This window comes from Fulvivirga sp. M361 (assembly GCF_007097395.1).
Taxonomy (GTDB): domain Bacteria; phylum Bacteroidota; class Bacteroidia; order Cytophagales; family Cyclobacteriaceae; genus Fulvivirga.
Genome location: NZ_VKDC01000007.1, coordinates 288,358 through 346,028 on the forward strand (window position 1 = coordinate 288,358; position 57,671 = coordinate 346,028).

The window sequence follows — 57,671 nt, forward strand, 5'->3', positions numbered from 1 at the left end:
TCTCGGTAGATGCAATCACTTCTGCAGGGTCTCCGCCATCAAAAGTCACACTGATGTCCTCAGGGTTTTCGCTGAAATTTGCACCTGTAAGCGTCACAGTAGACCTCACCGGCCCACTAGCCGGGCTTACAGTGGTGATATCCGGTAATCGCTGTGGGGAGTTAGAAATTCTATCGGCATCCTCATCTTCGCATGCCACTAGTCCGATCATTAGTAGAGTTAAGCAGAAGAGGAAACACTTAACCGGTATATTTTTTATGTTTTTCATTACTTATTCATTTAAAAAATAAATCTGAAATTTTATGGTAGTAATAAAAGTTCCGGAGCCATGCATTATGCATGATTCCGGAAAATAGTTATTTAAGCTCCCAGTCTATAATCAAAACAGGAGCAGCACCTCCGTCAAAAGTTACAGCTTCTCTACCATCAGTGTTAATAGTTACACCAATGCTTGGTCCGCTATGTTCCATTATGAAGTTTATGCTGTTGCCAGCAGCCCAGTCGTCTCTGTCCATAATTTCCTGAACAATAGCAGATAAATCCAACGTTTTTTGAGCAGCCCCACTTTCACCCTCGGTCGACCATGTTGGAATATTCCATATCGCATTGGCCGTAGTTTTATCTCTGCCAGACACTTGGAAATCGGCATTCGTATACTCGGGAGCGTTACCAATGTTTTCTCCATAAATGGTCAATTGAACATCATTAGACCCGGTGTCATCTGCAGTAAATTGAATGGCCGCTGAAAGAATGTTTACATTCGATGGAATTTGGATGTTGTTAAACCTGAGGCCGATAGTTTGTAATCCATAATCCGGGCTGCCTGCGGTATCAAACTCTCCAAATTCAAGATCGCTACTATCAAATGGCGTCATACGCCCATCTTGTGCTTCTTCCACATCATCATTAGTTGCAGCAATAGGTACTTCTACCGTTCCTGAACTTACATCATTGTTTATTATGGCTATGATCAATTCTCTCCGGTTCGTTTCGGAAAGGCCTTGCCCCGATGGCAGCGAAAGTGTGATCGTTTTATCATCATCACCAACAGAATTGTCAATTAATGTGATCGATAGGTATTGGTTGTAGGCTGCATCACCGCTTTCTCCAAAAGAAATGTTCAGATCACCGGTCAGGACATAATCCACATCTCTCACAGCCGTACCTCCCAGAGTAATGGTTGTACTTTTTCCGGGCTTGATAGAGCTTATCCTTATTTGAATAGGCTCAGGATCATTTTCAAACTTCCCTATACTATCCACATCAAAGAATATGCGGTCAATATCCTCATCCAAAAGAGGTCCGATATTATCTACTTCGCACGACAGTGCTCCTAGAGCAGCGAGTATTATATATATGTATTTTTTCATTGTTTCTAATATTTAAACCTCTTAATATCCATCATTCTGTTTCATGTCAGGATTTGCCAAAATTTCATCCTGAGGAATTGGGTATACAAATCTAAAGTCGCCCGGTTGTAAGGTGCAGTTAAGTGTTATGCCTCTGCAGTCAACTCCTCTGTTGATAGCTTTGTTTGTTCTTCTCAAGTCAAACCATCGATGTCCTTCAGCTACCAGTTCCTTTCTTCTTTCCACCTGGATCGCTTCTTTAAGCTGTTCTCCACTGAGGTTCTCTGCAACATAAGCACTGATCCTATTACCTCTTAAGGTGTTTAAATCCGCCATCGCATCTGCATCTCTACCATCAATATTGGTATAAGCTTCAGCCCTGATGAGGTACATTTCGCTGACCCTAAGCACCTTGGCATTGTTCAGGCCGTTTTCACCACCACGCCCTGGATATTTAATGGTCAAATAGACATTGTCACTTATCGTTTCAGTATCTTCTAATACAAAAGTGCTGAATCGAATATCATTGGTTTTATCATAAAGATCTCCCAAAGAAGCGGTATAGGTAAACTGTTGCGGCATATTGAGAATTACATTATAAAGGCGACTACCTAAAGTGCCCTCATCTCGTGTAGCAAATAGAACACTAAACAAGACTTCGTCATTAATGTCATCTTCTTTCCATATCCCCGGATAATCACTAATACCGGCCAGGTTGTTAGTACTTATGACCTGTGAGGCATAATCTGCTGCATCTTCCCACTCTTCGGCGTAAAGTGATACTCTGGCGAGTAGGGCTAATACGGCTCTTTGGTCCATAAAATAAGGTCCATTTTCCTGTATATCTTCATCAACATCACCCAACATAGTCCTGGCTTTATCCAGATCATCAAACACCTGATCATAAACCTCAGTTACTGTGGCCCTTGGTGGAGTACCTATCTCAAAAAATGTAATAACCGGTACTGCAAGTTCTGTGGAGTTTCTATTGTACTGCTCTCCATAGTATCTGAGCAGGTCAAAGTGTCCTAAAGCCCTCAATGCATGGGCCTGTCCTACAATTCTGTTTTTAAAAGGCCCGTCTTCAAACTGATCCGCATTATTGATAACGGTATTGGCTCTAAAAATAAGCTGATAAGCTTCTCCCCAAACATCAATGTCGTTGCCTGCCGTGTACAACCAGTTGGTCTGGGTCCTGAAACGACCTCCGTTGGTAGGTCCTATTCTCATGTTATCGGCGAGTATATCTGGTAAATACACCATGGACTCTCGATATAATCCTTCACTCCTCAAGGTCGCATAAGCACCTAGAAGTGCCAATTCCAGGTCTTCTAAATTTTGAATCGCGATTTCAGCGGACAGCACGTCCGGTTGGACTATATCCAATTTGTCATCACAGGAAAGCACCACTATTAGGCATATGCTCATTAATACATATTTATATATCTTGATCATTCTGTTGTAGATTAAAATTTAACATCAACTCCTACTGTGTAAGTAGACAGTGCCGGATATTCGGCCCGTTCTTCTATGCCGGAGTTTTCAGGATCCAAACCGGAATAAGAAGTAAACGTAAGAACGTTCTGACCCTGGAGGTAAACGTTCAGTCCCGATATATGCAACCTGTCCGTTATCGTAGGAGGAAGCTGATAAGCAAGTCTCACATTTCTTAGCCTGATGAATGAGGCATCTTCAATGAACCCCGAATCACTAAAATACTCACCTTGTCTTGCACTGGGTATATCGGTTATATCACCAGGCTGCCTCCAAAGTCGCAGAGCATTCGTAGAAGCGCTTCCATTGCTTGTTTTTGTGGGATTATCCAGTGAAGTCCTTGCGGTATTCATGATGTACTTTCCTTCAGAGAAGGTAAATAACATTCTAAGAGTAAATCCCTTGTATCTTAGGGTGTTAGTAATGCCCCCAAAAAATCTTGGTGTTGCCGGTAACTCCGCAACACGATCGTTAAGGTCAAAGACTTCCGTTAATTCTCCATTGATGTTGTGCCATAAAAACCTTCCATTAGCCGGATTTACACCAGCCCTCCTTACTCTAAAGTGCATGGGATACTCAAGCCCCTCTCTGACCAGTATATTGCCGTCTAAAAATTCGCCATTGGGTAGTTTAGTTATTATTGTTCGGTTTCTAGAAATGTTAAAGTCTGTACTCCACTTAAAACCGCCTTTATCAATATTATTACTGCTAAGATTGATTTCAATCCCTCTGTTTCGCAAAGATCCGGTATTTCTCAACTGATCGTCAAACCCAGTAGTTTGCGAAAGCGGTGTGAAAATCAGCAGGTCTGTTGTTACCTCATTGTACCAATCAACGTTAAGGGATAAAAAATTATCAAATAGCGTCACATCAATTCCCAGGTTTAATTTTTGAGTTTGTTCCCACTTTAGATCGGGGTTAGACAGGTCTTCGGCAATGCCATTTATCCCTCCGTAAGAGCGTGGAACAAATATAGGTCGGGCTGCTGTATTACTAATATTTTGATTCCCAACAGTCCCATAACTGGCTCTGATTTTTCCATAATTTAAAAAGTCTAGTCCCGATGTGAAGTTTTCTTCACTGAAAGTCCAACCTAAACCCACAGAATAAAAGGTTCCAAAACGGTTATTGATCCCAAACCTATTGGACCCGTCACGCCGCACTCCTGCCGTTACATTGTATTTATTGTTGTAAGAATAATCAATGGTTCCAAATAGTGATGACAACGCATTTTCATTAATGCCTCCGCCAAAAATTGGGATGAAACCATTTTCGGGAGTACCTTGCGCACCACCTGCTATTGTATTGATCTTATCAAAACCAAACACTTCTACAGAAGTTTCTGTTTCCTTTTCCTGGAAAAACTCCTGATAAGCAGCTACCTGAAAAAAGTGCTCTTTGGCGATATCAAAATTATAATGGAGAGAGTTCGTCCCTGTTAGCAGGGTTCTCCTGCTAAAAGAATTTTCTAGCAGTCCTTGTCCACCTTGACGGGTTTGGCCTCTAAAGGATTGGGGGTCTACAAAGTCAACGTCATTTTCCTGTCTGTAGTTTAAGGACCAGTTCGAGACAACGCTCAACCCTTTTAGGAACGGAAATTTATACTCTCCCCTTAGACTTATAATAGCATTATCAGAGTCACGGTCCTCTATGGTTGTATTTGTCCGTTCTACAATATTTCTGCCTTCCAGTCCCAATACATATTCGCCTGTTACCGGATGTACCACTGGATTATAGGGGGCGGTTCTTATAGACCCGTAAAAAGAGTTGGATCTGCTAAAGCTTCCCTCGGACTGACTGTCCCTGGAATCAGTATGAGCCAAATAGACATTGGACCTTATCGTAAAGTTTTTTATTTCATGTTCAAGATTCAGTTTGACAGAATACCGGTCCAGATCAGACCTTAGCGCTATTCCTTCCTGGCTAAAGTAAGCCCCGGATAAGTAAAAAGTGGTATTTTCATTTCCTCCTGAAAGAGAGATCTCATGAGACTGTATCTTACCATTTCTAGTGGTGACATCCAGCCAATCGGTATTGATCTGCTTAAGGGAGTCAATGTCTCTCTGATTAAAGCCAACGGTAGAACCAGCCCCAAGCTCATGCTGTAGGTCAATATTTTGCGCGGATGTAAGTGGCTGGACTCCGTCATTATAGCCAGGCTTAGGCGAAAAGCCAAAATAGGTGCTGTATTCCATTCTTGTCTTTCCTTTCACTCCTTCTTTTGAAGTGATAACTACCACTCCTGCCGCTCCCCTGGAACCATATATCTGGGTGGCCGCAGCATCTTTCAAAATACTTAAGGAACCAATATCATTGGGATTAATAGCTGCAAAATCTCCGGCTGTTATTACGGTCCCATCCAGGATATATAATGGATCATCATTCGTATTTATTGACTTGATACCTCTTATATTAATAGCTGCTGATCTTCCAGGCTGACCAGTACCGGACTGAATAAGAACACCGGCAGCGTTACCTTGCAGGATATTATCGAAAGTAGCCATTGGTACTTTTTCAAGCCTGTCACTACTTACTGTGGCCAGTGACGAAGTAAGTTTTCTGGCATCTTTCTCTGTATAACCCACTACCACTACTTCTGACAATGTCCTGATATCTTCTTCTAAAACGATGTTAATAATTCCTCTATTACCCACTTCCACTTCCTTGGATCTATGTCCGATATAAGAAACTATTAAGGTTGAATTTTCAGGGACCATTAAAGTGTAATTCCCATTAATGTCCGTAATGGTGCCGATAGTAGTGCCTTTGACTACTATACTGACCCCAACCAGGGGTTCTTCATTTTCATCGGTTATTACACCCGTTATTTGAATATCCGCCACTTCATCGACGGCTATTTCCAAGCGGTCAGCTTTGGAAGACTGGTTTATAGATACCACATTAATATTATTATTAACCTGTCTGAACTTCAGGCTTGCCTTTTTCGATAAATCAATTAATAACTCGGCCACAGTGGTGTTTTTTTGTCGCCTTGTTATGGTTATATCTTTATCAATTTGATTATGGTCAACCGTGAAGATGAAATTTGTCTGTTCCTCGATCTTATTAAAAACCTCCACTAAAGTGGCGTCCTTGAAGCCTATATACACATTCACTTCTTTTACACTCCTATATTTCTGCGCATTCCCTTCTGCTGCCAAAATCAAATTTGAAAATATGCACATGACAACAAGGCTATAGACAGTGTATTTGGAGAGCATGATAATAACTGGTAAAAGTTTATTTTTCATAAATTTGTGCGTTTGTTTAATACTGATTAAATGAACTTTTAGTGCTCTTAATGGTCGATTAGTATATGTTGGAGCATGGATTAACCTGTCATTAAGGGCGATGTTATGACCGGTGATATTTATCACCGGTTTTTTTTATTAGCTTGTATTGAATAGCATGTCAATAAAGTTTTATTTGAATCGAATGATTACCTCGTTTTTACCTTTTTGGTAGTCAAATTTTAAGGTAAAAGCCAAACTCTTAAGTACACTGCTTAAGGGCTGGTCTTTGAAGGTCGTAGACAGACTTACTTTCTTCCTGGCAGTGTTTTCGACAGTAATGTCCACACCATACCAGCGCTCTAACTTGTTTTCTATGTCTGCCATGTTAGCTTGTTTGAAATAGATCGTTTTATTCTTCCAGGCAAGTATCTCTTCCATGTCAAAAGAACCTTCAGAGATTTTGGAAGATCCTTTATGGTAAACGGCTTGACGACCAGGCTCAAGAACTACTACCTTATTCTGAATATCACTGGAATCTATGGTGGCGACAGAGACCTTACCCGTAGACAGCGCCACGTTAGTATAATCTTCTTCAGGAAAGCTTCTTACGTTGAAAGAAGTACCTAATACAGTTGCCTTCAGTGCCTTGGTATATACAATAAACGGCGCTTCCAAGTCTTTTTTGATTTCAAAAAAGGCCTCACCTTCCAGGTGAACTTCTCTCAAACCATGATCAAATTTCTTGGGAAATGAAATTTTGCTCTCAGAGTTTAGCATAACTTTAGAGCCGTCTGGTAAAGTCACCTTCGATTTCTGACCTCTTGGATTGGATTTATGAACTGCTGCCAGAGGTATGTCCGTAGAAGTTTCCTCGTCAAAATCAATGAATCTATAGGTGCCAAAACAGATTATCGCTAAAATGACCAGAGAAGCTGCAATTTTGTAGAGGCTTGAAAGCTGGTTTTTTCGCTTTTTTTGGTATTCACCGGCAGTGATCTGTTGCTTGACCTTATCGGCAATGCTTGTGAGTTGGGCTTCACTGATCTCATCTTCCGCGAATGTCATTGAATGAAGAATGCGTCTTGCTTCTTCCATTTCAATTGTCTTTTCGGGGTGCTCTTTTAAAAGAGTATGCCATATCTCTTTTTCTTCAGTTCCCCTGTAGGCCAATAATATAAAGGCTTCATCAAACAGGAAATCCTGGACGGTATACTTTGAATAGTCTTTCTCCATTGTCAGGTAATAGTTAAGATTAAATACCCTTTACAAAAGAATAGAGACACTCGAATTAAATTTTACCCCATTGCGGTGAAAAAAAATGATGTAAGATCAAAAATGGAATACAGAAATGCTTAAGAATTTATAAAAAATCAGAGAGAAGTAGGGTGCAAGCTAGCATACCTAATTTCATATTCTCTTTTAGCGTGTTGATTGCCCTGGACATCAGTTTATAGATCGCCTTGGTTTCTATTTCCATTACCTGGGCTACTTCAGCAAAAGATAATTTTTGTTGATACTTTAGGAAAATAGCTTCACGTTGCCTCGGAGTTAGCCTTTTTAGCGCTTCCGCTAAGCGGTCTTGTTGGCTTCGCTGTTCTTCTTCATTAATGAATTCTGACTGGATGGAGGGCTGCAGAGGAAATTCATAGTCCAGCAGGTCATCGGATAACCCCAAAGACGTACGTTTTTTTAAGCGGTGAATTTCTCTCAATAATCTTCTTTTGAAGGCCTTGAATAGATAAGCTTCAACATTTTCAACGTCTGATAATCTATGTCGTTTTTCCCAAAAGTCAACAAAAAGATCTTGAATGACATCTTCAACCAGTTTATCATCCTGGGCTATTTTAAAACCATAATTATAAAGAGACCTAATATACCTTAGATAGATAGTATTCAGAGCATGCTGATCGTTTGCCTTCAATTGAGTCCACAATTGGCCATCTGATAATTTTGAATGGTCCGGTCCCTCTTCTATCATCAAATTTAAAATGCAACTATTTCTAACACAGCGTCAAAGAAAGCATAATTAACAATGCATGATCACTTTTCCGAGCGAAATATAGTAAACAATGACTTAACCCGGAATATAGTAAACAAAAGCTTACTAATTAATAACATAGCCTTCATCTATGGTGTAAAATACAATGAGTTTTTCTAAGATGCTTCTAATTTTTGGAAGCCTTTTCCATTTTGCTTAGAAAAATATAGCGTTGTGATGTAATTGTTCGGAATAAGTACAAAAGTGTTCCTGAAGTGGGATAGACAGACGGTGTGTTTTTTGTTCTCAGTGGGGCTTACCCTTTGGGTCTTGACTTCAGTTTGGTCCTTAAAGGGAGTAGGATATTTAAACAGAGGCGAATATAACCTGATTCTATCTATACAGGCATAAAAAAAGCTCTATACACCATGTATAGAGCTTTGTGAGCGGTCCGGACGAGACTCGAACTCGCGACCTCCTGCGTGACAGGCAGGCATTCTAACCAACTGAACTACCGGACCAAATTGTATTTTTAAATCCCTTTCGTTTAAGGTGGTGCAAATGTATAGTGACTGGAATATAAAAGCAATAGATATTCTGAAATTTATTTTATGAATTACTTCAGGCTGTTAATATCATTGACCGACTATTGAAATAGATATTAAATGATATTTTTGTACCTTCCTTAACCAGAATATATATGCTACTGGAATTTGAAAAGCCTATTGCCGAACTAGAGGCGAAACTACATGATATGAAAAAGCTGGCCGCAGATAGTGATGTGAACATAAAAGATGCGGTGACTTCGCTCGAAAATAAAATAGTTACCCTTAAGCAGGAGACATTTGAAAATCTAACGCGCTGGCAGCGCGTCCAGTTATCACGTCACCCTGAGCGCCCTTATACACTGGATTATATCTATGAAATTGCGAATGATTTTGTGGAATTGCATGGTGATCGCAGCGTAAGGGACGATAAAGCCATGGTAGGGGGTTTTGCTACTATAAACAAACAGACCGTTATGATTATTGGCCAGCAAAAAGGCCGGAATACCAAGCAGCGCCAGGAGCGTAATTTTGGTATGGCTAATCCTGACGGTTATAGAAAGGCACTTCGATTGATGAAAATGGCCGAAAAATTTGGTAAGCCTATTGTGACACTTATTGATACTCCGGGGGCCTTTCCCGGGCTGGAGGCTGAAGAACGCGGACAAGGTGAGGCTATCGCGCGTAACCTGCGTGAAATGTTCATGTTAAAAGTGCCGGTAATCTGTATTATAATAGGAGAGGGTGCTTCCGGGGGCGCATTGGGGATTGCCATAGGTGACAAAGTACTTATGCTTGAAAATACCTGGTATTCTGTAATTTCGCCGGAGTCGTGTTCCTCCATATTATGGAGAAGTTGGGATTACAAAGAAGAAGCTGCTGAGGCATTAAAACTAACTGCTAAAGATATGGCGGAGTTAAAAATAGTTGATGGCATCGTTAAAGAGCCTTTAGGTGGAGCCCATACCGATGTGAAATGGATGGCAGGTCAGCTTAAAAAGGTGATCATTGAAAATATTGCAGAGCTTAATAAGATTGACCCTGAAACAAGAATAGCGCAGCGTATTGATAAATTCTGTGCCATGGGGACATACCAGGAATGATAAATATCAGGGATATAAAAAAACCACAGGTGAATAGCTTGTGGTTTTTTTATATCCCCCTATTTTTAGGTGCACAGTATAAATATACCTTATAATTAACCCGAAAGTAGCATATGAAACTTCACGTAATCAATACAGGATTTTTTAAACTAGATGGAGGAGCCATGTTTGGCGTAGTGCCTAAGAGCATTTGGCAAAGAACAAACCCAACAGATGAAAATAACATGTGCCAGTGGGCCATGCGATGTTTATTAATAGAAGATGGAGAGCAACTGATCCTTATTGATAATGGAATAGGGGATAAGCAAAGCGAAAAGTTTTTTAGCTATTATTACCTTAGTGGTGATGACAGCCTTCACAATTCATTGAAGCAATCAGGCTTTTCAGCCGACGATGTCACTGATATGTTCCTCACCCATCTGCACTTTGATCATTGTGGCGGAGGTGTTAAAAATAATGCGGGTGAGCTAACATTTGAAAATGCTAACTACTGGTCAAACAAGGACCATTGGCAATGGGCCATAGAACCTAACCCCAGGGAAAAGGCCAGTTTCATGAAGGAAAATATTCTTCCCATGGAAGAAAGCGGTCATTTGAAATTTGTTGATTTTGATAAACCCAGTCCGTTTTCGCAATTCGATGTTTTAAGTATGGACGGCCATACAGATAAACAAATGCTGCCCAAAATCAAATATAAAGAACATACCATCGTTTTTGCGGCAGATTTATTGCCGTCAATTGGACATATTCCCGTACCATATGTTATGGGATATGATACCAGGCCACTGCTGACCATGATAGAAAAGGCAGATTTCATGCAAGAGGCGGCGGATAATAACTATGTTCTCTTTTTGGAGCATGACCCTGTTAACGAATGTTGTACAGTAAAACATACCGATAGAGGGGTACGTCTGGATCAAACGTTCCCACTAAAAGAAATATTATAAATAGCAGTATGCATGATGTAGGCCTTGTATTATCGGGTGGAGGAGTAAGGGGGGTAGCTCATCTTGGGGTGATCAAAGCCCTTGAAGAAAATGATGTACATATTTCAGCTATTTCAGGTGCAAGCGCCGGCGCTATAATAGGGACATTTTATGCAGCCGGGTTTTCTGTAGAACGGATCCTTGAAATTATTACAGAAATTAAAACTGCCCGCTTTTTACAGCTGGCGATGAGCTGGAAAGGGGTATTAAAAATGGATGCTATTAATAAGTTCATAAGCAAACATTTAAAAGAAGATACCTTTGAGTCTTTAAAGATACCCCTTTACGCGGCGGCAACGAATATTAAAACGGGAAAAACTACCTATTTTGATAAAGGACCATTGGTGCCGGCCATTTGTGCGTCCTCCTGTATACCTGTGTTATTTGATCCGGTGGCGTTTGACGGCCAGCTATATGTGGATGGAGGGATACTAAATAACTTGCCGGTGGAGCCGATAAGGGAAAAGTGTGCGTTGGTGATAGCCTCTCATTCCAATCCGGTAGACTCCGATTATGATGCGAAAAACGCTAAGGATGTCATGGAGAGGTCGTTGATGATGGCCATTACGTGCAATGTTTACAGCAGACGGCACTTATGTGATTACTTTATCGAGCCGGCCGGACTGGAAGAGTATAAAGTTTTGGATATCAACAAAGCAGAGGAAATTTTCAAAATAGGTTACCAGGAAGCTATTACATATTTAGAACATTCCGATTTAAAAGATAGGCTTTGAAGACGGATGGTTAAGCTATAATTTGAAGTTATTCATGTAATTTTTAGCAATAAATGGTGGCCCCTTAAGTTGAACTATAGCCTGTACAATTTGATCGGTATAAAAATTGTTTTCACGGGTTTCCATATGCGCTTTTTTCGTATCATTGAGAAAACTTAAAATAGTATTATGAAAAAAATCTCCCTAGTTGTCTTATTTGCTTTAATGGTTGGCGTATTTACTGCGCAAGGTCAAACACGTATCGGCGGTGGCTTCGCTTATGGTACTGATGTAGAAGAATTTGGTCTTAACCTGAACGGTGAATTCTTTTTAAAAGATAATCTGGCCCTGTCCCCTGAGGTAAATATTTTCTTTATTGAAGGAGATAATGGCTTTTGGACGCTTAATGCCGATGCTCACTTTTATTTTGCAGGCTCCAGTGCAGCTTCAGTTTATGGTTTAGCAGGTTTAAACTTGTCTACGTTTAAGTTTGAAACTGCTACTGGAGAAAATGAAACCGACTCTGAACTTGGTTTGAACCTGGGGATAGGATCGAACTTCGATATTAATTCTGTGATTACACCTTTTGCGCAGTTCAAATTTGTGATCAATGATTTTGACCAGGCTGTTTTGTCATTCGGGATCCGCTATGACTTGAATTAGCGGTACTTGAAGTACGATTCATAGTCAGGTTTCAACAAACCAATCTATTATGAAAAAATTAACACTTTTAACCATTGTCTTATTAGTAGGAATAGTAGTGCAATCCAATGCCCAGGCTGGCTTTAGGTTAGGGCTGAAAGGAGGGCTTAACTTTGCCAATATAGATACGGATACGGATGCTAGTTCCAGAACGGGATATCATGTGGGGGCATTCGCAACTATTAAAGTATCGAAGTTCGCCATACAACCTGAATTGATCTATTCATCACAAGGAGCTGAATTTGAATTTAGTGGAGTTGAAGATGCTAAGTCAAATTTTAATTATCTGAATATCCCGGTATTGCTCAAGCTGTATTTAATAGGAGGGCTTAACCTTCAGCTTGGACCACAGTTTGGGTTTCTTTTAAACGCAGAAAGTGATAATGACGTTTTGGAAGAACTTGCACAGACTTCTGATCTCAAAGATGCTTACAAAGGCTCGGATGTTAGCCTGGGGATAGGAGCAGGTATTGATCTTCCATTTGGCCTGACAGCAGATGCAAGATATAATCTGGGGCTGTCAGAGATTGATGATAATGTTGCTCTGGCTTCTCAAAAGAACCAGGTTTTCCAGCTTTCCATTGGCTACAGGTTCATAAGCCTTGGAAAATAATGATCATAATCGGATGGCGAATTCGCCATCCGATACTCAATTTACATGGATCAGGTAGTAGTTCTTCTTCCCCTTTTGGGCAAGCAGGTATTTATCCTGTAATAATAAAAACTCAGCTTTCTGATTTGGATCTGTAAGCTTCTGTTTATTAATACTTACCCCACCGCCTTGTATCAGTCTTCGGGCTTCGCCTTTGGATTTAAAAATAGTGCCTTCTGTAGTTTCCGAAAGGAGTTCCGTTACATCACTGGAAGCCTCTAAGGCTGCTTTTGTTACATCTACTTTAGGTACTCCATCAAACACTGCCAGTAGTGTTCGTTCATCCAATGAAGTCAGATCATCTGTAGTAGATTTACCAAAAAGGATTTGTGAGGCTTTTACCGCCATCTCATAGTCTTCTTCAGAATGTACTCTTGTTGTGATGTCTTTAGCAAGGGCCTGTTGTAATTTTCTTTCATGAGGAGCTTCGGCATGTGCTTTTTCAAGTGCTTCGATCTCATCTTTACTGAGCAATGAGAAGATTCTGATGTAAGAAGAAGCGTCTACATCAGAAGCATTCATCCAATATTGATAAAAAAGATAAGGAGATGTTTTTTCAGGATCTAACCATACATTGCCTCCCTCGGTTTTGCCAAATTTGCTGCCATCCGCTTTTTTGATCAATGGAGTGGTTACTGCAAAAGCCTCACCCTGGCCTTTTCTTCGGATCAGTTCTGTGCCTGTAACGATATTTCCCCATTGGTCTGATCCCCCCAGTTGTATTTTGCAATGCTTGTTTTCGTATAGCCAGTAGAAGTCATATCCCTGTACTAACTGATAACTGAATTCTGTAAAAGACAGCCCGGTTTCCAGACGCTGTTTCACCGAATCTTTTGCCATCATATAATTTACCGTAATGTGTTTACCTACATCACGTATAAAATCAAGGAAAGAGAAGTCTTTAAACCAGTCGTGATTATTTACCATTTCTGCCGCATTATCACCACATTCAAAGTCCAGGAATTTTTCCAACTGTTTTCTCACACAGGAAAGGTTATGTTGTAATATGTCTTCCGACAGCAGATTTCGTTCGGCAGATTTACCGGAAGGGTCGCCCACCATACCGGTAGCGCCACCTACCAAAGCGATGGGTTTGTGTCCTGCTCGCTGGAAGTGCACCAACGTCATGATCTGTACCAGGCTACCAATGTGTAAAGAGTCGGCGGTAGGGTCAAACCCAATGTATCCGGCGGTCATTTCTTTGGCCAGTTGTTGCTCTGTTCCAGGCATAATATCATGTACCATGCCCCTCCACTTTAACTCTGCTATAAAATCTTTCATATCATTCATTCATCAGGGGTGCAAATATAGAGAACTCGTTATGGAAACTTTTTACTTTTGCCGACGCGGTTTGAAAATAATCGTTTCAAGTATCCTGTCATTCAACACGATAATTAACCGTTTGAATGCTGTATTCTTTTCTTCCCTTAAAACTGAAACAAAACGCGATTATAACAGTCTATAATAAGAGTTAACCTAATACCTGCCAAAACTTATGAATCTCAGACAAATAATTATTGTGGTCATTGGCCTGGTCATTCTTGTAGGGTCAGTAGCGCTTTCCGGCATGCTGTCTAAGATGAAAGAGCCACCAAAGAAAGAGGAACCGAAAGAAATTCGGAAATATGTAAAAACCCAACCGGTAAAATATGATGAAGTCCAGACCAACATTGTTGCTTTTGGACGGGTCAGGACTGCTGAGATGTTAGACCTGATTGCTGAAGTCTCCGGTAGAATGACCTCCGGGTCAAAGCCTTTGAAAGAAGGTCAGCGGTTTTTTAAAGGAGACTTACTGTTTAAAATTGATGATACTGAAGCCCGGCTTCAATTGCAATCCAAGAAAAGTGATTTCCTTAGAGATCTTGCGGCTATCCTCCCAGATATGAAGATCGATTTTTCTGATAATTATGAAGCTTGGGAAAGGTATTTCCAATCTATAGAGCTCGATAAAAACCTTCCGGAGCTGCCGAATTATAAGTCGAGTAAGGAGAAGACATTCATTGCAACAAAGAGTATCTTCAGTAATTACTATTCTATTAAAAGTGATGAAGCCAACCTGAGAAAGCACCGCTATTATGCGCCATTCAGCGGTAACATTTCTACGGTTGATTTACAGTCAGGTTCATTTGTAAACCCTGGGAATAATATTGGTAAGTTCATCCGTTCTGATAAACTCGAATTAAAGGTGGATGTGGACTCAAAGGACATAGAATGGGTGCAATTGGGGGGAGACGTATCCATTACCTCAGAAGGGGGAAATCAATGGAATGGTGTGGTAAACAGGATCGGTGAATATGTAAACCCTGAAACACAATCGATCGATGTATTCATTGCTATAGCACGTGGTGAGCGCAGGCTCTATGATGGTCAGTACCTAACGGCAGAAATACCGGCAAGGAAAGTGGAAAATGGTATGGTGATTCCCAGGAATTCTATCTTCAATGGGTCTGAAGTCTATGTGCTGGCTGATTCCATATTAAAAATAAGAGAAGTAAATATACTTCGCTATAATGAGGAGACGGCCATTTTTGACGGACTGGCAGAAGGTGAACAAGTGGTAGTGGAACCTCTGATCAATGCGCATAATAATATGAAAGCCTATAAATCTGAGGTAGTTACAGAGAAGGACATTGATTTGGAAAATAAATCTGCCAGGGCAAAATTAGTAAATAACTAAGATCATGCTGAATTCAGTTAAAGGCCTGGTAGAATACTTTGTAAAGTATCCCATTCTGGCCAATATCATTATAGCACTAACACTTATTGGGGGTATTGCTTCGTTTTTTGGGACCAAAAAATCGTTTTTCCCTTCCAGGAAAATTAATAATATTTCCATCCTGGTGGCATATCCCGGCGCTTCTCCGGAAGAGATGGAAGAGGGTGTCACAACAAAAATTGAAGAGTCCATCACCAGTATTGCTGGTATTGATGAAGTAAACTCGAACAGCTCTGAAAATAATGCTTCCATATCGATAACGGTGTTGGAGAATTATGACATTGATGAAGTGTATACTGAAGTGAAGAATGCAGTGGATGCCATTAGTTCATTCCCACAGGACGCAGAGAAACCGGTTATCTATAAGATAAAACCCACTACACCTTCACAATGGCTGGCCATTACCGGAGATGTAGATCTTTATACCTTAAAAAAATATGGAGAAAGAATAGAAGATGATTTGCTTGCTTCAGGTGTGGTATCCCAGCTTAATCTAATGGGCTTTAACGATAGGGAAATATCTATTGAGGTCACTGAAAATGATCTTCGCAGGTATGGCATAACCTTCGATCAGGTCGCATCAGCTGTCCGGCTGAATAACCTTGATATATCTGCAGGGTCGATCAAGTCTACTTCGGAAGAAATACTCATCCGGTCAAAAGCAAAAGAAACAGATGCTGAGCTTATCGGAGATATTGTTTTGAAGTCGAACGAAGATGGCAGCAAGTTACTGTTGAGAGATATTGGCACCATTAAAGAACAGTTTGCAGATGTGCCAAATAAATGGACGATAAATGGTCAAAGAGCAGTTTTCGTACAAGTACTTAAGCTGGAAGATGAAGATCTGCAAGAGATATCAGAATATATTAACACCTACGCGGATGAATTCAATGCATCCAACTCCGTAGTGCAGCTGATCGTTTCTTTTGATTTTATGGATTACCTGAATCAACGCTTAGAGATGCTAACCACCAATGGGATGATAGGTTTGCTTCTGGTACTTGTTGCTTTAGGACTATTTTTAAGTATACGGCTTTCTGCCTGGGTAGCGTGGGGTATACCCTCCTCTTTTTTGGGGATGTTCATCCTTGGAGCGTTCTTTGGGTTGACCATTAACATGATATCTCTTTTTGGGATGATCCTTGTCATCGGTATTTTGGTAGATGACGGTATCGTGATCGCCGAAAATATCTATTCACATTTTGAGAAAACGGGAAACCCCATTAAAGCTGCCGTAAATGGCACCATGGAAGTGCTACCTGCTGTTACCACTTCGGTTACCACGACTATTGTTGCTTTCATGCCTTTATTCTTTTTAACCGGAGGTTTTGAGTTTTTAAAAGATATGGCCTTTGTGGTGGTAGCCAGTCTTAGCTTTTCTCTGTTGGAAGCATTTTTTGTTTTACCGGCTCACCTTGCCAGTAAGTCAGTACTTTCAGTGAAAAGTGAGGACACAAGAAGCTTTAAGATCAGAAAGCAAATTAACCGGTTTGTAGATTGGATGCGATATGATCTGTATGGAAATGCACTGAAATATACCATGAAGTATCGTGTTATATCCGTTTGCACCTTAATAGCTCTTTTCCCCATTATGGGTGGGCTGTTTGGTGGTGGGTTTATTAAATCCACCTTCTTTCCAAATATTCCATTTACCAATTTTGAAATTGATATCGCCTTTAAACCCGGTACGCGTGAGCAGGTAACTGAAGGCTATCTCAGGAAGTTTGAAAATATAGTATGGGAGGTAAATGATGAACTTAAAGAACAGGTGGGTGATGGGAAAGACATCATGAAATTTACATTTAGCGGACTAGGCTCGACAAGTGATGGAGGCGATAATGGTAGCCATGCCGGTCAGATATCTGTTTTTTACAGAGAACTGGATGGTACAGGCATTAATGAATATGACATTATAAATGGGATCAGGGATAAGATAGGGGAGGTGCCGGACGCTGAAAAGCTGCTGGTAGGTGGTCAGAACAGGTTTGGTAAACCTATTTCCATACGATTACTCGGGGCAGATTATGATGAGCTCCAACGGGCCAGAGACGATTTAAAGAATGAATTACGTAAAATAACTCAACTCAAAGACGTACAGGATAACGTACAGATTGGCAGAAGGGAGATGTTATTTGATCTGAAACCTGAAGCCTACTTCATGGGACTTACTCATTCGGACATTACCAGCCAGGTAAGGCAAGGCTTTTTTGGTGAGGAGGTACAACGACTCCAAAAAGGTTCGGATGAAGTACGTGTATGGGTAAGGTACCCCGAAGGAGACAGGATCAGTGTGACACAGTTGGAGGATATGAAGGTCAAAGTCAATGACTCTGAATTTCCGTTAACCCAGTTGACAGATTATGACATTGAGCGTGGGTTAAGTGGAATAAGACACTATAACGCTAAAAGAGCTATTACCGTGGAAGCGGATATGGTTGACCCTTTTGGCGAAGTACCACCAATCCTTAAAGACGTACAAGAGAATATTATTCCCAAAGTTTTACAGAACTATACCTCTGTAGAGGTCGATTACGGAGGGCAATCAAAAGAAAGTGAACGGGCCCAATCCCAGATAGGGTTGTTTTTCGGAGGGGCATTTCTGCTTATTTTCTTTATTCTGATGCTCACCTTTAAATCCTTTTACCAGGCGGTGATGATCATAGCTATGATACCACTTGGGTGGATAGGAGCTTCCATTGGGCACGGCATAGAAGGCCTTCCGGTTTCGTTGCTAAGCGCCTGGGGTATGATAGCACTATCCGGGGTGATCATTAATGATGCAGTAGTTTTTCTGGCCAAATTCAATACACTGGTGAAAGAAGAAAAGCAAGGTGTCTATCAGGCAGCTTACAATGCCGGATTAGCGCGTTTCCGCCCTATTATGCTTACCTCTATTACCACGGTGGCGGGTTTGTGGCCGTTGATCATGGAGAAGAGTTTTCAGGCACAATTCTTAATTCCTATGGCAGTTTCTGTGGCTTATGGTGTGCTGATCGGAACATTCATTATACTTCTCTTCTTCCCTGTTATTATTCTTTTCTTTAATGACGTGCGGCGGTATGCTAAATGGCTATGGACAGGTACTAAGCCTGAAAGAGAGGATGTGGAACGGGTATTGATAGATGAACGCAGACTGGAGCAGTACAGAGAGTCCGCATGATAAAATTACTTGTGTTAAATATTTTTAATATGTTGAAGTTTGGTATTTTAATACTGTGTTGTTCGAGTTTTACACCATTATTTGGTCAAAATCAGTTGTCACTTTCAGATGCGATAGCTCTAAGCTTAAATAACAATTATGATATACTAATAGAGAAACGAAATGTTGAGTTGGCTAAAAACAATAATAATTGGGGTGAGGCGGGTTTGTTCCCGTCCTTAACAGCACAACTTACAGGTAGTCAAACAATTTTTGATAATCGAGAAGCCTTAAGTCCCTTTTCAATTATAGGCAAGACTAAAACGACCCAAGTGGTTCCTTCTTTAGCACTTAATTGGAGTTTGCTTAATATTCACAATATAAAGATTAGTAAACAACGTTTAGAGACACTACAACGAGAATCAGCAGGTAATGCTTCTATTGTAATCTCCAATACCATTCAGTCTGTTATTCTAGGTTATTACATTGCTTTATTGGAAGAGCAAAGATTAGATGAATTTGCCAGGCAATTGAAGCTGAGTAGAGATCGGTATGAACTTATTAAGACACGTACTGAGTTGGGCAGTTCTATTACGTCAGACCTATTATTAGAGGAAGAAAATTATCTTTCCGATTCCACAAATTATATAAATCAACAATTAGCTTATCAAAACTCTGTTTCAAATTTGAATTTCCTATTGGGAAATGAAGACGCTCAACAAGTTTATAATCTTACCGATGAATTAATAGCTGATTTTGATCTTATAGATTTTGAGAGCTTACTTGGGAAAATGGAAACATCAAATGTGGATCTTCGGACACAATACTTAACCCAATCTGTATTAGGGTATGATCTGGCGTTGCGACGCGGGGAAAGGTATCCACAACTTACATTAGCTGCCAACTATGATTTCACCAGAAATGAACAGGACATAAGTGATTGGCCTTCTGATGTCAGAAATGGCAATCAATTACCTGAGCAAGGGAATAATGAAAATATCACTTATGGTGCTAATTTTACCATTTCATTTACATTATTTAATGGAGGAAGGATCAATAGAGCTATTCAGAATGCTATAATTAGTGAAGATATCGGTGCTGTGCGTGTAGAACGTTTGAAGTCTTCTCTTGCAAGGGATCTTAAACAAGCTGTGGATCAGTATAACTTTCGTCAGCAACTTTATGCTATCAATAATAGGAGGTATGAGTCTTCACTTAAGAGTCTAATGATATCTGAGGAAAAGTTCAAAAATGGATCAATCAACTCTTTTGATAACCGTGCCGTTCAAAATACAAATGTTTCAGCCGCAATTGCTCGTTTACAAGCTATTTATAATCTCATTGATTCGCAGGTAACGATTTTACGTTTAACAGGTGGTATAATTGAAACATATGTGAATGACTAAATAATTACTGCAAAAGAATCTATAGGAAAGCCGGTGAATTATGTCGCCTTTTCTATTTTTGAGGATCATTTTTAGAAACCTTTCGTATGCAACAACCAGATGCTCTTAATCAAGTCGCTGAATTTCATAAAACATTTCAACATCCTATTTTAGACCGGCCCGGTATACCAGGTCCAAAGCGGTGTGATCTTCGTGTGGCACTGATATCCGAAGAACTGAAGGAGCTGGAAGATGCGATAAAAGACAATGATATTGTGGAGATAGCGGATGCTCTTTGTGATATTCAGTATGTGTTATCAGGTGCTATACTGGAATTTGGATTGGGAGATAAATTTAAGGCGTTATTTGACGAGGTACAACGGTCTAATATGAGCAAGGCATGCGATACCGAAGAAGACGCCAAGGCTACGGTAGCTTATTATCAGAAGGAAAAAAACACACCTTGTTACTATGAACCAAGAGATGGCAAGTACCTGGTGTACCGTACGTCGGATAATAAGACACTCAAGTCCATAAACTATTCTCCGACAGAGTTAAAAAAGATCCTTGAAGGTTAGTAATCCTGCCCCATTAAAACCTGTTGCCCGGTCAGTACTTTTTGTGATGGTATGGGAGCGGCTATGCAGCAGGTGGATCCTAACAAAAATTTACCGATTTCCTGACCCAGCATAAGCTGACTTCCAATAATTGTATCAGCATTTAAGACAATAGTGCCAACGGCAGGACCGCCTACTATTGAAAGATACCAGAGACGCCCAGTATTATCTTTTAACTTTATATTGACACGTTCATTGCGAAGCGCAGGTAGTGAAGGGTCATTTTTATACAGCCAGGGTCTGAGTAACACAAGGTCGCCATGTATATGCTTGATTTCAATGACCGTTGCTGCCACCGGGCTATGGATCCGATGGTAGTTGTTGTTATGCAAAAATACATTGCTGAAATAATAACCATCGTCAATCTCGTTACCCATTGCTCCAAAGATTGTTTTTATAGTCCTTACATCTCCTTTCACGTTTATAGCGGGTAGGTCAATTACCTTTCCATAGTCACAAAGCAATCCTTCACAAGGCCATATAAAGTCACTGGAAAAAACCGGAAGTGTTTTGTAGACACGTGTAAAGAAATCCTGAAAGCTGGAATAGTTGTTACTTCCTGATGCCGACCGGAACTGGTCCAGGTAATGGGGGTCTGTGTAGTTAAACTTACAATAAGGTTTGATGATATATTTGGAAAAGTGCTTGTTATATAGGTTGGCATATACCTTCGAAATGAATCGTTGAAACTGTGAAGGTAAATTACCCCATATATTTAGCGAAAAGTACCGATATACTAAATTGTAATCCATATTGACACGTTCATGGAAGTATGAAACGCATACGGAGAGAGTAGGATAGCCCGTAACTCAGGGTTTTATACAAACTACGTTTACCGTGCTATGAATGAAGCTTTGTTAAGGTTAGATATAGAACTCCAATTGGAATACTGAGGAAGCTTTTTCCGGGATAGGCCTTACTGCAAGTATTGATTGTGTATTGAATATGGTGATAAATTCTGTTCGGCTGATCCTTTCCCGGGATTGTCCGGGTTGGCTGCGGTGGTATTGCATACGTCCGGACTTATTCGCCGTAGCGGTATAAACAAAATTATACCTCAATGGAATAGGGGAGGGGACGTAACGCATCATGTTCAATAGCTATTGATAAAATCAGCGTAAACCATTTTTCTATGCAACTGATTGTATTGATCAAGTAATGTGTACGCCATATCAGGTACATAACCCCACTGATCCTGCAATTCCTCGATCTTGGCAGATAGTTCCTGAATGTAATAGCCTATCTGCCGTTCGTCTTTGCAGTTACAAGGTTTTTCAAAGTTCATTTTGGCAAACCTCGCAAACTCAAACTGTAATTTCTTCTTTTCAAAATTAGTCATAGTGTGTGTATTTTTGCACAAATAGAATTGTGTAAAAAAGGTTTAAATTTCTTATAAACACAAATATTTATATTTTATATCTAGATTTTATGTGTAAAAATGCACAAATTTTTTAAAAATAAAGACATGCTGATCGGATATATTATCCTTAAGTAATTGATAGTCAGTGGAATTTATGGCTTGTGAGGATTGTTTTAAATCTGTGGGGAGTACGTTGGCTCACTTTTTTTATGTGGTCATAAAAATATGAGCTGTCAGATGGTCATGAATGAAATCCCAAAATGCTTGGTGTAAGCAAGTATTGAGTATATTAGTAGAATCTAACCTTAAAACTGTGAATATTAATGGAAGAGTCAACAGCAAGTGGTTTCCTGGCCACTTTTCATCAGATCATGATGTTTGGATCAGCGGCCGCCGTGGTCATTGCCGTTTTGATCTATATCATTCATAACGTCAGGGTCTCCTCTCTGAATGATTATAAAAAGAAATACGATTTCATCCGGGAAAATGAGATCAAATCTTACAAATACGCATTCATTGTGTTGGCAATAGGTGTGGTTTTTATTATTAACACCTATGGAAGTGGCACACTCGAATTTGATGCGATTTGGTTCTCAGTACGTGCTTTTATTGCCATAGCAGGAGGTACCTTAGTAGGATATATAGGTTCATTAATATTACAATATTACTATCCTACCAAACTTGACAAGAAATTAAAGAAATGGAGGTACATGCCACGTGTTAATTCTGAAACTGGAAATAAAATGCGTTTGTTGAGAGAGGATGAAGAGGATGTGCACCTGGATGAAGGTATGAGGGCTGAAGAGGAAGTCTTTTCCATGGATTATGATGTTTGGATCGATGAAGTTACCGGGACTACCAAAGTGGAGAAATATGAAGGGCGGCTTGAAGCTTTACAGTGTAATAATTGTGGCTTTTTCACTATGAAAGTAGTGAGAGAGGAGATCATCCAACAAGCTACAGATACATCTGAGGGCGAACTGGTCAAACATTATGAATGTCAGTATTGTGGTTCGATAAGAGCTACTCAGTTCCATATAGCTAAAGAAGAGAACTACGAAGCCTTTAGGCCGGAAAAGATGGAATTCAAGAAAAATGCAATGGTCAACCTTGTAAAGGTTGATATACATAGTAATATGGGTGAAAAGAAAAGTTATGATTTCCAAAACGTGGAACAGGCCCAAAAATTTTTAGAAGAGTTTGACATCGAAAAAACCCAATAAATTCATTTCAAAACCGTTAGGAGTTTATGGCATTCTTTTCGCTTGTGACAGGTATACTTAAATTTTAATTTTAGATGGATATGAAGAAAGGAGTTATTGTATTATTGTTGATGATGGTAGCCGTACATTTTAATGTGCTGGCCAAAGTGTGGGAGGCAGATAGCTTGGACCTTCACCCTAAGGAACATTATTCAAGGGAAGCCAGTTTGATGGTTCAGATATTGAATGCCTATCATTTTAAAAAAATAACCCTTAACGATTCATTATCCTCTATTATACTGGATGAATATCTTCAGGCGCTTGATAATAATCATTCCTATTTCCTGAAGTCAGATATAGAGGGGTTTGAAAAGTACCGCACCAGGCTCGACGACTTAAGTAGTTTGGGGGAAATCGATTTTGCTTTTGAGATTTATAATGTATTCAGACAAAGGTTTAATCAACGCATGTCGTACGTGCGTAACGTGTTATTTGACAAATCTTATGATTATACCATTGATGAGTTCTACAACACGGACCGATCCGAAATGCCGTGGGCAAATGACGAAAAAGAGCTAAATGAGTTGTGGCGTAAGGTGATCAAAAGTCAGGTGTTGAATTTAAGGCTCAATGGTAAGGAAGATGGTGACATCCGCGAGACTATGGAGAAGCGATACCGGCGTTTTCAAAAGAATATAGACCAATACACTTCGGAAGATGTTTTCGAACTATATATGAACACATTGGCCGAAACATATGATCCGCATACTAATTATTTTTCACCACGTACTTCCGATCGTTTCCGTCAAAATATGAGCCTTTCTTTGGAAGGTATAGGTGCACGTTTAATGACCGAAAATGATTTTACTAAAGTAGCCCAGGTTATGCCTGGAGGCCCCGCAGAAAAGAGCAAAAGCCTACAGGAAAATGACCTTATCGTGGGGGTAGCTCAAGGTGTGGATGGTGAGATGGTGGATGTGATCGGTTGGCGTATTGATGATGTTGTTCAATTGATCAAAGGGCCAAAAGGCACTACTGTGAGGTTAGAAATACTGGCAGCAGAAACCGGGGTAAAGGGCCCTTCTAAAGAGATCACACTAGTAAGGGAGAAGATCAAAATAGAAGACATGGAAGCCAAGTCCGAAATTATAAATTTTGAGAAAGATGGCAGACCATATCGTGTAGGTGTGATCACCTTACCCGGATTTTATATGGATTTTGAGGCATATCAAAATGGCGACCCTGATTACAATAGCACTACGAGAGATGTCAAGCGACTTGTATTGGAATTAAATGAGCAAGGAATAGATGGCCTTATGATGGATCTTAGAAATAATGGAGGAGGATCTCTTGCAGAAGCCATAGACTTGACCGGATTATTTATCAAGGATGGGCCTGTGGTACAAATTAAGACATCCAGTAACAAAATAGAAGTTGGTGAGGATGAAGACCCTGATGTCATTTATGATGGACCCTTGTCTGTAATGATCAATCGCTTTAGCGCGTCAGCTTCTGAAATATTTGCAGGAGCTATCCAGGATTATCAACGTGGTGTGGTCATTGGAGAGCAGACTTTTGGTAAGGGGACAGTACAGAGCGTCATCGACCTTAACAAATACATTGATGTGCCGGATGGTGGTAAAGTAGGTCAATTAAAATTGACCTTACAAAAATTTTACCGGGTCACAGGTAGCAGTACACAGCATCTGGGTGTGAGTCCGGACATTGACCTCCCTTCCGCCTTTGAAGCCAGTGAATTTGGTGAAAGTGCAAACCCAAGTGCCTTACCCTGGGACCAGATCGGTAGTGCTCGCTATAACCTGACTTCGGACGTGTCACCTGAGCTTATCTCTGAGCTCAATAATAGCTATGAAAGCAGGTTGTTGAATGATTTAGAACTAAAAGAGTTGGTGACACAGGCGAATGAACTTAAGCAAAACCTTGCCAAAACCACCATTTCATTGAACGAGAAAAAGAGAAAAGAGGAAATGGAAGCATCAAAGGTGAATGAAGTTACAAACAAAAACTTATCAGGTAATACCATTGATACTGAAAATAAGGTGAGTTCAGGACTTCAGGTCAATGATCAGTATTTGAAAGAAGGTATTATTATACTCTCAAATATGATCCAGTCTATAGGTTAGCCATTTCAATTTACATCATGAACCAGACAGCATGATTTTACGTTAGTTTTTTCGTGCGTTACTTGCTGATGATACTGCTTGTAAGTTTGGCTTCTTATGGAGTAAGTCAGGATTCGTTATTAATCAAAAGTATCTATTTTGGTGGTGGAAGTTATTATGTAGATGAATTTCAGGTAGCCGAACTTTATGATTTCATCAATTCGGTGGAGCAATTGGAAAACTACGAGATCATTGTATTTAGTCATACGGATAACATAGGTGGCATAGAATACAACGAATGGCTCTCTAAAATGAGAGGTGAAGCGGTGGTAGATAGGTTACTACTTAAAGGTATTGCCAAAGAACTCATAGAGATACGCGATTTTGGCCTGACCAATCCACTCTACACCAATTACTCCGGATCCGGTAGGAGGGGCAATCGAAGAGTGGATGTGATTTTGTGGCCTATGGTATTCTAACTACTTTGTGGTCTTCCCCTCATACATTTTTGTAAAAACGTTGTCAATGGGCTCCCATAGCTCAATTTTATTATTCTCAGGATCAAGAATATGGACAAATTTTCCGTACTCATATTCTGCTATTTCATCCAATACAGTGACACCATTAGCTTTCAGTTCATTGACTAATTCTGCAAGATTCTCTACCCGGTAATTGATCATAAACTCTTTTGGAGAAGGCTCGAAATAGTCTGTATCTTTTTTAAAAGGACTCCATTGCAGGTAGCCTTTTTTATCGGGCTCATTAGACAAGCGAAATTCGAATAGTGAGCCATATTCATTAGTCACCAATCCAAGATTCTTTTTATACCACTCTCTGCTTTTTTCCGGGTCATCGGATTTGAAGAATACACCACCGATTCCTGTTACCTTTCTGTTATTCATATTTTGTTATTTGATTAGACATGTATCTGATTCTGACAAATAGTTAGTAATTAATACTATGCAGCTTGTTTATCTACTTTTTTAAGTATAAAAGATGAAATGATGGAGAAGATTATTCCTATCATGAACACAGTAAGAAACATTACCATGAACTGGATACCGGGATTTCTGAAAAAATCTCTTTGTTCATTTAACTCCACAATGGCCTTTTTTAAATCATTCCCTGATAGCTCACCTTGTAACTCCTGGATATAGTGATTGTAATAATTATCGTAGAAGTCAGGGTCTAAGTACATGATGTAAATAAGGTCATAAATGCCGAACGCGATAGAAGGTATTAATGCTATATATAAGCCTGTTTTTAGCGCCTTCCCAAATGAGATGGAACCATTTAATTCTTGATCCCTGTATTCGCGTATACCTAAAAAAACAAAGGCCATACATAGGATCATAGTGCTATACCCTATGATTTCATCAAGATCGTAATTAGGCTTTTCATCTGCTAAAGACCAAAATATCAGAGGTATTCCCACTACACAGAGTGATGCGTAAATACCGTTTTTTAAAATGATAGTTTTCATGTTTTAAATTTCGTTTTGGTGTAAATAGGGCATAAATAGCATTTAGGCAATCATACTAAAGTACCATTTTTCAATTCTTACTATTTTTTATGAAGCAGGTCTTTATGGTAAGATAGCAAAAACCATATTCAGAATGTCATGTGAAATAGGAGGGACGAACCTGATGCTATCTTTATAGGTAGGGCGATCGTGACTAGTGTAAATAGAAAAATGATTTTACATATTTCCACTTCATAGTAAAACTTCCTTGGGGATAAGCCTATTTTGTTATAAAGCAGCCAAATTGAAGCTGTCTTATAGCTAGATCAAATCCAGGTTTCTTGCTTTATGGATGGCTTCAGTCCGGCGTTTTGCATCCAATTTTATGAATAGATTGGAAACATGTGTTTTTACCGTGCTTTCAGAAATGAAAAGTGTTTCTGCTATTTCTTTATTCGATTTTCCATCCACCATTTCTATCAAGACCTCGTATTCCCGCTTACTTAAATCCAGTTGATGTGCTTTTTCTTGATTTAATAATATTGCTTCAGTTTTTTGTTTATTTCGAAGAATATGTCCTACCAGCACACCAAATCCAATAAGCAGGCAGGCTATGAAAACTGAAAAGATCTCATTAGTCAGGTCCCTGGCAAAGAGAGAATACTTGCTCAATTGCATCAGCACCATTAATGCGGTGGCAAGCAGGCCGAAACGAAATACAATCTGTTTCAAGGAAAAGAAGTTTGGAGCAAATATAATGCTTTAGAATAATGAAAGCTGCTCATTAGGTGGCTTTGAGGGGCCCGCTGCCGTCATGCCGCCGTACCGATAGGAGTGTTTCTTCTCTTCCTTGATAATTTCATCAAAATTCTTTTTAACGGGACTAAAGTCCTGTTCGATCCTTACTGCGGCCCTGTGCAGGTCTTTTAGCGCGGTTCTTTTATCGGAAAGTCCAATTCTGGCCTTTTCAACAGATGTTTTGAGTATATTGATGGTTTGATCATACACTTTGAGCGGCACAGGGAATGGGTGGCCATCTTTGCCACCATGCGCAAATGAAAAACGTGCAGGATCACTGAATCTGCTATGGGTGCCATGAATTACCTCACTGACCAAAGTAAGTGATTGGATCGTTCTTGGCCCCAATCCCCGGATTAATAGCAGCTCGTCAAATGAACTTACCTTCTTTTCATGGGCTAACGCCAATATACTTCCTAAGCGTTTTAGATCCACATCCCGACTTCTGACATTATGATGGCGTGGCATTAGTATCCTTCGGGCTTCTGTTAATAGTGTTTCGGGGTTTTCTGATGTCAGGTTAAGAATGCCTTGTTGTGTTTCCAAAGCTTCCTCAGCTGTTAGATTCAGGATTAGTCCTTTATTTTGACCACATACTGCGGCATGAGGCTCTTTAATAAAAGAGCTCATCACTTTTGAGTACCAATGATACCTCCTGGCCATACCATTTAGCGTATTCATCCCCTGCTGTATAACTGCCCAGTGACCGGCTTTGGTCACAATAAAATTATGAAGGTATATAGTATAACCATCCTGTACCGCTGTGTTGTCTATTTTTGCGCTGAGTTTGCTGCTCTGTACAAGTTTTTTGCCATCCAATCCCGTTCTATCCGCAAGGCTTATTAACTCCTGTGGTGTTTTTAAAGAGTGTTTACCACGACCCCCGCATACATATATACCAAGATCGTGGGCAACAGGATTAAGGGCCTTTTTTAAAGCCCCCATGACGGAAGTGGTAATGCCGGAAGAGTGCCAGTCCATACCAAGAACACACCCAAAAGATTGAAACCATAGCGGATCACTCAATTTAGCCATAAATGCATCTATACCATATTCCATTACGATAGACTCGGTTATGGCACCACCTAGTTTTGCCATTCGTTGGGCGAGCCAATATGGCACTCGGCCATTATGGAGAGGTAGATCTGCATGACCTGATTTATTCATTTGAATAACATTGATGTTAATCAAATATACTAATATAATTAGTAAAAACTAATTTAATATTTCTTTAAGATGGGTTTTATATTGAATTAAGCAATTTTGCTGCCCTTAAATAGCATTAACTTTATCATTACGATGAGTGTTATTTCTGAAAGAAAGCGATGGTTTTGAAATTCTGTTAGACCTGATCAGGCTCGCTTCAGGTCTTTACTAATTTCCAGTAAAGCGCTAACTGAAATCCAAATCTTTTTGACGCAGACGATCAAATTGTACAATAAATTTAGCGCCTTTGCCATGTGTGCTTTCACAAGTGATCTTCCCTTTCAATGCCTCTACGTATTTTTTAGCTATGGATAGTCCCAAACCATTGGAAGATTCATTAGCCGTAGGCTGTGCACTTAGTTTTTTAAATTGTTTGAACATAGCCTTTTTATCTTCCTCAGTAAATCCCGGGCCTTGATCGCTGATCTCTATGGCTACCTTGTCATGTGAAAAACAGGAAGAAACAGATATTGTGGTGTTAAATGGAGAAAACTTAATGGCATTGGAGATCAGGTTTTCAAAAATGTTTCGCAGGCTTTCACGTTGGCCCAGGATATAAGCTCTTTTACCTGTGTAATTGATCCTGATATTTTTATCCTGCCCAATGTGAGAAAACTCCTGGATGACTGAATTCAGTATTTCCTGTACATTAACTTTATATACCTCTTGACCTGCCAGATTAAGATTAATAGCACTGAGATCCAGTACTTTTCTTATCATTTCATTTTGGTCTTTGGATACTTTAGCCACGGAATCCAGTAACAGTTTTTGCTCATCTGTTAGGTTTGAGGACGTCATTTTGATTAATGATACCAGCGCTTCAATTCTATTGAGAGGGCTTTTCAAATCATGTGCAGCTATGCCCACAATTTCATCTTTTTGTCGATTGAGCTCCTGTAGCTGCCTGTTACGATCATCCAGTTTTTTTTGGTAGTTACGTTGATCTCTACTATATATTTTGGTGATGATGAACATTGAAACAAATAGCACCAAAGGGATCATCCAGGAATAATTTTCTTCAGGGTAAGGGTGATATACCAGTTGTGGCAGGTAGAAAAGAACAAGGTTAATAAAATACATTGCAGTGAACACCCTGGAATGTATATAGAAATACATAAGCATCATGATCATCATCAGGTGCATGTATTCTACCATTTCACCTACCTTGAAATACATCGTGACAGACACTAAAAATAAGTGAAAAACCAGAAAGAAAAGTAATCTGGCTAATTTAATAAAGCCAATATGGTTTAAGTAGAAAAGAAAAAAAATAAAACCGGTAAGTCCTATTTCTATATAGGTCAAAAGATGATTCTTATAATAAAAAAAATTAATAAAAATAAAAGCGGAGAGTATGACAAAGCTGGTCAGAGATACCACATTCAAGAATCGTATGTGACGCTTTTCACCGTTGTGCGATGCATTGTTCAAGCCAATATTAACGAGATATGGGATAATATTAAATGACTTCATTTCTTGACTGGAGGGTTGGCGAACATACGAATTATCATGTTGAAGGACAAGCCACTTACGTCATGCAAAGGTGACTTTCTTTGTTACCTATTACACTTATATACATACGGGTAAAAAGTGGGTTAAATATTACAAGTCAATAATGACCAATTTTGAACAGTTTATATGCCCGTATTACGCTAACGGTCATTCTGACCTGATTTAAAATGGATAAATTGCTCAAAATTTGATAATCATAGACATGCGTTTGACATACCTGTTATTTTTTAGTCTTTCATTATCCTGCACTTCTTTATTTGGACAGGATGGCTATTGCCCTGACCATCAGTGGAAACGACAAAATCCTTCAAAAATTGGATTAAACGAACAGTTATTGAACGAAGCAGTGGATTTTGCTTTGAAAAATGAATATTCAGGTGCCAGGGATCTTCGCAGGGCGATATTAAAAAGTTTTGAACGGGAACCATACCATGAAATAGTAGGGCCAACAAAGGAGAGAGGAGGACCGGCAGGCCTTATTCTTAAGGGAGGATACATAGTAGCAGAATGGGGAGATATCGAACGGGTAGATATGACATTTAGTGTTACCAAAAGTTACCTTTCCACCGTAGCAGGCTTAGCACTTGATGAAGGCCTGATCAAAAGTATGCAAGACCCTGTTACAGATTATGTATGGGATCACACATTCCGGGGGGAACATAATGCTAAGATTAGATGGCATCACCTTTTAACACAATCATCGGACTGGTCGGGCAGCCTGTTTGGTATGGAGGATTGGTCTGACCGCCCTCCAAAAGAAGGCGATATCGACGACTGGAAACATCGTCAATTTTTCGAACCGGGAGTGCGTTTTGAATACAATGATGTGCGTGTCAATGTATTAAGTTACGCGCTACTTCAGGTTTGGCGTAAACCACTACCCTTGGTGTTGAAAGAAAAAGTAATGGACCCAATAGGAGCTTCCACTACCTGGAGGTGGTTTGGTTATGACCATTCGTGGGTGGTAGTAGATGGTGTAAAAGTACAATCAGTGAGTGGTGGAGGTCATTCCGGTGGAGGGCTTTTTATTAATACATTAGACCATGCGAGATTTGGGCTGCTGTTTTTACGTAATGGGAAATGGAATGGTCAGCAATTGGTATCAAAACAATGGATCACTGAGGCCAGAAGGCCATCTGAAGCGAATGATCGCTACGGTTATATGTGGTGGTTGAATCGAGGGAAGAACCAATGGGAAGGAATACCTGAAAACGTCTGTTACGCTGCTGGTTTTGGAGGTAATTTTATCGTCATAGATCAGGACCACGACATCGTTATTGTTACGCGATGGCTTGAACCTTCTCAAATTGGCACTATGGTGGCTAAAGTATTAAAGGCTGTAAAGTAGGGTAGAGTTAAAATGACGAGAAGAGCCCAAGCGCTCTCCTCGTCAAACATACTTCAACAACCCTACTACCTTTCTTTAAGTTTAAAGAATACCGGGGCCATCATTCTTACCCTTACGGGTTTTCCACGTTGCTTACCGGGTATCCAGTTGGGTGCTTTGCTGATCACTCTGACAGCTTCTTCGTCACAACCGCCGCCTATGCCTTTGATCACTTCGATATCTACAAGGCTGCCGTCAGAATTAACTACGAACTGTACAAAAACTTTCCCCTGAACCCGGGTTCTCAGTGCCGCGTCAGGATATTTGATGTTTTTAGCTATAAAAGACATGAATGCTGCCATACCTCCTTGAGGTTCTGGCTTCACTTCCACAATAGTGAATATTTCATCTGCTTCTTCTTCTTCCATCAATTCCAGCCCTTCTGAATCAAACTCTTCTATGACGGTTTCTTCTGTGATCTCTACATCAAAGTCTATTTCTATCTCTTCTATGATTTCATCTACCTCCACTTCAACGATATTGGGTTGTTGAATTTTCTTGACAGGAGGGGGAGGTGGCTGTTCTGTTACAGGAATATCCATAAGTTCCTCAAAATCATCAGCAATACCTGCAATTTCAAGTGAACCGGATCTATCGGAAGATTTCCATTCGAAAAGACCTACCACCAGTAGAAAACTTAAAAAAAGTCCAATACTAAATGATAACCGTTGGGTAGCAAGGAATTTTCGATGGCGTATTTTTTTAGCGTCGATCAGATAACTGACCATCTCATAACTTTGGAATGGATCCTTGACATCCGTCTTTTTATAGGTGATTTTGAATTTTTCATTAGGATCCTCCACATTGCGTGTGTGTTTAGGAAGTACCATGGCTCTTGAAGTTTGTTTAGTGTAATTTGGCACAATTCGGAAATAAACGTGCTGAGCAATGTTTGGAATTAAAGTGACTTATGTCAGATCACTAAAAAGGGCTACAGAGACATCCATAACAGCGTTTATTTAGCCGATTTTAAATTGGTATTGCAAGATGACAGAAGACCGTCTATTCTGGATATAACTTATGTCTCCCATTTTTTTTACCAGGGGCCAGTTTTGATATCCCAGGGTCAGCTTTGACCTGTGGCTATCCATTAAATAGTGAACGCCTGTTTCCCAATGTATCAGCCTTTTTCCCACGGCCTGTAAAGAGGCCCGGGAGCATGAACCAAAAAATTGGAAAGTACATGATTCAATATTCGTCATAATAGCGCTTTGAAGGAAGTAGATATGCCCTGTGCCAGTTACTAAAGCACTATTTCCTTTTCCATTCATATACTCACTGGCTGTGAAGGTTCTGGCGGGATTGTTGGCCCCTACTTGTCTTATGAAATTAGGCCCCAGGTCATGATTGTAATAGGCAGCATATATAGTAAGTGTCGTTTTTTTATAAACAGGGTGTTCATAAAATAAGTCCACTGCGAATGAGCAGGCGGTATGGAACAGGCTGTCAGTCTCAAAAAGGCTCATGGTAGCTTCAGGCTGGTAAAATGCTCCTGCTCCAAAGGTCAATAAGTCTTTTTTACCTAAGTAAGTTGCAGCAGAAAAGGGAGACTTCTGACTTTCCTTGTCACGAAGTTGGAACTTTACATAAGTAGAAATTTGATAATCAGATGCCTTATATGCCACTTTGGCCACGTCAGTAAATGTAGATGGCTTAGTCGGAGCGTAAGGCTTAGCGAGTACAAACCGGTAATCCAATTTGCCTTTCTGTCCTTTTAAAAAGAAACTTAGCTTTCGAAGTAAGTCGTCGGAATTATTGATGAGTGGGGTGGCGATAAACTGGATGTCCACACCCAATCCACTGCTGGTGGACGGTGCCGCATATCGGGACAAGCCCGTCCAGGCATTCTTACCCATACCAAAGCTTAAAGACTTCTTCCAATTGAAAGTAGTATAAGCATCCAAAACCTTTGGACTGCCACTGGTCTTACTTACCTGATTTATATTATTGTTACCCAATGTCAATACAAACTCATTTTTGGGCGACCATTGTCCGTACAACTTCATACGATACCTTCGTACGGAAAGGTCCCAGGCTTCAGTTTGTTGGCTTTCTTTTATTACAGACCCAGGGTTTAACGCGGTGTGCCTCGCCCAAAACTGACCGGAAAGAGCAAAGCCTAAGTAACGTGTTTCAGTGTCATCAAAATAGTGCCTTAACGACTGAGCACTAACGTTCATGAGACTCGCTGCAATCATAACCCCTATTGAAAATAATTTCCTTATCATAGTAATTTAACCTCACAGCATTCCTGTCAGGCCATTGAGATGAAAAAAAGTCGACGAGCTACACCACTGTAACTCGCTCTGATATGGCTAAGTGTAGAGAGGGTTCGGTATACTGCCTTAAACAGGCATAAATTCAAGAAGTATCACTAGGAAAACAGGAGTGAAGACAGAAGCATACGTTATAGCCTGTGAAATCTCTATTGTAAAAAACAGGAATAGCACTGAATGTTGAGTGATGATCGATCCCTGTATTCATGTTTAAGCTATGAATGCCGGAACGATCATCCGTTGTATCACATCTGCGAAAAAGATCTTTAATAGTCAACTTCCTTTGAAGACGATTGAACTGTCCTGCATGAGGAACGGTTCGTCTGACAATAGACGAAATTGTACTGTCAGTAAGCATCGTTATACCAGGTTAAGTACAGGTACATTTGAATTCACTACTAACTCCTTTACTAACCTGCCTTCCGAGGAAAGCTGATTTTTTCCGTGGTCCCGCAGTAGTACGGCAAGCATATCAATGTCCTTTTCTTTGATAAAATTCATTATAGCACTTTCTATGTCATCACTGGTAATGCAGATATATTCATGATGGACATGTTCCAGGTAATATTCCAGGGAAGCTTCTGCATTATCTACTACGCTGTTATCACGATTAACGTGTAGCAGATAGACTTTGGCCTCCGTTTTTTGTGCCAGTATCATTAAGGGGTGTAAGACAGCGGAATCTTTAATATTTTTAAAATCATTGGCATAAGCGATCCGTTTTATTTTGGACCAGTGATAATTCTCAGGAACAAGCATTAACGGACAGTTGGTAAGCTTCACGAGTGCCTTGGAAAGCTCAGAACCATTGATCCCCGTGGTACCCATTACTAACAGGTCAGGTTTTTCAGTGTCAATGGCAGCTTGAATGTCTTCCAGAAGCTCTCCTCTCGTTATCTCAAAATTGTACTGAATGCCTGTCTTGTATAATTTGCTGTTTTCAAGTTGGCCAAACGCAGTCTTCAGATATTCCAGATCCTCATTAGGTTGTTTTACATGGATCATTAAAAGCTCAGGTTTAAATCCTGAGAATACATCCAGGGCAAAGTCAATGGCATTTTCCGAGGCACCGGACAGGTCAATTGGAATCAGTATTTTTTTCATGACTTTTGATGTTTAAGCGTTTCAACAACAATGCTAAATTATTGCTCTTATTTTTGGCGAGTCGACCTAATAGTCAGACAAAGACATGATATTTGTCATGTCTTTAATCGTGGCGGGCATTCCAAACGATTGCAGCTGGTAATATCAGTGGATATAAAAGGTGGATAAATATTGCCTTTAACCCGTAGAATGGAGAGTGTCAGAAAACTCAATACACTCGACATGATTCATTTATTGAATGCCATAATTGTTCAAATGCCTTATTTTTCGCATTTTCGGAGTTCGGTCCAATTAAAAACGAGTACAGTGTGAGCCAGTTCTTAATAACAGATGAAGCGAGGCGAGGTAAAATGCATAAGTTGCATTTGCTGGCCAACGAAAACTTCAATCAAATACAAAACTCTCAAGAGCTGCTCACCCTTCTTAACGAGAAAGGGAGAGATGTTCAGAAAATTCTTTTTACCCTTGATTATCTGGATCAATTGCGAAAACTACAGGTAGAACTTGTTAAGCTTCAAAGTCACATTATTAAACATAAGCTTAGGGTGGCAGTAATTTTTGAGGGGCGTGATGCGGCTGGAAAAGGAGGTTCAATCAAACGCTTTATAGAACACCTGAATCCAAGGGCCATGCGTGTTGTGGCACTGGCTAAACCCACAGATAGAGAAAGAGGGCAATGGTACTTCAGACGATATACTAAAGTTTTACCTAATGCCGGAGAAATTGTGTTCTTTGATAGAAGTTGGTATAACCGTGCAGTGGTAGAACCCGTTATGGGGTTTTGTGATGTGGGAGAGTATCAGCAGTTTATGCGGCAGGTGCCAGAGTTTGAGCACATGCTTTTTGAGTCAGGAGTGAAAATGACCAAATTCTGGTTTTCTATAGAAAAACAAGAGCAGGCCAAAAGATTCGAAGCAAGGAGAAATAACCCTCTGAAACGATGGAAACTGAGCCCGGTAGACCAAAAAGGGCAGGAATTTTGGGACCGCTATACCTATTATAAGGAGCAAATGTTTAGCAGAACCCACACCAGTTATAGTCCATGGGTAATCGTGAAGACTAATATTAAGAAAGAGGCACGTCTGGAAAGTATCAGACACCTGCTGTCCTCGTTTGAATATGAAGGGAAGGATGAGGCAGTCACCAGGGTACTGCCTGATCCGAATGTTATCATGCGCTTTCACCGATCCGTGTACAGCGATTAATTTCTTGAAATGACAAAAAACTACAACTTCACCAAAAATGAGCTGGCACTATTAAACTCTAATAATGCATTAAGACTGATGCTGGGTAACCAGGAGGATATCAACCCGGAACGTGTGCTAAGATATGTCAGGTATGAATACCAGGTTGAAAAAAATCAGGTGGAGTTGATAAAGCTCCAGAACTGGGTGACTGAAAATCAAAAAAGGGTATGTGTCATTTTCGAAGGTCGTGATGCCGCTGGTAAGGGCGGGGCCATTCGCAGGATCACCCATCATTTGAATCCACGGTTTTATAAAGTTCACGCGTTACCTAAGCCTAGTGAAGAAGAGAAAGGGCAGTGGTATTTTCAGCGTTATGTCAGTCATTTACCCAATCCTGGCGAGATCATTTTTTTTGATAGAAGCTGGTATAACAGGGCAGTGGTAGAGCCTGTCAATGGGTTCTGTACGGAAGATGAATACCAGCGGTTCATGAATGAAGTCAATCTATTCGAGTCTATGATCACTAATGATGGCATCATTTTAATTAAATTATACTTTTCTATCTCTAAAGAAGAACAGTCAAGAAGATTTGAGGATATACGCACTAATCCGCTCAAGCGCTGGAAGCTTACTCCTGTGGATGAAAAGGCCCAGGAACTCTGGGATGTTTACACTGAATACAAAGAAAAAATGTTTAAATGCACCGATACGAAAAAAAATCCCTGGGTGATCATAGAGGCCAATAAGAAAACCAAAGCACGTCTGGAGGCCATGGAGTATTTACTCAATAAAGTGCCTTATAAACAATAACCGATCTTACCTTGACTACTTTAGTAAAAGTCCAATTTTTAAGCGGGCGTTTACCGCTATAGGTGAATTACTATCACCTGCTATGAACCCATAGTGAAACGCCCTGAAATCATTAACATCCCCCCCATCAAGTTCATCGTTTTTCAGGTTGCTGAAGCCATAGCCAATGCCTACGGAATAATCGATCAAAAAGGCATTGTCATAAATAATCTGTTTACCGAAATTCAGTAGTAATGCCCCGGCCACCACATCTCTTTTTATTCTTCTGGTAGTGACTCCCGAGCCGAAAAAGAAGTCATTGTCATATTCGTTCTGGTAAACGGAAAGGATAATCTGAGGTTTGATGTAAGAGCCTTTGAGCAAATGGGCATATTTCATATGTGAAGTATAAAAATCCGGTGTACGAATAAACTTGTACCCGGATGAAACATAAGCACCCTGACTCCGATTGTAATCATCTGTGTTAAAACCTATTCCAATCAAACCGAGCTCTGTTTCGAAACTTCTTCCGGGTTTGATACTTTTTTCATAAGTGAAGCCCAGGTGCTCAGTCAGGGCAGATAAAAAATGTAACTTAAGAGCATGTGACCTGTCCTCACTATACAATGACTCATCCTGCAGCGGATCTTTAAACGTCATTTCCCTACCATTGCTTAGTACTATTCGACTTACCTGGCTTACAGGAATGGAAAAAGTGGGTGAATTTCTGATTTCATCAGGGGAGAGGTAATACTTTATTTCTTCAATACCTACTTCGGTAATAACACATTCAATAACGGAATGATCCCTTTTGTAGATCTTATCCTGACTGTAACTTATGACTGCGGTGATCAATAATAGAACTGATAATAAGTAGAATCTTTTCATGGCTGGAGCTTTGATAGAACAACATACTAAGTCTTCATCTTTCGACGGTGGAATAGAAGTTTTGATCCGACATAATCAATGATTATGCCAGAACGTCTTAAATGCATGACACATCAAAAGCGAATAAGGTTGGTAGTTGTGTCGAATTGTTTCAACCAAAACAGAACAACTTATGGTGATCATTTCCTCAAATGATCAAAAAAAGAGAATTGTATACAGAGATGCCTGATAATCCGGAAATTGGGCATAGCCAATTGTCGTCCCATTTTTTTGAGATATTCAAGTAATGCCCAATACATGGTTTATTTTATTTCAAGCAGAACCTAGTGTCGTGTCAAGCCTCAATTGACGTTTGGAGTTAGATTATAAACGCTATTTTCAGTGTTGGAAAGTTCTCGGCCAGTCAGCAATCTGCAAAGGGCAGTAGGCAAAAAAGTGGAAGTTGTCCCGTATTTTTTTGCCTACTGCCCTTTGCCTACTGCCGACTTTAAGAATGAGACCTAAAAAATAGTGTAACCGCCATTTGAGGTGTGACATGACACTAGNACGCTATTTTCAGTGTTGGAAAGTTCTCGGCCAGTCAGCAATCTGCAAAGGGCAGTAGGCAAAAAAGTGGAAGTTGTCCCGTATTTTTTTGCCTACTGCCCTTTGCCTACTGCCGACTTTAAGAATGAGACCTAAAAAATAGTGTAACCGCCATTTGAGCATTAACACGACATTAGTAATTATCATAAGCCCCATTTAGCCATGCCCAAAACCTCTTAATGGGATTTTTATGTTTGACGACTGGCTTAGAGCGGGATGGTGGTAAAGTGCCTGGGTGCTTTGGCTCATCTGTCACCTTTTTCTTTTTAGGCTTTGCCTTAGTGCCATCAGGCAATTGTCTTTTTTCAACGTAGAACTGTTTACGCCGCTCTTTTTTTTGTTTTTCTTCTTTTCGTTTCTGCCGATCCTTTTCTCGGGCTTCTCGCCGGCGTTTCTGTTCAGGAGTTTCTACACGCCTTCGCTTTCGATCCAATTGACGTCTGTCACGATGTTGGCGTGCATTTGACTTTTCCTGCCCTTGAGTTTCAGTTTCTGTTTTTGGTTCGGTTTTTTCCTTTTTTACGGGTTCAGGGAGGTCAATTTTCCCTAACACCTTGGGCCCTGAAAGTTTTATCTTTTTTACCCGTATGACCTCAATTTCGTCTTCCTGCTCCTCATCGGCTTTTGCTTCCTGCTCCTCATCGGGTGTTGATGTTCCGGTTAAGGCATCATCTGCCCCACTTAATTCTGGTTTAGCCCCAACTACTTCTTTTTCTTCTTCTTTCGTTTTACTCTCTGTTTCCACTACACTTTTCAATACTTCTTCGGTTGCTTCCGCAATCGTGTCCCGGTCTGATATAAGTTCTTTCGGAATTTCTTCCACCTGATCTTCAGGGGTTTTAAATTGCTGAAGAATAAGCGTTACGTGTTCTTCTTCTAACTTAGTGTTGGAACGGGTTTCAATTGAAATGTCATGCTCTGACAGGTAACTAACAATAGACTCAGGGGATATTTCTAACTTCCGGGCCAGTTGAAAAAGTCTCATTAATGCTTGATTGACGTTAAAGCTGCAAATATATTTAATTAAAAAAAAAGGACATCGACTTGATCCGTTATTTAAGGAATTTGAGCGGTATATTTAACAGGCGATGCGCTTGATACGTGGTGTTTTGTAAACAAAAAAACTTTCCATAAGGGTACAGGCAATAGTAATGTTGGATTTATTCACTAACTTTACGATTATGATAAAGTAAATAGGGATGTTAAACCTATTTCTTTCTCATGCGTTAAGGTGCTTTATTAGTCTGATAAAGATTTGATAAAGTTGCCTACACAGTTTTAAAATGAATAATAGTAAGCACATCACAGGGCAAATACCCTCCTCTCAGGAAGGTTTTCTTCACGACGTTATTGTTAATACTAATCTGAATAAGTTTTCTGATCCGACTAATATTCAGGATCGGTTCCGTTCAAAGGTTGGTTTGATACATTTACAAGTAGGCCAATATTCGGGTCAGAGTACTATGGAGTACATTGTTTATCCCAATTTTGTTTAATGTTAACATGACTTCCCTGCTTTGCTACCTGTTATTATCTATGTTGAATTTATCCACGGTTTACCGTGATAAATATTTATAATTAATACACAATTAAAATGAAAAAAGGAACAGTAAAATTTTTCAACAGTACCAAGGGCTTCGGATTCATCAAGCCAGAAGAAGGCGGAGATGATATTTTTGTACATCAAAGTGGTTTGATCGATGAGATCAGAGAAAATGATGAAGTACAATACGAAGTAGAGCAAGGCAGAAAAGGCCTGAATGCGGTTAATGTAGAAGTAGTAAGCTAACTATAAAAACATCGACAATTGCAACGCGACCCGTTCAACGGGTCGCGTTTTTTTATGGCAATTAACCAATCGATGAATAACCTGGACTAATCACTTTTTTGGCACAAAAGCATAGAACCATCCTTTTTATTTTTTATTCTATTATTTCTAACCAGAAAAATCTTGGCCGATACATGTGTGGATGTTTTAAAATATCATTGAAGTAATCCATTGAAATGGTATTGTAACTTATCAGTAGTCTGTCAGTACTTGATAAAACAGGATGTGCTTTGGCATTGTAGGGTATAATACCGGGAGGTGCTGTGATTTCAGGTGCTTTCCAGATATTTTGTAAAGGTCCGAATGGGCCGATTGGGCTTTCTCCTATTCGTATGGAAGTGTATTGACCAATTCCGTCAGATTGAAATACGAGCAGGTACCGCCCATCCTTCATAGGGGTCAGGCTTACTTCATTGGACACACGATTAGTTACAGGCTTTACGTTTTCAATTTTCTCATCCCATTGTTTGCCATTCCAAAACCGCCAGGTGGATACTTCTTTGATGTTTTCAGGTTTTACCCTGGCTACAACCAATTGCTTATTAGGGTCAAGTAAACCATATATGTATAAATAACCATCCGGGTTTGGGGCTCCGGCTTCTTTTGTGTTTACATAAATTCCTGATCCGAAAGTGCCTTTCCCCAAGCTGTCAATCTCCATAAAAAGCGGCAGGTCTATTTGCGTATGTTCTGAAAAAGAGGCCCCTGCCGGAATGGTTATTAAGGTTACACCCCTCACTTCAAAATCCCATGACGCTCTGCTGTTATCGAAAACACGATATCCAAATATGTTTATGGAATTGTTGTCTTGCTGATTCACAAATCCATCTCCAAACCAATAGTATTCACCTGGTTGGGTGTTGGGTGTGTTAGGTTTAAAATGGTTCAGGGGCTCATTGTTAATTCCCTGACGATAGAACAGCTTTACAGTTTCCTCTGAAGGTTCCAGGCCTGTGACCCATGCAAAAGAGTTATTGATCATTTTGAAATTAGCAACGGCTGTATCGGCAAGTACCGTGCCTGTCATGGTATCTGAAAAATACATGAGTACGGAATCTTCAGCCCCAACCCCAAATGACTCTTTTCCAGTGAGTGCCATAGTGAAAACCCCATCGGCTCCAAACCATCCGTTTTTACGATAAAATAAGTTCGTCCATTCCTGGGCAGCTGTGACAGAATAATTGACAAGAGTGTCAGCAAAAGGTTTTTGTGTCTCCTTTTGTGGTGATGAACAAAAGTATAAAATGATCAGTAATCCTGATATGACGATAAAATTCAGTGTCTTTTTCATAGTCAAATTAGTTTTCTCTCCAACCTCCCACTTTCACAAAATAAGGGCGATAGTTATCTGCACTCTTGAATAAATCGCTAAAATCAAAGCTGTTAACATTGTAAGAGACCAACAGCGAATCTTGGTAGATGTGATGGTGTGCAAAAGCATTGTAAGTGAAAATATCTCCGTCGGTTTCCGGCGTACAATAGACCACACGTCCATTCTGAAAAGGCCCTTCCGGGGCGATTGACGTATGAAGATTGATTTCTTTACCGAGGGCTCCCTGTTGCGTCAGGAAGTAATAGGTGCTTTCTTCTTTGAAAAGGGAGAATTGTTCCGAGACCCCATTAAAAATGGAATGAGCTTTGGTCGGGTCGGTATGCCATTCGGTGCCTGTAAAATACTCCCAATTATCTGAAAGGTCAGCACTGGTACGGGCTATGTACAAATGTTTATCAGAGCTTTCGGAACGGACGCCATATACATAGGAGTAGTGATGGTCCTCCATAATCGCCGCACCCCATGAAATGGATGGGGCGTCAAATAATCTATCATTACTTTCTATTTCCAATGTTTCAAGGTTCAGTGTGAGCAGGTCGATGGATGTTCTGAAGAAATCCCATGCACCTTGACCACCTGTTCCAAAACCATGCATAAACAGCAATAACTTTCCATTCACCACTGTTGCATCTCCTGGCCAATACCAGTTGCCTGATTCTGGTGGTTTTGCAAAAGCATCAGGCCGTATTGAAGTGCCACCATGATAGGTTTTTAGCTCTAACCCCTCTTGCAACACTAATGTGTTGTTAACAAGCCGGGCAGAAGGTCTGGAGCGATCTTCACTGACCTGGTCGATAAATGTATCACCAAACATCCAAAGCGTTTGCCCGTTTTTCAGGTCGACAGAATATGTGGCGTCACCCCCGGTCCACCCTTTGTTGCGTGTAAAAAGATCGATGTAGGTGGAATCCCGGCATACATGAAAGTCTGTATGCCAGCATTGGCTTTGCTCGCAAATGACAATTTCTTCTTCGACAAGCGATGGAGTACTTACATCATCCCTTCCTTCCTTTTCACAGGAAAGAAATAACATAAGCGGAATGATCCATGTCGTTTCATGCACGCTCATCACTATTCTTTAAGGTATTTTTTGATCACTTCTACCCATTTCAAATAGCCTTCTCCATTTAAATGCAATCCGTCAATGCTGTATTGCTTATTCAGTTTGCCATTTTCATCTGAAAAAACCGGGACCAGGTCGATGTAAGTCAGGCCTATCTCATCGCAGTACGACTTTAACTGTTGGTTAATGTCCCGAATGCTTTCATTTGGTCGGGAGGAATGAATGGCATCTTCAACTGGCAATATGGATTCCATAAAGATATTTGTAGCCGGTGATTCATCCTGTATTCTGCGAATGATCTCCTTTAAGTTTGTTACTACATGTGCTACAGTTTTGCCATAGGCCAGGTCGTTGGTCCCTATCATAACGAATACTTTGTCCGGTCTTGAGGCAGTTACTTCTTTTAAGCGCTCTAACACCCCATCCGTGTCGTCACCACCTATTCCCCGGTTTTTGATGTTTGGATTACCATCAAATAACTCGAACCATTCCGCACCATCCGTGATACTGTTCCCAAGAAATATGATCTCATTCGGTGTATCAGGCAGGCTTTCAAAATGTTCCTTTTTGTGATAGTAATATGCTTTTACCGCACGATTCCATTCTTCTAACTCTTCTGTGACTCGATCATATTTCATGATCGAGTCTATTGCGCTCTGACTCAGTTGATTGCTCAAAGATGGCGGTGCAGCCTTTGGTGAAATGCCCCATTTTTTGTTAGGCTTTGGGCCCATTTTAAGTATTAAAGAACCTCCATTGACAAGTTCTTCGTGATAGAACCAGGGCTTATTCAGGACATTGCCATTGAGTTTTGCGGACTGAATATATATATTCTTGTTGGATACGTTTTTGGCTTCGATGGTGAACGTTCCTCCTTTATAAAATGCAGGGTCAAGATGAATCGTTACTTTGTCAAATTTGGGTGTTCCTATTTCATAGATAGGGTTCACTGAAGCGCCTCCATCCATTTCGAAAAGGCCCGTAGCGCTCATTACAAACCATGCCCCCATCTGTCCCTGGTCTTCATCGCCCAGCCAACCGTCTTTAGGAGTACTGCCGTAGTATTTATTCATGATTTCATTGGCCCATTTTTGAGTGAGCCACGGTTTTCCGGAGTGGTTAAAAAGATAGGCTGCCTGCATATTAGGTTGATTGCCATGATTGACCGGTAGCACGCCCATTCCTTCAAGTGAATTGGAACCCAGATGCTCTGAATTGAAATTATGTTCGGCGGAGGTTTCAAAGCCCTTCTCCAGGCGATCGTTAAAAGTATCACGCCCCATCAAATTTAGCAGGCCACTTATATCGTGCGGAACAAAATAGGTGTATTGCCATGCATTTCCTTCTACAAAACCCGGACCTAACCATGCAACGTGACCGAAGGGTGAGAAATCTGCCCACGAACCGTCCCGGTTTTTCCTTCGCATATAGCCGACTTCCGGGTCAAAAACATTTTTATAGCTGAAGGCGCGTTTTGTATAGCTTTTATAGTCCTTTTCTTTCCCCAGTGCGAGGGCGAGCTGGCCTACCGTCCAGTCGTCATAGGCATAAGCCAATGTGTTCGAAACCGGTCCGGCATCGTCAGGTACGTAACCCAACTCCTTGTAATCTTTCAAATTTCTATTGCCTACATAACCACCGGCGTCATGAGCTTTACCCTGATCGGTTTGAAGTTTTGAAACGGCTTTATACGCCTTGTTCACATCAAAATTCCTGATACCCTTATGATAGGCATTGGTGAGAAGGGAGATCTGATGGGAAGCAACCATGATGCCTGAGTATTCAATGCCTGTTGGTCCTCTTGGCAGCCAACCTCCTTTGTCATAGATCTCAAGCATACTCACTGCCCAGTTATTGGCGATTTTCGGTGTGGCAAGTGACCAGAGTTGATTGAGGTTCCAAAATGTGATCCAATATCCGTCACTACCATAGATAGGCTGACCGGGTTTTGACATTTGCTGTACTTTTTCATACATATCTATGTACTTGCCATTGACGTCACTCCACGTGGTTCGTCCTGCGTAGGCCCGATACATGTTGGTATAGAATTTCGTTTTTAACGTTTCGTCTTTTGATTCAACTTCAATGGTGGAAAGGAGCGTGTTCCACTCATTTTTACTATCTGCTACTACCTTTTCAAAATCCCAGTTGAAAGGGTTTAGCTCCGTTTCCAGGTTCAGCCGGGCTTGTGCTATACTTACTAATGAAATACCCACCTGAACCATTATCTGCTCTCCTTCTTCCGTTTTGAAATTTAAAAATGCCCCTACATCTTTATGACCAAACTCAGATGAAATGACGTCCTTATTTCGGATAATTTCTTCTTTTACCCACCCATTCATAGCGTCAAAAGGCTTGCTAAATCGCATGGCAAAGTGTAGAATGTATTCGTTGTAATTGGCTTTACGCAGCGCCTGTTGATAGGATATTCCTTCAATTTCTCTGTTACTCACTTTCTTGATGTTGGTATAGGAGATCTCATACCCGTATTCAGAAGGAGTAAGGAGATCAACCAGTATGCGTGCGGAATCACTTTTTGGAAAGGTATACCGATGGAATCCGGCACGTTTGGTACTGGTAAGTTCTGCCTTGATATTATAATCATCCAAAAACACAGAATAGTATCCTGCTTCTGCAACTTCATTGTCATGGCTGAAGCGTGACCGGTAACCTCTATCGGGATCTTTCTCCGTTCCAGGAATCGTTTTGAGTCTTCCTGTAGTGGGCATGGTAAGTAGGCCCGCCATTGTCCAGGAATGTAAATGACTGAATCCGGCAATGTTATTAACATTAAATTCATAACCTGCTTTCCATCCCAATTCCTGGTTGTCGGGACTCAGTTTCACCATTCCAAAGGGCCTTGTTGGCCCTGGGAAGTTGATCCAGCGAGAATCATGCGACCCTATAAGCGTATTTACGTAATCCACCGGCTGTTTTTGTCCGACTGCCGGAAGTGTGAAAATGATCAACAGGTAGGCCAATTTTTTCATATCCGTGTGTACTTATTGATTAAATTTTTCTTCTTCTTTCATCACCATTTTGTAGGCTGTTGCATCAAGGGTGTAGTACTTGCCTTTGTATTTTACATGGTGTAGCTTACCATTGAAACTCCTGTCTTTGCTGGGGTTGAAGGGACTTCCGTCTACCATAGGGTAGAAACCAAAGAAGTTTTTCAACATTACCTGGGACATAGCAATGCCTGAAGATGACTCACGATTGTGCCACCCTCTCTTGGCAATACGTACTTTGCCGTTCTTTTTCCATTGATTATCTCCCCAGATCTCATGGGCTTGTGCCCAAATACCTTCATGTGTTACGGGTTCGATGGTATGATAAAAGTCCAGCGCTTTTTCCGGATAGCCAAGCTGGACCAAAGCATCCATTGTTCCTGCCGGCCAGCCATCAAATGCACCCAGGGGCCCATGGTCAGGACGGTCTGAGTCTTTGGCAGCTACGTCTTCCATGGACTGAGCACGCATCCAATGGTCTGTGATGAGTTCACGATAGACAAAAGCCACCATCTCCTCTTTCATATTACTGGGAATATCATTTGCCAGGTATCTGCCCAGAAACATAAAATCAAGACAATGACGCACCTCGATTTTGCTTCCATCGGGATAGAGACTATACCACACACCATTTCCGGCGTAGAGTTTCAAGAGCCGTTGGATCATGCTTTCCGCTTCGGCTCTTAGTTCTATTGCCCGTTCTGCATTTCCCGCTTGCTCGTGAAAGGCTGCTGTTTCACGCATCATCCAGACATACCCTGCGTTGAACGAAGGCACGATATGCTTGTAAGTGGGGACACATTCCAGCAGGTTCCATTCATCATCACCGAAATCAGCAAGTCGGTACCTGTCATCCATGCCTTCTTTGTAGATAGAAATTCTCTGCCAATGAGTAGCATAGTGCTCAAGATGTTGAAGTACTGTTTTTCCATCTATCTTCTGCGTTAGAAAATCAGTGTCACCGGAAACGGTTAAATAAGCACGTATCATTTGAAACAATGCCCAATAGTTGGCAGAATAGCCATTGCCAACTCCATCACCGTTGAAATTATCCTGTCCGAAATACTGGCTCGGGTCGATACTTATCCATGAGGTCAGATGATCTTTCATCATGTCCGGGTCTACCACAGCCCAAAGAGTAGACCATTCGGTGATATCCCAAAAGAAGGTAATGGAGGCTCCCCACCTTGGCCCCCCGGTTAAAAACACTTTACTGTGTTGCGGTAAGTTTGTGTTCATCAAATACAGCATGGTCAAAGGGCCGGTATAGTATACCTTATTGGCTTTGACATCGTCAGATTCCAGAATGGGGAATGCACCTGACAAAATACTGTTGTTGGGTTTAAAGATCTCCTTCCATCGATTTTCCCAGTGGGTCTGAACATCTGACCAACTTTTTTCAAAGTCTACTTCTGCTTTTTTCAGGTTTTCTTTAATGTGATTGATATTATCTCCCCAGGCCATCGCGAAACGAATGGTTTTTGTTTCGTTTTCGTCAAGGGAAAAAGTCCAGTTGGAAGTACCACCCGAGTGGTTGAGTATAAGGTTGTCAGGAGTAGTTACTACGGTATAACCTGAAACGGCTTCAGTTTCCGAATCGGAAATGATCAATTGGTTGTTTAAAACCTCTGTGCTGTATTTTGTGCTTTGCAAAACCTCTTTTTCAGACGGCCACAATACTTTTTTTACGGTTTGAGTAGGGCGGCCATCGATCAACTCTTCCACCATTTTTTCAATACTGGTTTTGTCCGTTCCTATGTAATCCCGCATGTTTTCTATAACATCATCCCGTTTAGTGGTTTGTCCCTCTAACGTTGGATAAGGATACCACCACTGCCATTCCTGGTTGGGGTATTTGCTGATAAAGCCTATATGATTGGTCTGTACATGGTATTCCCGGGGTTTTGAAGTTTTGTTCCTGATTTTTACTTCCCATAAAATAATGTTTTCATCGACCAGCATACGGGTGGAACTATTCACTTCCATCGTTTCGGAAACGGACCTTCGCAATGCCTGGTAAGGTTGCCATCTGAAGTGTGTGACGATGGGCGTTTTTCCATTCACTTTCATCGTGCCTGTATGATACCCTCCTGCATATGGAGCAGAAGCCAGCCAGCTTAATGAGGTCATATCTTTATTTACCAGGGCCTGTGCGCGGAAATTTCTCAACGACGGTTCCATATCCACGGTATCTACGGATACCCATTCACCTGAAAGCGTTTCTAAATCAGGAATAAAGTCTTCTGGGTTGGTTTCCTCAGGCTGCTTTATTTCGCAGGAAACCAAAATGGACAGTATAATAAGAATGACGATCGACTTACGCATAGACCTCTAATTTTTGAAGGGCAAGTGCGTAAGCGCCTAATGCTATTGCACGACTTGCTCCAAGTTTTGATAAAGCAATGCCCGTTCTCGGCATGGTGTCGTATTTGATAAATTTATCTGTACGAGGCACCGGAAGGTCTACTGTTTTTCCTCTGGCAAACTCGTTGAAGGTGGAGGGATCTTCCAGGTTAAAAACTTTGTATGAGAGCTTGTTTGACTGCTCTCCTTTGAAGTTTTCAACATTACGATTGATTTCTTTGAACATGGATGGAGCGAACAGTTCCCAGCTGGCTGACAATCCTCCACCAATAACGACAATGCCATCTATAAGGGCCAGTACATTCACGATTGAGGCCCCCAGCGCGGTGCCATATTGAATAAAGGCTTCCCTGGCTGCCGTTATATTTCCGCCCTTATTTCCTTTGGCAATGTTATAAATGTCTTTTGGCATTAGTTTAGTATTAAAAGGAATTCCTGATCGTTCGGTATAAACACGCTGAATGGCCCGAGTACTTATGCTTTCTTCGGCATTCCAGTTTTTATTGACCGGGCTGAGCGTGTTGTGAATTTCTGCCCCGCATGAATTGTCTCCTGTTATTAACTGGCCATTGGATACTATGCCGCATCCAAAGCCGGTACCGAGCGTAATACCTATCAGGTGATGGAATCGTTTATCGCTACCTTCTTCCGTTAACCGGGCGTTCAACGCCGGAAGATATCCTGCATGCGCAACTCCGGATGCAAAAAGGTTGCCGTCATTGTTAATGAAAACCGGGACATTGAAATAGTTTTCAAGCATCGGCCCCAGAGGTACACCTCCGCGGAACGCTTTGAAATTAGGTAGGTTGCCAATGATGCCCAAAACATAATCTGCCGGTCCGGGAAATGCGAAACTAATGGCATCAAAACTTTTAACCCTACCAGCTATTTGCTCAAAACCAGAAATAATAGCAGATAGACATTGTGCCAGATTTTCAGCTTGGGCAGGTAATGTAATAGGGGAGGTAAGCTCTTTAAAATCCCGGATTACCGAAAATACAAAGTTAGTGCCTCCTGCATCGAGTGTTAGAACGGTGGCTGAACGCTGATCGGACATAGCTGGCTTTTAGTAGTTTTTCTTCCAATATTTTTCTATTTCCTCCAGCGTCTTTCCTTTTGTTTCCGGGATCATCTTTAGCGTAAAGATCAGTAACAGGATGGTGTTTGCTCCGAAAATCCAGAAAGTAATAGCGCCTCCCACTCCTTTTAGCAGGACGGGAGTAAGTTGGGTGACCAATACTACCCCTATCCAAAGTGAGAGTATGGCAAATGACATAGCTGTTCCCCGCGTTTTTGTTGGGAATATTTCTGAGATCAATACCCATGGAATGGGCCCCAGGGAAGAGGCAAAACTGGCAATAAACCCGAGTATGAAAATAAGCAGCAGCGGCCCGGAGCTAAGTTGAAAATGAAAAACAATGCCTACACCAAAGAGACAAATTACCATGCCGGATATACCCCATAAGAGCAATTTTCTTCTTCCTGTCCGGTCAATAAATTTGAGGGCTACAAAAGTAAAGAGTGTATTGATAAGGCCAATAATAACCGTTTGCGTTAAGGCTGAATCTGTTCCAAACCCTACGCTTTTAAAAATCTCAGGAGCGTAATAAATAATGGCATTGATGCCTGTGATCTGAGAAAATAACGCCAAAAACATTCCAATGACCATGGCGGTCCTTAAACCAGGTGCAAATAGTTCGCTAATGGTTCCTTTTTCCTCTTTCAGTGTTTCTTTTATTTCTGCCATGACAGTACTTGCACCTGCATTTCCGTTCACTTTTTTCAGAACATCCATTGCTTCTGCATTTTTCCCTTTGCTTGCCAACCATCTTGGGCTTTCAGGGACGCAAAACAGTGTAAAAAGGAATAGCATGGCAGGAAAGACCTCTGAACCTAACATATACCTCCAGCCGTAATCAATATTCCATTGGTCACTCCCGGATCCTGCGATGAGTAGATTGACAAAGTAGATGAGGTTGATGCCAATGACAATGGCCAGTTGATAAAGTGTAACAAGCATGCCGCGTTTGTCGGCTGGGGCGATCTCAGAAATGTACATTGGAGATAACATAGAAGCTGCACCTACGCCTACACCTCCAACGAATCGGGCAATCACGAACTGGTTGAGGTTTTGTGGAATGGCAGAACCGATAGCGGATAGAGCAAACAACAAGGCAGTGACAATCAATATTTTCTTCCTTCCAAATTTGTCGCTCACATATCCGGCGCTCATTGCACCCAGTATACAGCCCCAGATAGCGCTGGAAGCTGCCCAACCTGTTAGGACAGGGGAGAGGTTAAATTTGACCTCTATGGACCCAATAGCTCCTGCAATAACCGCTGTGTCATACCCAAATAATAAACCTCCAATGGCCGCAATGGAAGAAACAATGTAGATAAATTTTATATGTATTGTATCTTGGCTCATAGGGTCAGGTTCTTACATAAGCTTTCAAAGTGGCTATTTCCTTGCCTTTACTGGCCCCGATGGGTCGAATGGTATACTCCCTTATTTTAGCTGGAATTATGAAAGCCTCGGCATAATTGACAACGAAGGGCTGGAACGAGTCTGTTGGGCTTTCAACAACGGCTTGCTCACCCTCTACCACCATCAGTACGTTCACTCTATCTTTTGTTTGATGAAGTACGGTGCCCGAGTGCCAGTGCCTGCGGGTTTCAATGAACTCCAGTTGATGAAGCCCTGTTCGTTCTTCCCGCCAATCTTCTCCCTCTGCTATGACTCCTATGTTGTTAATCAAATGCTGCTGCGTCCATTTGGATTGTCTGTTCCATTGGATCACTTTTTTTCCATGCTCAATGTTGATAGGGCGGGGTTTCCCATCCATACCTAAGCGACCCCAATCCCAGAGTTTGAAGGTAAATATGTAAGGTGTTGCGCTGATTTCCAGTACCATACAACCTTCTCCTGAACAATGTACCGTTCCTGCGGGGATCAGGAAATGATCATGTTTTTTTGCAGGCCATTTTTGCGTGTATTTATCAGCGTCAAAAACGTGCCCATTGGATTGTGCCTTTGTCAACGCTGTGATCATCCCTTTGCGGTCCACATTTTCTTTTAAACCCAAATACACGGTGGCCTTTTCATCAGTATCCAGCATATAGTAGCTTTCATCCTGAGTATAGGTCATTCCGAATTTTTCCCGAATGTAATCCGTCAATGGGTGTACTTGCAGGCTGAGATTCCCTCCACCCATTGTATCCAGAAAATCAAAACGAATGGGGAACTCATTACCGAAGATATCCTGTACCTTTTCGCCTAAGAGCTCTTTAGGTTTGAAAAAAACGAGATTGATAGAGGGCGTTTCGAAAGTCACACCATCAAAATCAAGTAGCAAGCTGTTCTCTTCGGGAACACAATTGAAACACCATGCAAAATTTGAAGGCTCGGGATCCAGGTCAAATTTTTCACGCATCCACTGTCCGCCCCATGGACCGGGATCAAAAAAGGGAACCACACTGAAAGGTTGATTCACCGCCTGGTCTATTCCGTCGTGAAACATTTCAGCGGTGATCATCTTAGGGCGAGACCTGTTATTGGTGTCTAAAACATAGTCCCAGTCGGGCATCCATTTCTGTTTATGTTGATCACATATTCGCCAATCCAGAAAATAGCCACGTTTGTATTGCGTTTCAAAAGGATCCGAAGTATTGTTTAATCCTACATTTGAGACTTCTTTTTTCCGCATCCTTTGCTGTATCTCCCAACGGGCCATATCCGCGTAGATATAAATGTCCGGGTTTAATGCCAGGAAGGATGCACCTGTCCCGATAACAAAAGTCAGTTGTTCACTTTCTTCAATGGACTGTCGTGTTTTAGAAATTTTGTTTAAGTGGAAAAATTCCAGGAGGGACCGTTGGGTCATGACACCAAAAATCCGATCATCGGTAACGTCAGGGGCCGTCAATTCCCTGATCTTTTCTTCGCTTTTTAATGCTATCGATGCATCGATTACTTGTGATCCGGGAAAATTACCCTGGACCCAATTTTTAATATCTTCCACAAAAACACCCTGATAACACTCAATTACCACCTTTTTGGCCGACCTGGTCTCAATTGCTTTTGATATTTCACCTGCAATATCCGGCCAGCCTACTAAGCAACGCTTCGGGGTGTTCACCTTAACAGATGGGAATTTATTAAATGTCATGGATGTATAAGAAATTAATAATCGTCGTTTTGGGAAAGTTTGGGATTTAGGTCACGCTCGCGCTGTGGAATAGGCAATAGATTATGAAAGGGTTGTGGGTTGACATTCAGTTTTCCTGAAGTATTTACTGCTTCCACGAGCTTTCCCATCCGTACCAAATCATGATACCTTTGCCCTTCCATTACAAATTCCCATTGCCTTTCCTGCAAGATGGCGTCTTTGAACTGCTGGTAGTCTAAACCCGCCAGGTCAGGTAAGATCGCCTGCTCGACAGTTCCATTGAATCGGGCGCGTTTTCTGATGTCATTGATCATTTGATAGGCTATTGCCGTAGGACCGTTGTTCACTTCATTGAGCGCTTCTGCATAGATGAGCATGATGTCTGCGAGGCGCAAATACACTACATCCTGGTCCGTATTGTTGCCGAGTGGCTCGTTTTCCCGGTCCCAGAATTTGCTGATGTGGGGATCAAATGTGACCGTTGAGTTGTCAGAATAGGTAAACGAGGTGATAAAGGTGACCTCGCGCCTTCTGTCCAGTGCGTCATAACTATTGTAGAGTTTAGCAGTAGGGACCTCCCAGCCGAAAGCATTTTCAGGCCCTTCTCCGTCTTTGTGAAGGTTTGGAGGTAGCAGGCGTACATGGTACTGGTTGGGCTTGAATCCCTGACTCAGTGTTCCACTATAGTTTACAGCAAAAATAATCTCACCGGAATTGGCATTTTCCAGTTTGAAAAGGTCTGCAAAATCATCAAAAAGCCTGTATTCATTGGATGTAATAACTATTTCCGCCTGATTAGCGGAAAGTTCGTGTTCTCCCATTTCCAGGTAAACCTTTGCCAGCAGTGCAGTACAAGCCATTGGAGTAGGCCTGCCTGATCCTACACGGTAGGTACTGCTCAGGTGGTCACGGGCCCATTCCAGGTCACCCACAATGGCTTCATATACATTGTCTTTTGCAGATCGAGCTACTATGGCATCGTCCAGGTCTACAGTTTCTTTTAGGATCAGGGGTACATCTCCGAATAGCCTCACTGCTTCAAAATACATCATTGCCCGAATGAAATGGGCTTCTGCCGTGAGATGATCACGCCTCATTTCATTCATATCAATTAAGGGAACTCTGTCAATCACCACGTTTGAAGCATTGATGGTTTTATACAGATCTTGCCAATACAGCTCTATCCTTTCATTTTCAGCAGTAAAAGTGAATTCATTGAGTGTCCTGTATTCTTGTGACACGATGGTTTCAGTGCAGTTATCGGACAGGATGTCTTTGAATACCCAATAGTCATTGAAGAATATACCGCCAAAGCCTCGGTCGAAAATTCCTTCAGTCCCTACCGTGAGATATTCGTAAAGCGCGTTGGTAGCAGCAACGGCATCACTCTCCGTTTTATAGAAGGTCGCTGAGTTTATAAAAGATTCAGGTTCTTCATCCAGGAAGTCGCATCCGGCAGGAATGAAAAAGAAGCAGATAAGATAGAAGGGATAAATCAATTTTTTCATCAGAATATTGTATTTAAGCCTACAGTGATAATTTTAGTGGTTGGGTAAGAGCCAAAATCCGCTCCAAAGGCCCTGGGGTTATTAATGAATCGGTTTACCTCCGGATCATAGCCTGAATAATCGGTAAGTGTCCAAAGGTTCTTACCGCTCACGAATACCTTCAATGTACGTACAGGAAACTTTGTATCCTTCAGTAGGTTGACAAAATCGTATCCAATAGTAATGTCTTTCAAACGCAGGTAAGAACCGCTTTCCACCTGGTGGTCGGAAAGTGTATTCACCCTGGGGGATACATTGGCCCTGGGGTATGTATTACTTGGATTTTCCGGCGTCCACCGGTTGAGCGCTGCAGTTGAATTGTTTTGGTTCCCATCGAAACTTTCCAGTCCGAATGTGTTAAAGTTCACGATTTCATTACCAAGTACTCCCTGAAGGAATACTCCCAATGAGAAGCCTTTAAAAGTTACCGTATTGTTGATCCCGAAGGAGAAATCAGGGTTTGCATTGCCTAAAACGACCCTGTCCTTTTCATCCAATACGCCATCATCATTTTGGTCTACGTATTTCCGGTCTCCGAATGTAGGTGTGAAATCGTTGAAATAAGGAATTTGGCTTGGGTCTTCATTGGATTGAATAATACCGTCGGTCTCATATCCGTAAAAAGTGCCCAAAGCTACTCCCTGTTCTATAGAGGTCCATCCGTTGATTCCCAGGAGAGGATCGGCGGGGATACCTTCATCACTATTAAGGTTCAATACTTTATTCTCATTCATGGCGATGTTGAATGTGGTGTTCCATTCCACCTCAGTGTCAATATTCACAGAAGTCACTGCCAGCTCCCAACCCCTGTTTTGTAATGACCCTACATTAAAAAAGGCTGAGCCAAATCCTGATGTATAGGGTACGGGAGCATCTAAAAGCAGGTCTTTGGTCTCTTTTAGATAAAAATCCGCTACCAATGTGATTCGATTGTCGAAGAATGCTGCGTCAATGCCAATGTTTAACTGGCTGGTAGTTTCCCATTGAAGCGCATCATTTTGTCGTGTAGATGGGCCGGCCCCCTTGGCTATTTCATTTTCTCCGAAATAGGCTTCGGTAGTCTCTAATAGTCCGAGTGAACTGTAAGGAGGGATGCCTTCATTTCCAACTATTCCATAACCTGTGCGGATTTTGAGATCGGTTAAAAAAGATACGTTTTCTAAAAATGCTTCATCCTTAATTCTCCATGCAGCTGCAAAAGAAGGAAAGAAGCCATACTTATTACCTTCTCCAAACTTGGAAGAACCATCCATCCGTGCGGATACTGTGAAAAGGTACTTTTCCATAAGGTTATAATTCACTCTACCTAAAAAGGACTGCAATTGCCACCCACTGGTTCCATTGAAAATCAATGTTTTATCAGCCCCCACCTGGATAGCGTTGAATCCCAGTCGGTTGTCATCAAAATCGGAAGTAGCGGTAAGTAAAAAATCATTGTCGTACTGCTGCATGGAGTGACCGATGACAGCTTGAATGGAATGGGATCCGAATTTTTTGTTGAAACTCAGCGTGTTTTCAAGTAGCCAGTTTATTCCTTCCTGTTCGGCTATTGCCGCCTGCCCGTTACTGGCCTGTCCCCGTTTTATGTCATTGGGAACGAAAGATTTTTCCTTTACAAAAACAGCGTCTGTCCCTATCGAGGTTTTAAAACTTAAGTTGTCTAATATATCCCATTTCAAAAAAACGTTCCCTAAAAGACGGGTGGAAGTGTTTACCTGTTGGGTCCTTGCAGCGTCGGCCACCGGATTTCCCACAGAGGGCTGGGCGGTGTTGTTTTCAAAAACAAATTCGCCATTTGAATCAAAAACATCCAGTCCGGGATTGAATATTAGGGCCCATGAGGTAATACTGGAAGGAATGGCTCCCTCAGCATCGGTAACCACTCCATTGAGGCTGCCTCTGTTGATGTTGATACTGGTACCTATGCTGACGGCTGAGTTGAGGTATTGGTCAAGGTTCACTCTGACATTTCCTTTACTGTATCCGGAATTGGAAATGATCCCCTCCTGATCAAAATAATTTGCTGATAATGAATAAGTTCCTTTTTCGTTGCCACCCCGTGCAGAAGCCTGGAAGTTATGAATAGCAGCTACTCTGAATATTTCGTCCTGCCAGTCGGTTCCTACGCCCAGGTTGGTGGGACTGGCATAAATGGTTCTTCTGGGCGCACCGGCATTGTCAGTGGCCTCATTGCCAAGTATGGCCAGTTCGGCGGCGTTCAGTAGTGGGATCTTTTTGCGTAGTTCCTGCGTGCTGGTACTATAATTGAAAGATATTACAGCTTTACCTGCCTTTCCTCTTTTTGTGGTGATCAGGATGACCCCGTTAGCACCCCGTGTACCATAAATGGCCGTAGCAGAAGCATCTTTGAGAATTTCTATCGATTCGATATCCGCCGGGTTTATGCTTTCAAGCGGATTAAGAGAGGGGCCGGTTACCGCTCCAATGTTTGCTTCAGGTTCTATGAACATGCCGTCAATGACATACAAAGGCTCGTTGTTCCCATTAATTGAGCTGGTTCCACGAATTCGTATGGAAGATGGCGCTCCGGGTTGCCCTGAACTCATACTCACCACTACCCCGGCCGCTTTTCCCTGAATTCCCTGGTCTACGGAAGAAATGGCTGTATTCACAATGTCGGCGGATTTGATGGAAGCCACTGAGCCAGTCAGGTCGCTTTTTTTAACAGCGCCATATCCTATCACAACTACTTCTGCGAGCTGATCTATGTCCAGTTCAAGGGTAATGGTCAGCTCCTGCCCGGAATCAATAACGTACTCTTGCGTAACGTACCCCAGGTAGGAAATTTCCAACGTACTTCCAACCGGGACCTCAATGCTGAATTTCCCGTTTATGTCCGTGATCATTCCGTTGGATGTGCCTTTTTGCACCACTGCGGCTCCTGTGAGTACATCGGTTTCATCATAGACCGTACCGGAAATAACAAATGTTTGAGCATTGGCTAGTTGTACGCATAGCAGAAAAAACATGCTGCCAAGCATTCGAAGGATAAACATATTCATTGCTAACTGTATTGAAGAGAATGAAAAGCTGTTTTAAAGGATATACACTTTAAAACAGCTTTTAACCATGTTTGATTAATCGTTTTCGAGAACCACGTCTCTGCATACACCGGGGCCATCATCATCAGTGGCGCCGGTTTCTTCATTGGTTACTTCATTTCCGGCATTATACGGGTCGAAACTATCAGTTTTGGCGACAGCTACGAATTGTTTTTCATAGTCCTCGATCGGTAGATATGGCACTTCTTCGCCTTCTTCATTGAATTCATCTAAGCCATAATAAGTTACATCCGCATGTAACTTGGTATCATCTAACACAATAATATCAAGTGTATCCACAGCATCGGTACCCAAAAAATTCTCGCTGGTACTCATGAGCAATCTCATGGTAGTCTCATTAAGGTCATAGAAACAGTAATTAGTGATCAGGTCACGAAAATTATCGGCTTTAGCACCAATACTTTTCTGATAAGTACCATTTTCATTAAAACGATAAACATCGTCGTTATAAAGGTCGTTAATATCGCTTGCATTGGTTCTTGCTCTGATCTCATCATTAAGTCGCCAGTCATACTTCAAGAGAATCTGAAGAGGAGTAAGTTCGACTGTAATCACTACATCAACAGAAGCAGTTCTTCCCAAATCGTCGGTAACCGTAAAGTTAAGCGACAACACATGGTCAGCGTCATCATCTATTATCGTATAAGTATATTGAAGCTCATTTCCGGTGGGCTTGTCAAAATTCTCCGTTCCCTGGGAAGCTCCATCCCAGAGCTTTGTCACTACCAGGCTTTTGAAGGCTGCGTCGGTGGTGACTGTTGCAGTGATGGTGATGTCCTCACCCG

General features: G+C 41.2%; 47 protein-coding genes and 1 tRNA gene (2 of these 48 only partly in view). 17 read left to right on the top strand and 31 right to left on the bottom strand.

Annotation, left to right across the window (positions count from 1 at the left end; translation table 11 throughout):
- The 7 genes from FNH22_RS10445 to FNH22_RS10475 form a co-directional block, all read right to left on the bottom strand.
- A protein-coding gene (locus tag FNH22_RS10445; RefSeq protein ID WP_185154173.1) for an IPT/TIG domain-containing protein crosses the window boundary here: on the bottom strand, positions 1-211 show its 5' end (the start). 1,217 nt of this gene lie to the left of the window's left edge; only the first 211 of its 1,428 coding nucleotides appear in the window; its start codon is at positions 209-211; the stop codon falls past the left edge of the window.
- A 145-nt stretch (positions 212-356) separates the two neighbouring features.
- Positions 357-1,370: a hypothetical protein gene (locus FNH22_RS10450; RefSeq protein WP_143398304.1), complete on the bottom strand. Its 1,014-nt coding sequence runs from the start codon at positions 1,368-1,370 to the stop codon at positions 357-359.
- A gap of 21 nt (positions 1,371-1,391) precedes the next feature.
- A complete protein-coding gene (locus FNH22_RS10455) occupies positions 1,392-2,804 on the bottom strand; it encodes a RagB/SusD family nutrient uptake outer membrane protein (protein WP_143398305.1) in 1,413 nt (470 codons plus the stop codon).
- A gap of 11 nt (positions 2,805-2,815) precedes the next feature.
- On the bottom strand, positions 2,816-6,094 hold the full coding sequence (locus FNH22_RS10460) for a TonB-dependent receptor (RefSeq protein ID WP_143398306.1): 3,279 nt from the start codon (positions 6,092-6,094) through the stop codon (positions 2,816-2,818).
- A gap of 171 nt (positions 6,095-6,265) precedes the next feature.
- The gene (locus tag FNH22_RS10465) at positions 6,266-7,309 is read right to left on the bottom strand and encodes a FecR family protein (RefSeq protein WP_143398307.1); all 1,044 of its coding nucleotides are present in this window, start codon (positions 7,307-7,309) and stop codon (positions 6,266-6,268) included.
- Positions 7,310-7,436: 127 nt separating this feature from the next.
- Complete coding sequence (locus FNH22_RS10470) at positions 7,437-8,054, bottom strand: RNA polymerase sigma factor (RefSeq protein WP_143398308.1); 618 nt, start codon at positions 8,052-8,054, stop codon at positions 7,437-7,439.
- A gap of 447 nt (positions 8,055-8,501) precedes the next feature.
- Positions 8,502-8,575 (bottom strand) — tRNA-Asp (locus FNH22_RS10475).
- Between the two features lie 179 nt (positions 8,576-8,754).
- On the opposite strand from FNH22_RS10475, the gene FNH22_RS10480 reads away from it, so the two are divergent.
- The 5 genes from FNH22_RS10480 (at position 8,755) to FNH22_RS10500 (ending at position 12,716) form a co-directional block, all read left to right on the top strand.
- Complete coding sequence (locus tag FNH22_RS10480) at positions 8,755-9,702, top strand: acetyl-CoA carboxylase carboxyltransferase subunit alpha (protein WP_143398309.1); 948 nt, start codon at positions 8,755-8,757, stop codon at positions 9,700-9,702.
- Between the two features lie 113 nt (positions 9,703-9,815).
- On the top strand, positions 9,816-10,649 hold the full coding sequence (locus FNH22_RS10485; protein ID WP_143398310.1) for an MBL fold metallo-hydrolase: 834 nt from the start codon (positions 9,816-9,818) through the stop codon (positions 10,647-10,649).
- Between the two features lie 8 nt (positions 10,650-10,657).
- Positions 10,658-11,422, top strand: coding sequence for a patatin-like phospholipase family protein (locus FNH22_RS10490; RefSeq protein WP_143398311.1), 765 nt, complete (start codon positions 10,658-10,660; stop codon positions 11,420-11,422).
- Between the two features lie 168 nt (positions 11,423-11,590).
- Complete coding sequence (locus FNH22_RS10495; protein WP_143398312.1) at positions 11,591-12,064, top strand: hypothetical protein; 474 nt, start codon at positions 11,591-11,593, stop codon at positions 12,062-12,064.
- Positions 12,065-12,113: 49 nt separating this feature from the next.
- Entirely contained in the window at positions 12,114-12,716 is a 603-nt protein-coding gene (locus FNH22_RS10500; RefSeq protein ID WP_143398313.1) for a porin family protein, read from the top strand.
- 36 nt (positions 12,717-12,752) lie between these two features.
- On the opposite strand, the gene tyrS is transcribed toward FNH22_RS10500, so the two are convergent.
- Positions 12,753-14,036 carry a tyrosine--tRNA ligase gene (tyrS, locus tag FNH22_RS10505; protein ID WP_143398314.1) on the bottom strand — a complete coding sequence of 428 codons (1,284 nt, stop codon included), beginning with the start codon at positions 14,034-14,036 and terminating at the stop codon, positions 12,753-12,755.
- Positions 14,037-14,250: 214 nt separating this feature from the next.
- Between tyrS and FNH22_RS10510 the strand changes: the two genes are divergently transcribed.
- The 4 genes from FNH22_RS10510 (at position 14,251) to FNH22_RS10525 (ending at position 20,573) form a co-directional block, all read left to right on the top strand.
- Complete coding sequence (locus tag FNH22_RS10510; RefSeq protein WP_143398315.1) at positions 14,251-15,432, top strand: efflux RND transporter periplasmic adaptor subunit; 1,182 nt, start codon at positions 14,251-14,253, stop codon at positions 15,430-15,432.
- A 4-nt stretch (positions 15,433-15,436) separates the two neighbouring features.
- The gene (locus tag FNH22_RS10515) at positions 15,437-18,631 is read left to right on the top strand and encodes an efflux RND transporter permease subunit (RefSeq protein ID WP_143398316.1); all 3,195 of its coding nucleotides are present in this window, start codon (positions 15,437-15,439) and stop codon (positions 18,629-18,631) included.
- 29 nt (positions 18,632-18,660) lie between these two features.
- The gene (locus tag FNH22_RS10520; protein WP_143398368.1) at positions 18,661-20,016 is read left to right on the top strand and encodes a TolC family protein; all 1,356 of its coding nucleotides are present in this window, start codon (positions 18,661-18,663) and stop codon (positions 20,014-20,016) included.
- Between the two features lie 86 nt (positions 20,017-20,102).
- Complete coding sequence (locus FNH22_RS10525) at positions 20,103-20,573, top strand: nucleoside triphosphate pyrophosphohydrolase family protein (RefSeq protein WP_143398317.1); 471 nt, start codon at positions 20,103-20,105, stop codon at positions 20,571-20,573.
- Here the strand turns inward: FNH22_RS10525 and FNH22_RS10530 are convergent.
- The 3 genes from FNH22_RS10530 to FNH22_RS10540 form a co-directional block, all read right to left on the bottom strand.
- Positions 20,570-21,364, bottom strand: coding sequence for a phosphatidylserine decarboxylase (locus FNH22_RS10530; protein ID WP_143398318.1), 795 nt, complete (start codon positions 21,362-21,364; stop codon positions 20,570-20,572). The two genes, FNH22_RS10525 and FNH22_RS10530, sit on opposite strands and share 4 nt — an antisense overlap.
- Before the next feature lie 111 nt (positions 21,365-21,475).
- Positions 21,476-21,703 carry a hypothetical protein gene (locus tag FNH22_RS10535; RefSeq protein ID WP_143398319.1) on the bottom strand — a complete coding sequence of 76 codons (228 nt, stop codon included), beginning with the start codon at positions 21,701-21,703 and terminating at the stop codon, positions 21,476-21,478.
- A gap of 2 nt (positions 21,704-21,705) precedes the next feature.
- Positions 21,706-21,951, bottom strand: coding sequence for a hypothetical protein (locus FNH22_RS10540; protein ID WP_143398320.1), 246 nt, complete (start codon positions 21,949-21,951; stop codon positions 21,706-21,708).
- A gap of 344 nt (positions 21,952-22,295) precedes the next feature.
- Between FNH22_RS10540 and FNH22_RS10545 the strand changes: the two genes are divergently transcribed.
- The 3 genes from FNH22_RS10545 to FNH22_RS10555 all read left to right on the top strand — a co-directional run bounded on the left by FNH22_RS10545 (position 22,296) and on the right by FNH22_RS10555 (position 25,776).
- On the top strand, positions 22,296-23,195 hold the full coding sequence (locus FNH22_RS10545) for a hypothetical protein (protein ID WP_255518025.1): 900 nt from the start codon (positions 22,296-22,298) through the stop codon (positions 23,193-23,195).
- Between the two features lie 80 nt (positions 23,196-23,275).
- Complete coding sequence (locus FNH22_RS10550; RefSeq protein WP_143398321.1) at positions 23,276-25,318, top strand: carboxy terminal-processing peptidase; 2,043 nt, start codon at positions 23,276-23,278, stop codon at positions 25,316-25,318.
- Between the two features lie 68 nt (positions 25,319-25,386).
- Positions 25,387-25,776, top strand: coding sequence for an OmpA family protein (locus FNH22_RS10555; protein WP_143398322.1), 390 nt, complete (start codon positions 25,387-25,389; stop codon positions 25,774-25,776).
- Here the strand turns inward: FNH22_RS10555 and FNH22_RS10560 are convergent, their stop codons facing one another.
- The 5 genes from FNH22_RS10560 to FNH22_RS10580 form a co-directional block, all read right to left on the bottom strand.
- Positions 25,777-26,199 carry a VOC family protein gene (locus FNH22_RS10560; protein WP_143398323.1) on the bottom strand — a complete coding sequence of 141 codons (423 nt, stop codon included), beginning with the start codon at positions 26,197-26,199 and terminating at the stop codon, positions 25,777-25,779. It lies immediately after the preceding gene.
- 56 nt (positions 26,200-26,255) lie between these two features.
- Positions 26,256-26,780, bottom strand: coding sequence for a DUF4199 domain-containing protein (locus FNH22_RS10565; protein ID WP_143398324.1), 525 nt, complete (start codon positions 26,778-26,780; stop codon positions 26,256-26,258).
- A gap of 300 nt (positions 26,781-27,080) precedes the next feature.
- Positions 27,081-27,491 carry a response regulator transcription factor gene (locus FNH22_RS32800; RefSeq protein WP_305038362.1) on the bottom strand — a complete coding sequence of 137 codons (411 nt, stop codon included), beginning with the start codon at positions 27,489-27,491 and terminating at the stop codon, positions 27,081-27,083.
- Positions 27,492-27,521: 30 nt separating this feature from the next.
- Positions 27,522-28,724 (bottom strand): DUF763 domain-containing protein, encoded by a 1,203-nt coding sequence (locus tag FNH22_RS10575; protein ID WP_143398325.1) that lies wholly within the window; start codon positions 28,722-28,724, stop codon positions 27,522-27,524.
- Between the two features lie 225 nt (positions 28,725-28,949).
- A complete protein-coding gene (locus FNH22_RS10580) occupies positions 28,950-30,236 on the bottom strand; it encodes a sensor histidine kinase KdpD (RefSeq protein WP_143398326.1) in 1,287 nt (428 codons plus the stop codon).
- Between the two features lie 226 nt (positions 30,237-30,462).
- Between FNH22_RS10580 and FNH22_RS10585 the strand changes: the two genes are divergently transcribed.
- Positions 30,463-31,623: a serine hydrolase gene (locus FNH22_RS10585; RefSeq protein ID WP_255518026.1), complete on the top strand. Its 1,161-nt coding sequence runs from the start codon at positions 30,463-30,465 to the stop codon at positions 31,621-31,623.
- A gap of 65 nt (positions 31,624-31,688) precedes the next feature.
- Here the strand turns inward: FNH22_RS10585 and FNH22_RS10590 are convergent, their stop codons facing one another.
- The 3 genes from FNH22_RS10590 to FNH22_RS10600 form a co-directional block, all read right to left on the bottom strand.
- Positions 31,689-32,492, bottom strand: coding sequence for an energy transducer TonB (locus tag FNH22_RS10590; protein WP_370513178.1), 804 nt, complete (start codon positions 32,490-32,492; stop codon positions 31,689-31,691).
- A gap of 129 nt (positions 32,493-32,621) precedes the next feature.
- On the bottom strand, positions 32,622-33,890 hold the full coding sequence (locus FNH22_RS10595; protein WP_143398327.1) for a hypothetical protein: 1,269 nt from the start codon (positions 33,888-33,890) through the stop codon (positions 32,622-32,624).
- A 408-nt stretch (positions 33,891-34,298) separates the two neighbouring features.
- Entirely contained in the window at positions 34,299-35,042 is a 744-nt protein-coding gene (locus tag FNH22_RS10600) for a universal stress protein (RefSeq protein WP_143398328.1), read from the bottom strand.
- A gap of 308 nt (positions 35,043-35,350) precedes the next feature.
- Here FNH22_RS10600 and ppk2 (FNH22_RS10605) point away from each other — a divergent pair, with 308 nt between their 5' ends.
- Together ppk2 (FNH22_RS10605) and ppk2 (FNH22_RS10610) are read left to right on the top strand one after the other, a co-directional pair.
- Positions 35,351-36,247 (top strand): polyphosphate kinase 2, encoded by an 897-nt coding sequence (ppk2, locus tag FNH22_RS10605; protein ID WP_255518027.1) that lies wholly within the window; start codon positions 35,351-35,353, stop codon positions 36,245-36,247.
- Between the two features lie 9 nt (positions 36,248-36,256).
- A complete protein-coding gene (ppk2, locus tag FNH22_RS10610) occupies positions 36,257-37,039 on the top strand; it encodes a polyphosphate kinase 2 (protein ID WP_185154174.1) in 783 nt (260 codons plus the stop codon).
- 15 nt (positions 37,040-37,054) lie between these two features.
- Here the strand turns inward: ppk2 (FNH22_RS10610) and FNH22_RS10615 are convergent, their stop codons facing one another.
- Both FNH22_RS10615 and FNH22_RS10620 read right to left on the bottom strand, forming a co-directional pair.
- The gene (locus FNH22_RS10615; RefSeq protein ID WP_143398329.1) at positions 37,055-37,906 is read right to left on the bottom strand and encodes a hypothetical protein; all 852 of its coding nucleotides are present in this window, start codon (positions 37,904-37,906) and stop codon (positions 37,055-37,057) included.
- 718 nt (positions 37,907-38,624) lie between these two features.
- Positions 38,625-39,476: a hypothetical protein gene (locus FNH22_RS10620; RefSeq protein WP_143398330.1), complete on the bottom strand. Its 852-nt coding sequence runs from the start codon at positions 39,474-39,476 to the stop codon at positions 38,625-38,627.
- A gap of 298 nt (positions 39,477-39,774) precedes the next feature.
- Here FNH22_RS10620 and FNH22_RS10625 point away from each other — a divergent pair, with 298 nt between their 5' ends.
- Together FNH22_RS10625 and FNH22_RS10630 are read left to right on the top strand one after the other, a co-directional pair.
- Positions 39,775-39,987 (top strand): hypothetical protein, encoded by a 213-nt coding sequence (locus FNH22_RS10625; protein ID WP_143398331.1) that lies wholly within the window; start codon positions 39,775-39,777, stop codon positions 39,985-39,987.
- 98 nt (positions 39,988-40,085) lie between these two features.
- The gene (locus FNH22_RS10630; RefSeq protein ID WP_143398332.1) at positions 40,086-40,280 is read left to right on the top strand and encodes a cold-shock protein; all 195 of its coding nucleotides are present in this window, start codon (positions 40,086-40,088) and stop codon (positions 40,278-40,280) included.
- A 133-nt stretch (positions 40,281-40,413) separates the two neighbouring features.
- Here FNH22_RS10630 and FNH22_RS10635 read toward each other — a convergent pair whose 3' ends face one another.
- The 10 genes from FNH22_RS10635 to FNH22_RS10680 form a co-directional block, all read right to left on the bottom strand.
- Positions 40,414-41,610: a DUF4185 domain-containing protein gene (locus FNH22_RS10635; RefSeq protein ID WP_143398333.1), complete on the bottom strand. Its 1,197-nt coding sequence runs from the start codon at positions 41,608-41,610 to the stop codon at positions 40,414-40,416.
- A 7-nt stretch (positions 41,611-41,617) separates the two neighbouring features.
- On the bottom strand, positions 41,618-42,721 hold the full coding sequence (locus FNH22_RS10640; protein WP_143398334.1) for a DUF5005 domain-containing protein: 1,104 nt from the start codon (positions 42,719-42,721) through the stop codon (positions 41,618-41,620).
- Between the two features lie 2 nt (positions 42,722-42,723).
- Positions 42,724-45,705, bottom strand: coding sequence for a GH92 family glycosyl hydrolase (locus FNH22_RS10645; protein WP_143398335.1), 2,982 nt, complete (start codon positions 45,703-45,705; stop codon positions 42,724-42,726).
- Positions 45,706-45,717: 12 nt separating this feature from the next.
- The gene (locus FNH22_RS10650; RefSeq protein WP_143398336.1) at positions 45,718-48,048 is read right to left on the bottom strand and encodes a hypothetical protein; all 2,331 of its coding nucleotides are present in this window, start codon (positions 48,046-48,048) and stop codon (positions 45,718-45,720) included.
- A complete protein-coding gene (locus FNH22_RS10655) occupies positions 48,041-49,144 on the bottom strand; it encodes an ROK family protein (RefSeq protein WP_143398337.1) in 1,104 nt (367 codons plus the stop codon). Before FNH22_RS10655 ends, FNH22_RS10650 begins: the two co-directional genes overlap by 8 nt.
- Positions 49,145-49,153: 9 nt before the next feature.
- A complete protein-coding gene (locus FNH22_RS10660) occupies positions 49,154-50,515 on the bottom strand; it encodes a sugar porter family MFS transporter (protein WP_143398338.1) in 1,362 nt (453 codons plus the stop codon).
- A 4-nt stretch (positions 50,516-50,519) separates the two neighbouring features.
- A complete protein-coding gene (locus FNH22_RS10665; protein ID WP_143398339.1) occupies positions 50,520-52,256 on the bottom strand; it encodes a class I mannose-6-phosphate isomerase in 1,737 nt (578 codons plus the stop codon).
- 14 nt (positions 52,257-52,270) lie between these two features.
- Positions 52,271-53,764: a RagB/SusD family nutrient uptake outer membrane protein gene (locus FNH22_RS10670; protein WP_143398340.1), complete on the bottom strand. Its 1,494-nt coding sequence runs from the start codon at positions 53,762-53,764 to the stop codon at positions 52,271-52,273.
- Positions 53,764-56,826 carry a TonB-dependent receptor gene (locus FNH22_RS10675; protein ID WP_143398341.1) on the bottom strand — a complete coding sequence of 1,021 codons (3,063 nt, stop codon included), beginning with the start codon at positions 56,824-56,826 and terminating at the stop codon, positions 53,764-53,766. Before FNH22_RS10675 ends, FNH22_RS10670 begins: the two co-directional genes overlap by 1 nt.
- Before the next feature lie 75 nt (positions 56,827-56,901).
- Positions 56,902-57,671 carry the 3' portion of a hypothetical protein gene (locus FNH22_RS10680; protein WP_143398342.1) on the bottom strand. 139 nt of this gene lie beyond the right edge of the window, so only the last 770 of its 909 coding nucleotides appear in the window; its start codon lies beyond the right edge, outside the window; the stop codon is at positions 56,902-56,904.

Excerpts from the sequence above, each read along its gene's own strand:
- FNH22_RS10565 (WP_143398324.1), bottom strand. The coding sequence starts at position 26,780 with ATGAAAACTATCATTTTAAAAAACGGTATTTACGCATCACTCTGTGTA.
- FNH22_RS10600 (WP_143398328.1), bottom strand. The coding sequence starts at position 35,042 with ATGAAAAAAATACTGATTCCAATTGACCTGTCCGGTGCCTCGGAAAAT.
- FNH22_RS10555 (WP_143398322.1), top strand. The coding sequence starts at position 25,387 with ATGATACTGCTTGTAAGTTTGGCTTCTTATGGAGTAAGTCAGGATTCG.
- FNH22_RS10630 (WP_143398332.1), top strand. The coding sequence starts at position 40,086 with ATGAAAAAAGGAACAGTAAAATTTTTCAACAGTACCAAGGGCTTCGGA.
- FNH22_RS10450 (WP_143398304.1), bottom strand. The coding sequence starts at position 1,370 with ATGAAAAAATACATATATATAATACTCGCTGCTCTAGGAGCACTGTCG.
- FNH22_RS10635 (WP_143398333.1), bottom strand. The coding sequence starts at position 41,610 with ATGAAAAAGACACTGAATTTTATCGTCATATCAGGATTACTGATCATT.
- FNH22_RS10645 (WP_143398335.1), bottom strand. The coding sequence starts at position 45,705 with ATGAAAAAATTGGCCTACCTGTTGATCATTTTCACACTTCCGGCAGTC.
- FNH22_RS10545 (WP_255518025.1), top strand. The coding sequence starts at position 22,296 with ATGGAAGAGTCAACAGCAAGTGGTTTCCTGGCCACTTTTCATCAGATC.
- tyrS (WP_143398314.1), bottom strand. The coding sequence starts at position 14,036 with ATGAAAGATTTTATAGCAGAGTTAAAGTGGAGGGGCATGGTACATGAT.
- FNH22_RS10495 (WP_143398312.1), top strand. The coding sequence starts at position 11,591 with ATGAAAAAAATCTCCCTAGTTGTCTTATTTGCTTTAATGGTTGGCGTA.
- FNH22_RS10590 (WP_370513178.1), bottom strand. The coding sequence starts at position 32,492 with ATGGTACTTCCTAAACACACACGCAATGTGGAGGATCCTAATGAAAAA.
- FNH22_RS10485 (WP_143398310.1), top strand. The coding sequence starts at position 9,816 with ATGAAACTTCACGTAATCAATACAGGATTTTTTAAACTAGATGGAGGA.
- FNH22_RS10675 (WP_143398341.1), bottom strand. The coding sequence starts at position 56,826 with ATGAATATGTTTATCCTTCGAATGCTTGGCAGCATGTTTTTTCTGCTA.
- FNH22_RS10625 (WP_143398331.1), top strand. The coding sequence starts at position 39,775 with ATGAATAATAGTAAGCACATCACAGGGCAAATACCCTCCTCTCAGGAA.
- FNH22_RS10575 (WP_143398325.1), bottom strand. The coding sequence starts at position 28,724 with ATGAATAAATCAGGTCATGCAGATCTACCTCTCCATAATGGCCGAGTG.
- FNH22_RS10655 (WP_143398337.1), bottom strand. The coding sequence starts at position 49,144 with ATGTCCGATCAGCGTTCAGCCACCGTTCTAACACTCGATGCAGGAGGC.
- FNH22_RS10540 (WP_143398320.1), bottom strand. The coding sequence starts at position 21,951 with ATGACTAATTTTGAAAAGAAGAAATTACAGTTTGAGTTTGCGAGGTTT.
- FNH22_RS10620 (WP_143398330.1), bottom strand. The coding sequence starts at position 39,476 with ATGAGACTTTTTCAACTGGCCCGGAAGTTAGAAATATCCCCTGAGTCT.
- FNH22_RS10595 (WP_143398327.1), bottom strand. The coding sequence starts at position 33,890 with ATGATAAGGAAATTATTTTCAATAGGGGTTATGATTGCAGCGAGTCTC.
- FNH22_RS10650 (WP_143398336.1), bottom strand. The coding sequence starts at position 48,048 with ATGCGTAAGTCGATCGTCATTCTTATTATACTGTCCATTTTGGTTTCC.
- FNH22_RS10515 (WP_143398316.1), top strand. The coding sequence starts at position 15,437 with ATGCTGAATTCAGTTAAAGGCCTGGTAGAATACTTTGTAAAGTATCCC.
- FNH22_RS10525 (WP_143398317.1), top strand. The coding sequence starts at position 20,103 with ATGCAACAACCAGATGCTCTTAATCAAGTCGCTGAATTTCATAAAACA.
- FNH22_RS10470 (WP_143398308.1), bottom strand. The coding sequence starts at position 8,054 with ATGATAGAAGAGGGACCGGACCATTCAAAATTATCAGATGGCCAATTG.
- FNH22_RS10500 (WP_143398313.1), top strand. The coding sequence starts at position 12,114 with ATGAAAAAATTAACACTTTTAACCATTGTCTTATTAGTAGGAATAGTA.
- FNH22_RS10535 (WP_143398319.1), bottom strand. The coding sequence starts at position 21,703 with ATGATGCGTTACGTCCCCTCCCCTATTCCATTGAGGTATAATTTTGTT.
- FNH22_RS10670 (WP_143398340.1), bottom strand. The coding sequence starts at position 53,764 with ATGAAAAAATTGATTTATCCCTTCTATCTTATCTGCTTCTTTTTCATT.
- FNH22_RS10615 (WP_143398329.1), bottom strand. The coding sequence starts at position 37,906 with ATGAAAAGATTCTACTTATTATCAGTTCTATTATTGATCACCGCAGTC.
- FNH22_RS10560 (WP_143398323.1), bottom strand. The coding sequence starts at position 26,199 with ATGAATAACAGAAAGGTAACAGGAATCGGTGGTGTATTCTTCAAATCC.
- FNH22_RS10465 (WP_143398307.1), bottom strand. The coding sequence starts at position 7,309 with ATGGAGAAAGACTATTCAAAGTATACCGTCCAGGATTTCCTGTTTGAT.
- FNH22_RS10580 (WP_143398326.1), bottom strand. The coding sequence starts at position 30,236 with ATGAAGTCATTTAATATTATCCCATATCTCGTTAATATTGGCTTGAAC.
- FNH22_RS10665 (WP_143398339.1), bottom strand. The coding sequence starts at position 52,256 with ATGACATTTAATAAATTCCCATCTGTTAAGGTGAACACCCCGAAGCGT.
- FNH22_RS10480 (WP_143398309.1), top strand. The coding sequence starts at position 8,755 with ATGCTACTGGAATTTGAAAAGCCTATTGCCGAACTAGAGGCGAAACTA.
- ppk2 (WP_185154174.1), top strand. The coding sequence starts at position 36,257 with ATGACAAAAAACTACAACTTCACCAAAAATGAGCTGGCACTATTAAAC.
- FNH22_RS10460 (WP_143398306.1), bottom strand. The coding sequence starts at position 6,094 with ATGAAAAATAAACTTTTACCAGTTATTATCATGCTCTCCAAATACACT.
- FNH22_RS10520 (WP_143398368.1), top strand. The coding sequence starts at position 18,661 with ATGTTGAAGTTTGGTATTTTAATACTGTGTTGTTCGAGTTTTACACCA.
- FNH22_RS10455 (WP_143398305.1), bottom strand. The coding sequence starts at position 2,804 with ATGATCAAGATATATAAATATGTATTAATGAGCATATGCCTAATAGTG.
- FNH22_RS10660 (WP_143398338.1), bottom strand. The coding sequence starts at position 50,515 with ATGAGCCAAGATACAATACATATAAAATTTATCTACATTGTTTCTTCC.
- FNH22_RS10640 (WP_143398334.1), bottom strand. The coding sequence starts at position 42,721 with ATGAGCGTGCATGAAACGACATGGATCATTCCGCTTATGTTATTTCTT.
- FNH22_RS10530 (WP_143398318.1), bottom strand. The coding sequence starts at position 21,364 with ATGGATTACAATTTAGTATATCGGTACTTTTCGCTAAATATATGGGGT.
- FNH22_RS10490 (WP_143398311.1), top strand. The coding sequence starts at position 10,658 with ATGCATGATGTAGGCCTTGTATTATCGGGTGGAGGAGTAAGGGGGGTA.
- FNH22_RS10510 (WP_143398315.1), top strand. The coding sequence starts at position 14,251 with ATGAATCTCAGACAAATAATTATTGTGGTCATTGGCCTGGTCATTCTT.
- FNH22_RS10550 (WP_143398321.1), top strand. The coding sequence starts at position 23,276 with ATGAAGAAAGGAGTTATTGTATTATTGTTGATGATGGTAGCCGTACAT.